This window comes from Geobacillus sp. YHL (assembly GCF_022341265.1).
GTDB lineage: Bacteria > Bacillota > Bacilli > Bacillales > Anoxybacillaceae > Geobacillus > Geobacillus thermoleovorans.
In genome coordinates this window covers 171,333-226,921 of sequence record NZ_JAEIGB010000003.1, presented here as the reverse complement: position 1 = coordinate 226,921, position 55,589 = coordinate 171,333, and the positions used below count along the sequence as shown (strand labels likewise).

Annotated in this window: 58 protein-coding genes and 1 other annotated feature (2 of these 59 cut by a window edge); of the genes, 21 read left to right on the top strand and 37 right to left on the bottom strand. The window is 53.2% G+C overall.

Translation table 11 applies throughout. From position 1 onward, the window contains the following. Positions 1 to 162 (top strand) — a binding site (T-box leader); it begins 71 nt to the left of the window's first position. A 50-nt stretch (positions 163 to 212) separates the two neighbouring features. Then, complete coding sequence (trpS, locus tag JCR24_RS05530; RefSeq protein ID WP_020753715.1) at positions 213 to 1,199, top strand: tryptophan--tRNA ligase; 987 nt, start codon at positions 213 to 215, stop codon at positions 1,197 to 1,199. Positions 1,200 to 1,260: 61 nt separating this feature from the next. Here trpS and JCR24_RS05525 read toward each other — a convergent pair whose 3' ends face one another. From JCR24_RS05525 to JCR24_RS05505, 5 genes are all read right to left on the bottom strand, one after another. After that, positions 1,261 to 2,001, bottom strand: a complete 741-nt coding sequence (locus tag JCR24_RS05525) for a YjbA family protein (RefSeq protein ID WP_069304058.1) — start codon at positions 1,999 to 2,001, stop codon at positions 1,261 to 1,263. 85 nt (positions 2,002 to 2,086) lie between these two features. Next, complete coding sequence (locus JCR24_RS05520; protein WP_015374150.1) at positions 2,087 to 2,293, bottom strand: YuzI family membrane protein; 207 nt, start codon at positions 2,291 to 2,293, stop codon at positions 2,087 to 2,089. Between the two features lie 136 nt (positions 2,294 to 2,429). Then, complete coding sequence (locus JCR24_RS05515) at positions 2,430 to 3,233, bottom strand: DUF2268 domain-containing putative Zn-dependent protease (RefSeq protein WP_238980241.1); 804 nt, start codon at positions 3,231 to 3,233, stop codon at positions 2,430 to 2,432. 144 nt (positions 3,234 to 3,377) lie between these two features. After that, on the bottom strand, positions 3,378 to 4,616 hold the full coding sequence (gene fabF / locus JCR24_RS05510) for a beta-ketoacyl-ACP synthase II (RefSeq protein WP_238980240.1): 1,239 nt from the start codon (positions 4,614 to 4,616) through the stop codon (positions 3,378 to 3,380). 42 nt (positions 4,617 to 4,658) lie between these two features. Further along, a complete protein-coding gene (locus tag JCR24_RS05505) occupies positions 4,659 to 5,591 on the bottom strand; it encodes a beta-ketoacyl-ACP synthase III (RefSeq protein ID WP_011230305.1) in 933 nt (310 codons plus the stop codon). 286 nt (positions 5,592 to 5,877) lie between these two features. Between JCR24_RS05505 and JCR24_RS05500 the strand changes: the two genes are divergently transcribed. After that, positions 5,878 to 6,126: a hypothetical protein gene (locus JCR24_RS05500; protein WP_015374147.1), complete on the top strand. Its 249-nt coding sequence runs from the start codon at positions 5,878 to 5,880 to the stop codon at positions 6,124 to 6,126. A 163-nt stretch (positions 6,127 to 6,289) separates the two neighbouring features. Here the strand turns inward: JCR24_RS05500 and JCR24_RS05495 are convergent, their stop codons facing one another. Beyond that, a complete protein-coding gene (locus JCR24_RS05495; protein ID WP_020753723.1) occupies positions 6,290 to 7,030 on the bottom strand; it encodes an alpha/beta fold hydrolase in 741 nt (246 codons plus the stop codon). Positions 7,031 to 7,163: 133 nt separating this feature from the next. Here JCR24_RS05495 and JCR24_RS05490 point away from each other — a divergent pair, with 133 nt between their 5' ends. After that, positions 7,164 to 7,352 (top strand): YjzD family protein, encoded by a 189-nt coding sequence (locus tag JCR24_RS05490; protein WP_011230302.1) that lies wholly within the window; start codon positions 7,164 to 7,166, stop codon positions 7,350 to 7,352. Between the two features lie 465 nt (positions 7,353 to 7,817). Here JCR24_RS05490 and clpB read toward each other — a convergent pair whose 3' ends face one another. From clpB to argC, 9 genes are all read right to left on the bottom strand, one after another. Continuing rightward, complete coding sequence (gene clpB, locus JCR24_RS05485) at positions 7,818 to 10,412, bottom strand: ATP-dependent chaperone ClpB (RefSeq protein ID WP_238980239.1); 2,595 nt, start codon at positions 10,410 to 10,412, stop codon at positions 7,818 to 7,820. A 107-nt stretch (positions 10,413 to 10,519) separates the two neighbouring features. Continuing rightward, entirely contained in the window at positions 10,520 to 10,699 is a 180-nt protein-coding gene (locus JCR24_RS05480) for a YjzC family protein (protein WP_011230299.1), read from the bottom strand. A gap of 190 nt (positions 10,700 to 10,889) precedes the next feature. Further along, positions 10,890 to 11,828: an ornithine carbamoyltransferase gene (gene argF / locus JCR24_RS05475; protein WP_069304055.1), complete on the bottom strand. Its 939-nt coding sequence runs from the start codon at positions 11,826 to 11,828 to the stop codon at positions 10,890 to 10,892. Next, positions 11,825 to 14,953 carry a carbamoyl-phosphate synthase (glutamine-hydrolyzing) large subunit gene (locus JCR24_RS05470; protein WP_238980238.1) on the bottom strand — a complete coding sequence of 1,043 codons (3,129 nt, stop codon included), beginning with the start codon at positions 14,951 to 14,953 and terminating at the stop codon, positions 11,825 to 11,827. The genes argF and JCR24_RS05470 overlap by 4 nt, the downstream gene beginning before the upstream one ends. Beyond that, positions 14,946 to 16,010, bottom strand: a complete 1,065-nt coding sequence (locus JCR24_RS05465) for a carbamoyl phosphate synthase small subunit (RefSeq protein WP_014195160.1) — start codon at positions 16,008 to 16,010, stop codon at positions 14,946 to 14,948. Before JCR24_RS05465 ends, JCR24_RS05470 begins: the two co-directional genes overlap by 8 nt. An 88-nt stretch (positions 16,011 to 16,098) precedes the next feature. Further along, positions 16,099 to 17,259 (bottom strand): acetylornithine transaminase, encoded by a 1,161-nt coding sequence (locus tag JCR24_RS05460; RefSeq protein ID WP_238980237.1) that lies wholly within the window; start codon positions 17,257 to 17,259, stop codon positions 16,099 to 16,101. Between the two features lie 3 nt (positions 17,260 to 17,262). Beyond that, a complete protein-coding gene (gene argB / locus JCR24_RS05455) occupies positions 17,263 to 18,042 on the bottom strand; it encodes an acetylglutamate kinase (RefSeq protein WP_238980236.1) in 780 nt (259 codons plus the stop codon). Positions 18,043 to 18,054: 12 nt separating this feature from the next. Continuing rightward, positions 18,055 to 19,287: a bifunctional ornithine acetyltransferase/N-acetylglutamate synthase gene (gene argJ / locus JCR24_RS05450; RefSeq protein WP_014195157.1), complete on the bottom strand. Its 1,233-nt coding sequence runs from the start codon at positions 19,285 to 19,287 to the stop codon at positions 18,055 to 18,057. A gap of 17 nt (positions 19,288 to 19,304) precedes the next feature. Continuing rightward, a complete protein-coding gene (argC, locus tag JCR24_RS05445; RefSeq protein ID WP_238980235.1) occupies positions 19,305 to 20,339 on the bottom strand; it encodes an N-acetyl-gamma-glutamyl-phosphate reductase in 1,035 nt (344 codons plus the stop codon). Between the two features lie 323 nt (positions 20,340 to 20,662). On the opposite strand from argC, the gene JCR24_RS05440 reads away from it, so the two are divergent. Next, positions 20,663 to 21,349, top strand: a complete 687-nt coding sequence (locus JCR24_RS05440) for a Crp/Fnr family transcriptional regulator (RefSeq protein WP_238980234.1) — start codon at positions 20,663 to 20,665, stop codon at positions 21,347 to 21,349. Positions 21,350 to 21,682: 333 nt separating this feature from the next. Here JCR24_RS05440 and JCR24_RS05435 read toward each other — a convergent pair whose 3' ends face one another. The 6 genes from JCR24_RS05435 to JCR24_RS05410 are packed head-to-tail and all read right to left on the bottom strand — an operon-like array spanning position 21,683 to position 25,096. After that, positions 21,683 to 22,411, bottom strand: coding sequence for a YwiC-like family protein (locus tag JCR24_RS05435; RefSeq protein ID WP_238980233.1), 729 nt, complete (start codon positions 22,409 to 22,411; stop codon positions 21,683 to 21,685). Between the two features lie 5 nt (positions 22,412 to 22,416). Further along, positions 22,417 to 22,647: a molybdopterin converting factor subunit 1 gene (gene moaD / locus JCR24_RS05430; protein ID WP_238980271.1), complete on the bottom strand. Its 231-nt coding sequence runs from the start codon at positions 22,645 to 22,647 to the stop codon at positions 22,417 to 22,419. Beyond that, a complete protein-coding gene (locus JCR24_RS05425; RefSeq protein WP_238980232.1) occupies positions 22,647 to 23,111 on the bottom strand; it encodes a molybdenum cofactor biosynthesis protein MoaE in 465 nt (154 codons plus the stop codon). The genes moaD and JCR24_RS05425 overlap by 1 nt, the downstream gene beginning before the upstream one ends. Then, entirely contained in the window at positions 23,108 to 23,608 is a 501-nt protein-coding gene (gene mobB, locus JCR24_RS05420; protein ID WP_238980231.1) for a molybdopterin-guanine dinucleotide biosynthesis protein B, read from the bottom strand. Before mobB ends, JCR24_RS05425 begins: the two co-directional genes overlap by 4 nt. Then, a complete protein-coding gene (locus JCR24_RS05415) occupies positions 23,605 to 24,864 on the bottom strand; it encodes a molybdopterin molybdotransferase MoeA (protein ID WP_238980230.1) in 1,260 nt (419 codons plus the stop codon). The genes mobB and JCR24_RS05415 overlap by 4 nt, the downstream gene beginning before the upstream one ends. A gap of 49 nt (positions 24,865 to 24,913) precedes the next feature. Then, positions 24,914 to 25,096 carry a hypothetical protein gene (locus tag JCR24_RS05410; protein WP_014195104.1) on the bottom strand — a complete coding sequence of 61 codons (183 nt, stop codon included), beginning with the start codon at positions 25,094 to 25,096 and terminating at the stop codon, positions 24,914 to 24,916. 200 nt (positions 25,097 to 25,296) lie between these two features. Between JCR24_RS05410 and ric the strand changes: the two genes are divergently transcribed. Further along, positions 25,297 to 26,004 carry an iron-sulfur cluster repair di-iron protein gene (gene ric / locus JCR24_RS05405; protein ID WP_238980229.1) on the top strand — a complete coding sequence of 236 codons (708 nt, stop codon included), beginning with the start codon at positions 25,297 to 25,299 and terminating at the stop codon, positions 26,002 to 26,004. A 101-nt stretch (positions 26,005 to 26,105) separates the two neighbouring features. On the opposite strand, the gene moaA is transcribed toward ric, so the two are convergent. Both moaA and modB read right to left on the bottom strand, forming a co-directional pair. After that, positions 26,106 to 27,131: a GTP 3',8-cyclase MoaA gene (moaA, locus tag JCR24_RS05400; RefSeq protein WP_238980228.1), complete on the bottom strand. Its 1,026-nt coding sequence runs from the start codon at positions 27,129 to 27,131 to the stop codon at positions 26,106 to 26,108. A 54-nt stretch (positions 27,132 to 27,185) separates the two neighbouring features. Then, positions 27,186 to 27,848, bottom strand: a complete 663-nt coding sequence (gene modB / locus JCR24_RS05395; RefSeq protein WP_238980227.1) for a molybdate ABC transporter permease subunit — start codon at positions 27,846 to 27,848, stop codon at positions 27,186 to 27,188. Between the two features lie 218 nt (positions 27,849 to 28,066). On the opposite strand from modB, the gene JCR24_RS05390 reads away from it, so the two are divergent. After that, entirely contained in the window at positions 28,067 to 28,765 is a 699-nt protein-coding gene (locus JCR24_RS05390) for a Crp/Fnr family transcriptional regulator (protein WP_238980226.1), read from the top strand. Between the two features lie 234 nt (positions 28,766 to 28,999). Here JCR24_RS05390 and JCR24_RS05385 read toward each other — a convergent pair whose 3' ends face one another. The 5 genes from JCR24_RS05385 to JCR24_RS05365 form a co-directional block, all read right to left on the bottom strand. Continuing rightward, complete coding sequence (locus JCR24_RS05385) at positions 29,000 to 30,064, bottom strand: multicopper oxidase domain-containing protein (protein ID WP_011230269.1); 1,065 nt, start codon at positions 30,062 to 30,064, stop codon at positions 29,000 to 29,002. Positions 30,065 to 30,307: 243 nt separating this feature from the next. Further along, positions 30,308 to 31,483: an MFS transporter gene (locus JCR24_RS05380; protein ID WP_013146103.1), complete on the bottom strand. Its 1,176-nt coding sequence runs from the start codon at positions 31,481 to 31,483 to the stop codon at positions 30,308 to 30,310. Positions 31,484 to 31,762: 279 nt separating this feature from the next. Further along, positions 31,763 to 32,842 carry an ABC transporter permease gene (locus JCR24_RS05375; RefSeq protein WP_021322318.1) on the bottom strand — a complete coding sequence of 360 codons (1,080 nt, stop codon included), beginning with the start codon at positions 32,840 to 32,842 and terminating at the stop codon, positions 31,763 to 31,765. Then, positions 32,829 to 33,785: an ABC transporter ATP-binding protein gene (locus tag JCR24_RS05370; protein ID WP_238980225.1), complete on the bottom strand. Its 957-nt coding sequence runs from the start codon at positions 33,783 to 33,785 to the stop codon at positions 32,829 to 32,831. Before JCR24_RS05370 ends, JCR24_RS05375 begins: the two co-directional genes overlap by 14 nt. Positions 33,786 to 33,787: 2 nt before the next feature. After that, positions 33,788 to 34,954, bottom strand: a complete 1,167-nt coding sequence (locus tag JCR24_RS05365) for a COG1470 family protein (protein WP_238980224.1) — start codon at positions 34,952 to 34,954, stop codon at positions 33,788 to 33,790. 134 nt (positions 34,955 to 35,088) lie between these two features. Here JCR24_RS05365 and JCR24_RS05360 point away from each other — a divergent pair, with 134 nt between their 5' ends. Together JCR24_RS05360 and JCR24_RS05355 are read left to right on the top strand one after the other, a co-directional pair. Further along, positions 35,089 to 35,670, top strand: a complete 582-nt coding sequence (locus JCR24_RS05360) for an RNA polymerase sigma factor (RefSeq protein ID WP_238980223.1) — start codon at positions 35,089 to 35,091, stop codon at positions 35,668 to 35,670. Then, positions 35,660 to 36,409 (top strand): anti-sigma factor, encoded by a 750-nt coding sequence (locus JCR24_RS05355; protein WP_014195095.1) that lies wholly within the window; start codon positions 35,660 to 35,662, stop codon positions 36,407 to 36,409. The genes JCR24_RS05360 and JCR24_RS05355 overlap by 11 nt, the downstream gene beginning before the upstream one ends. 143 nt (positions 36,410 to 36,552) lie before the next feature. On the opposite strand, the gene JCR24_RS05350 is transcribed toward JCR24_RS05355, so the two are convergent. The 3 genes from JCR24_RS05350 to JCR24_RS05340 all read right to left on the bottom strand — a co-directional run bounded on the left by JCR24_RS05350 (position 36,553) and on the right by JCR24_RS05340 (position 39,139). Then, complete coding sequence (locus JCR24_RS05350; protein WP_238980222.1) at positions 36,553 to 37,671, bottom strand: TIGR04053 family radical SAM/SPASM domain-containing protein; 1,119 nt, start codon at positions 37,669 to 37,671, stop codon at positions 36,553 to 36,555. Positions 37,672 to 38,221: 550 nt separating this feature from the next. After that, the gene (locus tag JCR24_RS05345; protein ID WP_238980221.1) at positions 38,222 to 38,800 is read right to left on the bottom strand and encodes a molybdenum cofactor guanylyltransferase; all 579 of its coding nucleotides are present in this window, start codon (positions 38,798 to 38,800) and stop codon (positions 38,222 to 38,224) included. Between the two features lie 105 nt (positions 38,801 to 38,905). Continuing rightward, on the bottom strand, positions 38,906 to 39,139 hold the full coding sequence (locus JCR24_RS05340) for a DUF2249 domain-containing protein (protein ID WP_013523134.1): 234 nt from the start codon (positions 39,137 to 39,139) through the stop codon (positions 38,906 to 38,908). Between the two features lie 129 nt (positions 39,140 to 39,268). On the opposite strand from JCR24_RS05340, the gene JCR24_RS05335 reads away from it, so the two are divergent. Then, positions 39,269 to 39,436, top strand: coding sequence for a hypothetical protein (locus tag JCR24_RS05335; protein ID WP_013146120.1), 168 nt, complete (start codon positions 39,269 to 39,271; stop codon positions 39,434 to 39,436). Between the two features lie 455 nt (positions 39,437 to 39,891). Beyond that, entirely contained in the window at positions 39,892 to 40,710 is an 819-nt protein-coding gene (locus JCR24_RS05330) for a hypothetical protein (RefSeq protein WP_238980220.1), read from the top strand. A 328-nt stretch (positions 40,711 to 41,038) separates the two neighbouring features. Here the strand turns inward: JCR24_RS05330 and JCR24_RS05325 are convergent, their stop codons facing one another. Further along, positions 41,039 to 43,402, bottom strand: coding sequence for a nitric-oxide reductase large subunit (locus tag JCR24_RS05325; protein ID WP_041467832.1), 2,364 nt, complete (start codon positions 43,400 to 43,402; stop codon positions 41,039 to 41,041). Positions 43,403 to 43,634: 232 nt separating this feature from the next. Between JCR24_RS05325 and JCR24_RS05320 the strand changes: the two genes are divergently transcribed. The 6 genes from JCR24_RS05320 (at position 43,635) to JCR24_RS05295 (ending at position 47,523) form a co-directional block, all read left to right on the top strand. Beyond that, positions 43,635 to 44,327 carry a Crp/Fnr family transcriptional regulator gene (locus JCR24_RS05320; RefSeq protein ID WP_011230259.1) on the top strand — a complete coding sequence of 231 codons (693 nt, stop codon included), beginning with the start codon at positions 43,635 to 43,637 and terminating at the stop codon, positions 44,325 to 44,327. A 237-nt stretch (positions 44,328 to 44,564) separates the two neighbouring features. After that, positions 44,565 to 44,798, top strand: a complete 234-nt coding sequence (locus tag JCR24_RS05315; RefSeq protein WP_014195085.1) for a DUF2249 domain-containing protein — start codon at positions 44,565 to 44,567, stop codon at positions 44,796 to 44,798. Between the two features lie 3 nt (positions 44,799 to 44,801). After that, a complete protein-coding gene (locus tag JCR24_RS05310; RefSeq protein WP_013146125.1) occupies positions 44,802 to 45,011 on the top strand; it encodes a DUF2249 domain-containing protein in 210 nt (69 codons plus the stop codon). Beyond that, positions 45,008 to 46,258, top strand: coding sequence for a hypothetical protein (locus tag JCR24_RS05305; protein WP_238980219.1), 1,251 nt, complete (start codon positions 45,008 to 45,010; stop codon positions 46,256 to 46,258). The genes JCR24_RS05310 and JCR24_RS05305 overlap by 4 nt, the downstream gene beginning before the upstream one ends. 22 nt (positions 46,259 to 46,280) lie before the next feature. Then, the gene (locus JCR24_RS05300) at positions 46,281 to 46,583 is read left to right on the top strand and encodes a metal-sulfur cluster assembly factor (RefSeq protein ID WP_011230255.1); all 303 of its coding nucleotides are present in this window, start codon (positions 46,281 to 46,283) and stop codon (positions 46,581 to 46,583) included. A gap of 193 nt (positions 46,584 to 46,776) precedes the next feature. After that, positions 46,777 to 47,523, top strand: coding sequence for a Fic family protein (locus JCR24_RS05295; RefSeq protein ID WP_238980218.1), 747 nt, complete (start codon positions 46,777 to 46,779; stop codon positions 47,521 to 47,523). A 97-nt stretch (positions 47,524 to 47,620) separates the two neighbouring features. Here the strand turns inward: JCR24_RS05295 and JCR24_RS05290 are convergent, their stop codons facing one another. From JCR24_RS05290 to JCR24_RS05275, 4 genes are all read right to left on the bottom strand, one after another. Continuing rightward, positions 47,621 to 47,866 carry a hypothetical protein gene (locus JCR24_RS05290; protein ID WP_011230253.1) on the bottom strand — a complete coding sequence of 82 codons (246 nt, stop codon included), beginning with the start codon at positions 47,864 to 47,866 and terminating at the stop codon, positions 47,621 to 47,623. Positions 47,867 to 48,088: 222 nt separating this feature from the next. Next, complete coding sequence (locus JCR24_RS05285) at positions 48,089 to 50,215, bottom strand: heavy metal translocating P-type ATPase (protein WP_011230252.1); 2,127 nt, start codon at positions 50,213 to 50,215, stop codon at positions 48,089 to 48,091. Then, on the bottom strand, positions 50,205 to 50,576 hold the full coding sequence (locus JCR24_RS05280) for an ArsR/SmtB family transcription factor (protein ID WP_011230251.1): 372 nt from the start codon (positions 50,574 to 50,576) through the stop codon (positions 50,205 to 50,207). The genes JCR24_RS05285 and JCR24_RS05280 overlap by 11 nt, the downstream gene beginning before the upstream one ends. 202 nt (positions 50,577 to 50,778) lie before the next feature. Next, positions 50,779 to 51,546, bottom strand: coding sequence for an alpha/beta fold hydrolase (locus JCR24_RS05275; RefSeq protein WP_011230250.1), 768 nt, complete (start codon positions 51,544 to 51,546; stop codon positions 50,779 to 50,781). A gap of 116 nt (positions 51,547 to 51,662) precedes the next feature. Between JCR24_RS05275 and JCR24_RS05270 the strand changes: the two genes are divergently transcribed. From JCR24_RS05270 to JCR24_RS05255, 4 genes are all read left to right on the top strand, one after another. After that, positions 51,663 to 52,469 carry a Cof-type HAD-IIB family hydrolase gene (locus JCR24_RS05270; RefSeq protein WP_021322547.1) on the top strand — a complete coding sequence of 269 codons (807 nt, stop codon included), beginning with the start codon at positions 51,663 to 51,665 and terminating at the stop codon, positions 52,467 to 52,469. Positions 52,470 to 52,814: 345 nt separating this feature from the next. After that, positions 52,815 to 52,967: a hypothetical protein gene (locus JCR24_RS05265; protein WP_011230248.1), complete on the top strand. Its 153-nt coding sequence runs from the start codon at positions 52,815 to 52,817 to the stop codon at positions 52,965 to 52,967. A 2-nt stretch (positions 52,968 to 52,969) separates the two neighbouring features. Then, entirely contained in the window at positions 52,970 to 53,170 is a 201-nt protein-coding gene (locus tag JCR24_RS05260) for a DUF3813 domain-containing protein (RefSeq protein WP_014195081.1), read from the top strand. 161 nt (positions 53,171 to 53,331) lie between these two features. After that, positions 53,332 to 54,195 carry a DegV family protein gene (locus tag JCR24_RS05255; RefSeq protein ID WP_062898456.1) on the top strand — a complete coding sequence of 288 codons (864 nt, stop codon included), beginning with the start codon at positions 53,332 to 53,334 and terminating at the stop codon, positions 54,193 to 54,195. 56 nt (positions 54,196 to 54,251) lie between these two features. On the opposite strand, the gene JCR24_RS05250 is transcribed toward JCR24_RS05255, so the two are convergent. Continuing rightward, positions 54,252 to 55,346 (bottom strand): Fic family protein, encoded by a 1,095-nt coding sequence (locus JCR24_RS05250; protein WP_238980217.1) that lies wholly within the window; start codon positions 55,344 to 55,346, stop codon positions 54,252 to 54,254. 234 nt (positions 55,347 to 55,580) lie between these two features. Between JCR24_RS05250 and JCR24_RS05245 the strand changes: the two genes are divergently transcribed. After that, positions 55,581 to 55,589, top strand: the beginning of a protein-coding gene (locus JCR24_RS05245) for a DUF3941 domain-containing protein (RefSeq protein ID WP_008879040.1). The gene runs 123 nt beyond the window's last position; 9 of the gene's 132 nt are visible here — the first part of the coding sequence; the start codon lies at positions 55,581 to 55,583; its stop codon lies beyond the right edge, outside the window.

Sequence of the window (55,589 nt, the reverse complement as noted above, 5' to 3'; positions counted from 1 at the left end):
GCTAGCCATATGGAATGGGCTTTCGAGCTTCCCGCCGAACCGGCGACGCAGTAGGCGGGGACGTTCCCCGCGTTACAGGGGGCCATGCGCTAAGCATGGGTTGAGCGATTGCGCTTGTCGGCGCAATAAGTAGGGTGGCACCGCGGTCCTACCGTCCCTATCAGAGGGATGGCGGGGCCTTTTTTATTTTTTGCTTGAGGGAGTGAAGATCGATGAAAACCATTTTTTCCGGCATTCAGCCAAGCGGCGTCATCACCCTTGGCAACTACATCGGGGCGCTGCGGCAGTTTGTCGAGCTGCAGCATGAATACAACTGCTATTTTTGCATCGTTGACCAACACGCCATTACCGTTCCGCAAGACCCACACGAACTGCGGCAAAACATCCGCCGCCTCGCCGCTTTGTATTTAGCAGTCGGCATCGACCCGACGCAAGCGACGTTGTTCATCCAGTCAGAAGTGCCGGCGCACGCTCAAGCCGCTTGGATGCTGCAGTGCATCGTTTATATCGGCGAACTTGAGCGGATGACGCAATTTAAAGAAAAATCGGCCGGCAAAGAGGCGGTCAGCGCCGGACTGCTCACGTACCCGCCGCTGATGGCCGCTGACATTTTGCTTTATAACACCGACATCGTCCCGGTCGGCGATGATCAAAAGCAGCATATCGAATTGACGCGGGATCTGGCCGAGCGCTTCAACAAACGGTATGGCGAGCTGTTCACGATCCCTGAGGCGCGCATTCCGAAAGTCGGCGCCCGCATCATGTCGCTTGTCGACCCGACGAAAAAAATGAGCAAATCCGACCCCAACCCGAAAGCGTACATCACACTGCTTGACGATGCGAAAACGATCGAGAAGAAGATCAAAAGCGCGGTCACCGACTCAGAAGGAACGATTCGCTACGACAAAGAAGCAAAGCCGGGCATTTCGAACTTGCTCAATATTTATTCGACGCTATCCGGTCAATCGATCGAGGAGTTGGAGCGGCAATACGAAGGAAAAGGATACGGCGTCTTCAAAGCCGACCTCGCTCAAGTCGTCATCGAAACGCTTCGACCGATTCAAGAGCGGTATCACCATTGGATGGAAAGCGAGGAGCTTGACCGCGTGTTGGATGAAGGGGCGGAAAAAGCAAATCGGGTTGCATCGGAAATGGTGCGCAAAATGGAGCATGCCATGGGGCTCGGGCGGCGGCGGTAAATAGCCGCATCCAGCGAAGCCATACAAAAACGGGCAGGCGCCTATCGCCTTGGCCCGTTTTTTAATTGACTTTTGGTTCTTGCTCCATTTCCCACAGTTTTTCGAAAAATGGCTGCCCTTTGATCAAGTTTTCGCACAGCTGCTCATGCCGTTCGGACCACCCGTATTTCGTCTCGTTATACAATTGTTCCCACGCTTCATCAAAAGACATGTTTTGAATAGCGGCGTATTTTTCCGGCGCCCATTCCGTATACCAATAGCGCATCTGGGCAGTATTTTTTGTCGAATAAAGCTGGTCAAGCGCCATAAACAACAGCTGTTTCAACTGCCGCTCTTTGCGCGTGAGTCCGCACATCAGTTCCGGAGCCGGCGATAAAATGTGGTATTCTTTTTCATACCTTGGCAGCGGATAGTCCCGTTCCTCCGCTTCGGCCGCCATTTCGTAGACGAGTTGTTCCTGACGCGGAATGAGACGGCTTTTGCGAATCGGGATTTGATAACCGATTGTATCGACAGCCAAAACGCCGGCGCCGTCCGTGACAACGAAACAATAGTCCAGCTGAATGCGTTCATGGTTTTTGCGGACATACGCCTTCTGATGCACATCGTCTAGCAGCGGTTTTGGAAGATCGGACAAGCTGTTTTCAATGTAATGAAACAGGGCCGGGGATACTTTTAACAGCGGCACTTGGTCGAGCAGCTCGATTTGATCGTCCTTGCGCCATTCATGGAAATGGCAGACGTTGTATCCGTTCTCTTCTCCTTCAAACCAATTGACCCAAATGTCGTGCAGATAAAGCATGCGAGACCCCTCACTTCCAGACGTGTTTGTCCATCAGTATAGGCAGAGGGGGAGAATTTTATTCCATTTCGTCCTCTTTTCCCCTCTAGGAGCTGCGGCTTGGAAACGTCAAGCTCCCCCACATCAAAAGAAGGCCAATAGGGAATAAATAACATTCCACCCTTGTCGAAATATAAGACAAGTATTCGTGAAAACCACGCTCTGGGGTGATGATGTTTAAATAAGCGATCACCATCATGCCGCCGACGACTGAAAAACCGAAACCGACCAAATAAAAAAACAGGCGGACCACCGGGCTTTCCCTTCCTTCTTGTCCACGTCCTTGTTCTACATATATGTCGGCGCCATGGACAACATGCCTGTTTGCGCCCGATGCCCCTAAGATTCTTGTGATAACCGGACAGCGGCGGTCGCCATGCGGTTTCGAGCTAAGACGCTCCTTGCTGTTTGCCTGAAAAGCCCGCCAACTCCGCGATGCCTTTCGCTTCCATCTTCATCAATTGGGCGAGCGAATAGCCTCTTTCTAGGCAACGACGGATGATGGCATACCCAACGGCATAGCCCCCCATTTTCGGATGCCATCCAAGCCCGTACAAAATGCGGGAAGTATGCGGATGCGAAACGGGCAAATGTTGGTTCGGGACAATATAACGCCGCCAAAACCGTTCCATCTCCCGATCGGTGTAATACTTCGTCCATCCCGCACACTGTTCGGCGCCGACTGTCTCGGCGACGGCATGCTCCGCCAATCCTTCCATCACGACGGCATCCAGCAACGTCGCATCTTCGCCTTCGTTCGGCAACTGCTTGAGACGGCATACATGGTTGTATTCATGCGCCACCAACGCGGCGATCTCCTCGTCGCAATGATCAGGCAGCAAGAAGAAAAACAATTTATCAGCAAACGCCACCCCGCCTTTTCCTTGAAACTCGCGCGCAAGCTTCCAGTTTTCGTCATCGGCCGGCAGCAAACATACCGGAACGTCTGGCCCCTTCCATATCCCCCGTTGCCGTTCATACAAACGGCCAAGACGTTCCCAAAGACGGCGCTCTTTCATCTCCGGCAAAAGCCGCTCGGCCTGTCGAGTGCTTCGGTACATGCCATACAGCCGTAAATAGCTGTAAATCTCACGCGCCGGCATCTTGCCAAAAAGCGGCGCCAACCGTGCGCACAACCGGAGCGGATCGCCTTCATCCTCTTCCAGCCATCGATCGGTCGGAAGCAATCCCATCGCTTTTCCCTCCTTTTCTCTTACGTTATGTCGGCAGGGAAAAGACGGTGAAACAAAACAAAAAAGAGAGCCTGACGCTGAACCGAACCCGCCGTTAGTCACGCGTTTTCAGCTCTGCTCAACCAAGGCTCTCCTTTTCATCCATTACGCGTATTTTTGAAAAATCAATGTCGCATTATGGCCGCCAAATCCAAATGAGTTGCTTAAGACCGCACGCACGTCTTGCTTGCGCGCTTCATTCGGCACATAGTCGAGGTCGCATTCCGGATCCGGTGTTTCGTAGTTGATCGTCGGCGGAATGATGCCGTCGCGGATCGCCAGCACGGAGAAAATGGCTTCCACCGCGCCGGTCGCCCCGAGCAAATGCCCGGTCATCGACTTCGTCGAGCTGACAGCGAGCTTATAGGCATGATCGCCGAATACTTCTTTGATCGCCGCCGTCTCATACTTATCATTGTACTCGGTGCTCGTGCCGTGGGCGTTGATGTAATCGATCTCCTCCGGCTTCAGGCCAGCGTCTTGAAGCGCCTGGCGCATCGCCCGCACGCCGCCTTCGCCGCCCGGCGCCGGCGCGGTGATATGGTACGCATCAGCGGTCGCGCCGTAACCGACAATTTCGGCGTAAATCTTCGCGCCGCGGCGCAACGCGTGCTCCAATTCCTCAAGAACAACGATGCCTGCTCCCTCACCCATGACGAAACCGTCGCGGTTTTTGTCAAATGGGCGGCTCGCCGTTTTTGGATCTGGATTGGTTGAAAGAGCCGTATTGGCGCAAAAACCGGCGAACGACATTTTCGTAATCGGCGCTTCCGTCCCGCCGGTGATCATGACATCGGCGTCGCCGCGCTGAATGACTTTAAACGCATCACCGATCGAGTTCGCCCCGGTCGCGCAAGCGGTCACCGTGCACGAATTGATCCCTTTCGCTCCGAGGATGATCGATACTTGCCCAGCGGCCATATCCGGGATCATCATTGGCACGAAAAACGGGCTCACTCGGCGATAACCGCGCTGCTGGAAAATCTCAAACTGCTGTTCAAACGTCTCCATGCCGCCGATGCCAGAACCAATCCAGACGCCGACCCGTTCAGCGTTGCTTTCATGAATGTCGAGATTGGCATCTTTGACCGCCATGAGCGCCGCCGCGACGGCGAATTGGGTAAATCGGTCCATCTTCCGCGCCTCGCGGCGGTCGATAAACAGCGACGGATCGAAGTCTTTCACTTCCGCCGCCACTTTCGCCGGAAAGTCGTCCGGATTGACGCGAGTGACAATGTCGATGCCGGACTGGCCGGCGATGATGTTTTTCCACGTCGTTTCTGCGTCATTCCCAAGCGGGGTGACGGCGCCTATGCCTGTCACGACGACTCGTCTTTTTTCCATCGTTTCCGTCTCTCCTTTTTTATTTCGATAATATACGTGCCGTTAACGGCCCCAGCGCAAAGCGATCGCGCCCCACGTCAGCCCGCCGCCGAAGCCGACCATAATGATGAGATCATCGTCATGGATTTTGCCCGCTTCCAACTCTTCTACAAGCGAAATCGGAATAGATGCGGCCGACGTGTTGCCATATCGACGGATGGTTGTCGATATTTTCTCTTCTGGCAGCTCGAGCCGCTGTCTGGCCGCTTCGACGATGCGAATGTTCGCTTGATGCGGAATGAGAAAGTCGACATCGTCTTTCGTGAGCCCGGCTTTTTCAAGCACACGCACGCTTGATTCTCCCATTTGCCGGACGGCGAACTTGAATACTTCACGGCCGTTCATGACGATATATTCGTCTTTGTATAAATGTTTTCCTCCTGTTCCGTCAGCTCCCAACTCGAAAGATAAAATCCCGCGCCCGGGCGACACCGGACCCATGACGACCGCTCCGGCGCCGTCGCCGAACAGCACCGCCGTGTTGCGGTCGGTCCAATCGGTGATTTTCGATAGTTTGTCTGCCCCCACTACTAATATATACTTGTAGGCGCCTGTGTCAATAAATTGGGCGGCCGTGACCATCCCGTACATAAACCCCGCGCAGGCAGCGCTAATATCAAGCGCAGCGGCGTTGACGGCGCCAAGCCGCTCTTGCAGCATGCAAGCGACCGACGGAAACGGACGGTCCGGGGTGACAGTGGCAACTAAAATGAGATCAATGTCCTTCGCCTCCATGCCAGCGTCTTGAAGCGCCCTTTTGGCGGCAAAATACGCCATATCGGACGTATCAATGTCATCCGCGGCGATGCGGCGCTCCTCGATCCCAGTGCGCGTTCGGATCCATTCATCCGATGTATCCATCATTTTTTCCAAATCAAAGTTGGTCAACACTTTCTCCGGCACATAGCGGCCGACCCCGATAATTCCTGCTCCCATATGGTCCATCTCCTCTTTCCCAAAATGGCGAAAAAATGCTCACGCTGACAACCAAACTTGAATGTACAATCAGTATACATCACCAATTATTATTACTTGGTACTAATTTTAGCCGAAAGAGCGTGGATGCGCAATAGAAAACGAAAGTTGAACGAGCGCTTTCCGTTCCCCTAAGGCATTTGTCCAAACCGCTTTTTCCTTTCTGCCATACAATACAAATACGAGCAACCATCGCATGAAAGCAATACAAATACGAGCAACCATCGCATGAAAGGGAGGATCGCCCATGGCCAACGGCGAAGCGCAACAACGTCGCGAACGGCAAGACCATTTTTCCCGTCTAATGTTCGGATCTTTTCCTTCTCGCGCAACCGGCGAGCGCGAAGATCAAGGGAGCGGGGCAGAACCGCCTTTACTGCCGAACATCGATTTCATGAAGCTGTTTGAAAACGTCAATACGCTAGCCGACTCATGGCAACAATTAAAACCGCTCGTGAAAAAGATCACCTCGCTCGTCGACTTATTGAAAAAATAGCAGGGGCTGATCCAAAAAAGCGGTAATACCCCTATCTGAGGCAACATGGAAAAATAGACCACCTTGAAAACCCGGTACAACCAAGGGGTCAGAGGTGGTCTTTTCAATACTTGGGTGAAATTTCATCAAAAAGAGCTTTTGAGTCAGCTCCTGCCCTTATCGTTTACGGGAGTTCATTGTATTGGCAGAAAAATTGCCCGATTTGCCGAGCCAGTTGGCGCCGTTTCTCCGGCAGCTCGTAAACGACGCGCACCCGGTTGTTTGTCGTTTTCATCCATTGTTCATATTTACGGCTATGCAAGGCGGATGGATACGGGCTCACTCCGGCCAGCTGCCAAATCGTCACCGGAACGTCATGAGGACTGAGAAAGAGGGACGGAACAGCCTCCGGCACCTCTTCTTCTTTCAAGCCATAGGCAGTCGCGATTTCCCTCACCATCCGCCGGTACACGAATGGATGTTCTTGTTCATAGTCAAGCTGGGCGCGTACGTCAAGGCAAGGGTTGATCATGGCGACGGCGCGGATTTGACTTGGCATGGCGCCAAGCAGTTGCAAGGCAACGAGCGCGCCCATTCCTTCGGCAACGATATAGATGCGCTGGTTCACAATTTCGCTTTTCAACACCGAGTAAATGAGCTGGCGCGCCAGCCGGACCGCTTTCGGACTTCCCCAATGCCGGCCGTACAAATGGGACGAAAAGACCGTATACCCACGTTTCAACCAATCTCCCAGCCATTGGCGCCGCCCCGGATGTTCGAGCCAAAAACTCGTCTGTTCGTTCACAAAATGGTCGCCGTCGCCCATTAAAAAAAGGGCAAACCCATTTGGGCGCTCCGGCACGTGAACGATGCACCATTGCTCATCGAGTTGAAAAAACCGCCGTTGTCCTGCCATCGTTTCCATTCACCCTTGTTTGGCAATGCATAATGGTACAGTATACGATATGCGCGGCCAAAAAAAACGTCCGGGTATATGCCTACGCGACAAATTGTGATAAGATAAGAAAAGGAATGACGAGAAGATGGGAGGAACAAAGATGCGCTTGTTTTGGACGTTTTTTTGGACGTTTTTGCTCGTGCAAATGGCAACGTACGTCATGGGCTCGATGCAAGGGATCGGCTATAACTTCGCAACCGGTGCTTTGCTTGGCGTCATCGTGACGATCTTAGTCTTCGTGATTGCAGCCCTGATTCCGGACGAGCCGGCCGGGGATCACCATCATTGATCATTCGCTTCATAAGACAACGCCTTGGGGTGAAAGTCCCAAGGCGTTGTTTTTTGTCATCTTTAACCGAGAATCCTCCCACTTCAACACCTATATATAGATGCAATTTGAAGCTTTAACATTTGTAGCTTTTACCGAGCATTTGATCGACTGTCGGGCGACCGAACAACGCCGCTTTCAGACCCATGTATGGGTTATGGGTCTGTGAAGCGGGTGGTTGTTCGGGTCTTCCGTCACGCCTTGGCGTGACGGAGGCAAGCCTGTGGCTTGCCTTCGACAGTCGAAAAATGGACAAGCGACTTTTCCATCAAGGATATGTTAAACTTTTTCGTTGCATCTATATAGGTGTCAATGGAGGAGCATTCCATCCCTATTGATCTAGACTTGTGTTTTCCGTCCATGCTCAAACAATGCGACCAACCCGGCAGACAGGAAGCACGTCTCTCCGCGTCGGCGGCGCCCCCTTCAGCTCGTTTGCGCCGACGGACGAATGACGATCTGCCCGTTGTCAACATCGACCGTGACGGTGCTGTAATCTTTCACCCGCCCAGCGATCAGCTCTTTCGCAAGCGGCGTTTCGATTTGCTTTTGCATAAACCGTTTGAGCGGGCGGGCGCCGTATACTGGGTCGAAGCCCGCTTCGGCGATGTATTGCTTCGCTGCTTCGGTCAGCACGAGTTCGATATGCCGATCGGCCAAACGGGCCGACAGCTCGCGGGCGAACTTTTCGACGATGCCTTTCACTTCATTCATCGACAATGGCTTAAACAAGACGATATCGTCGATCCGGTTTAAAAATTCTGGGCGGAAATGGGCGCGCAGTTGGTCAAACACTTGTTTGCGCGTTTCTTCATCGATGTCGCCCTGTTTGTTTTCCAACAACAGCGGCGATCCGATGTTCGATGTCATAATGACGACCGTGTTTTTAAAGTCGACCGTCCGCCCTTGCGAATCGGTGAGCCGTCCGTCATCCAGCAGCTGCAGCAGGATATTGAACACTTCCGGATGAGCTTTTTCGATTTCATCGAACAACAGAACGGAATACGGCTTGCGCCGCACTGCCTCGGTCAGCTGGCCGCCTTCCTCATAGCCGACATAGCCAGGCGGCGCTCCGATCAAGCGGGAGACGGCGTGTTTTTCCATATACTCGGACATGTCAAGACGGATGAGCTGCTCCTCGCTGTCAAACAGCGCCTCGGCGAGCGCTTTGGCCAGCTCCGTTTTGCCGACGCCGGTCGGTCCGAGGAACAAAAACGATCCGATCGGGCGGTTCGGGTCTTTCATGCCGGCCCGCGCCCGCAAGACGGCGTCAGCGACAAGCTCGACCGCTTCGTCTTGACCGATGACCCGTCTATGCAGCAATTCATGAAGGCGAAGCAGCTTTTCTCTCTCTCCCTCGACGAGGCGGGTGAGCGGAATGCCCGTCCAGCGTGACACGATTTCGGCAATCTCTTCTTCCGTCACTTCCTCGCGCAGCAATTTCCCTTCACTTTGCTCACTGATTTCTTGCTCGAGCTGTTTGAGTTGCTTTTCCAACTGCGGAATGCGGCCATGGCGAAGCTCCGCCGCCTTGTTTAAATCATACTCGTTTTCCGCCTCTTCCAGTTCGCGTTTTGCCCGCTCGAGCGCCTCGCGCAAACGGCGGACGCGGTCAAGCGCCTCTTTTTCTTTTTGCCATTGCGCTTTCATGGCGTTCGCCTTTTCACGCAAATCGGCAAGTTCTTTTTGCAATGCCACAAGCCGCTCGCGGCTCGCTTCATCCGTTTCTTTGCTTAAGGCCGCCTCTTCAATTTCAAGCTGCATGACGCGGCGCATCACTTCGTCCAGCTCCGACGGCATCGATTCCATTTCCGTCCGGATCGTCGCGCACGCTTCATCGACCAAATCGATCGCTTTGTCAGGCAAAAAGCGGTCAGAGATGTAACGGTCGGACAAAACGGCGGCCGCGACGAGCGCGCGATCGTGGATTTTCACTCCATGGTGCACTTCATACCGTTCTTTCAATCCGCGCAAAATCGAAATCGTGTCCTCGACACTCGGCTCTTGGACAAGCACTTGTTGGAAGCGGCGCTCGAGCGCCGGGTCTTTTTCGATGTATTGCCGGTACTCATCAAGCGTCGTCGCCCCGATGCAGCGCAACTCGCCGCGGGCAAGCATCGGCTTGAGCATATTGCCGGCGTCAATCGCCCCTTCCGCTCTGCCGGCGCCGACGATTGTATGCAGTTCGTCAATAAATAAAATGATGCGGCCGTCGCTTTTTTTGATTTCATTGAGCACCGCTTTCAGCCGTTCTTCAAATTCACCGCGAAACTTTGCTCCGGCGACGAGCGCGCTCATATCAAGAGCGAAAATCGTTTTGTCTTTCAGCCCTTCCGGGACGTCTTTGCGCACGATGCGTTGAGCGAGCCCTTCGACAATAGCGGTCTTCCCGACGCCCGGCTCGCCGATCAACACCGGGTTGTTTTTCGTCTTCCGCGACAAAATGCGGATGATGCGGCGAATTTCACTGTCGCGGCCGATGACCGGGTCGATTTTTCCCGCTTTCGCTTCCGCGACAAGGTCGCGCCCGTATTTTGCCAACGCTTCATAGGTTGCTTCCGGATGTGGACTCGTCACGCGTTGATTCCCCCTTACGTTTCTCACTGCCGCTAATAGTGCTTCCTTCGTCAGTCCAAACGACGCCAGCTGCCGAGCGACCGGCTCGGCGCCATGAGGCAACGCGAGCAGCACATGTTCGACCGATATGTACTCGTCTTGCATTCGCTTCGCTTCGTTTTCCGCCTCCTCAAGCAGCCGCGCTAAGGCGGGCGCAACATACAGCTGCCCGTCCGCCCCATGCACTTCAGGCTTTTGGCGAAGCTGGCTGCGAAGCCAGTCAGCGGCCTTTTCCTTGTCGGCGCCGGAAAGCTCCACGAGTCGCGGCGCCAGGCCGCCTTCTTGTTCGAGCAGCGCAATCAGGAGATGCTCGACATCAAGCTGTTGATGATGTCGTTCTTTGGCGAGCGACTGCGCCGCCATCAGCGCCTCTTGCAGTTTTTCCGTCAAACGGCTTGCGTCCATGCCGTTCCCTCCATTTGACCTTCTTTGACCATAAATCATTATAGCCGATCGCGAAGCACACGGCAAATCAAAAGCCACTCCATACTTGGAATGGCTTTTGTTGTACTTCACGGTTTGCGCAAATACGTCCAATGCCGATTATGGTTCGACGTTTCCGGGAACGTATCGCCGGCTTTCAGTTTCAGCTTTTTCGGGTGTTTTACATTGTCGCCCGTTTCGCCGATTTCAATGTACACGCCGTTGTTTGGCGCTTTATCCCCTGGTTTGAAATGGCGCGGTTGGCCCATTTGTTTCATCCCCCTTGCTTCGATTGCATTTGTTAGCATTCCCGGTTTTGCCGCTGTTCATAAGAAGGGAAATGATGGGGCCGCCGCACACGGAGCGTCAAGCCTTCACAATAAAAACGTTTTTTCTCATGAAAATCCTTTTCCTTGCAAAGAACGAAAAAGGAACTCCCGAAACGGGAATTCCTTTTTCCTATAGGATCGACACTAAAATCGCTTTTTGGGCATGAAGCCGGTTGCCGGCCTGCTCAAATACGACCGAGTTCGGGCCGTCCATGACGCCGGCCGTCACTTCTTCGCCTCGATGGGCCGGCAGGCAATGCAAAAAGAGGTAATCGGGTTTGGCCGCTTTGGCGAGCTCTTCATTCACTTGGTACGGCTGGAACACTTGAAGCCGCTCGGCGCTTTCGCTTTCTTGGCCCATGCTCGTCCATACGTCCGTATAAATCGCATCCGCTCCGGCCACTGCCTCAAGCGGGTCGTGCGTCACAACAACTGTTGCTCCGGTTTTCTCGCCGATCTGGCGCGCTGCCTCGACGTATTCCTCCTTCGGCTCATAGCCTGGCGGACAGGCAATGAAAATATCCATTCCCACTTTTGCTGCGGCCGCAAGCAAGGCGTTGGCGACGTTGTTGCCGTCGCCGACATAGGCGAGTTTGACGCCTTGGAACGTTTTCTTCGCTTCGTAAATCGTCAGCAAATCCGCCAGCGCCTGGCACGGATGATCATCGTCCGTCAAGCCGTTGATGACCGGAACGGACGCATACTCGGCCAATTCCTCGACTTTTTGATGGGCAAACGTCCGAATCATAATGACATCGACGTATTGCGACAAGACGCGCGCCGTATCCGCAATCGTTTCACCGCGGCCAAGCTGCAAATCGTTGCCGTTTAAATACATCGCCTGGCCGCCAAGCTGGATCATGCCGACTTCAAACGACACGCGCGTGCGCGTTGAGGGCTTTTCAAAAATCATCGCCATTGTTTTGCCGGAAAGCGGCGCATACGGCACGCCGGCTTTTTGTTTCGCTTTTAAATCGGCTGCTAGCGCCAACAAGTCCATAATTTCGTCTGTTGAAAAATCGAGCAGCGTTAAAAAATCTCTCCCTTTTAATGACATCACTGCATTCATGCGATCACCGCCTGTTCTGCCTGTTTTTTCTTTTCCAACCAGCCGTGGATCGGCTGCACATCAAGATGATCCACATCGAGCGCCTGCAAGAAGAGCTTCAATGTCTCACGTTCCGTGAAGACGAGCAATTGTCGGGACAACGCAGTCATTCGTTTGTTTGCCTCGTCTTCCTCTTTGCCCAAGTTGATCACCGCGAGCGCCGTGTCGCGCTTCACCCAATCGGCAAACGGGACATCTGACACGATCACAAGCTGTTTCGCTTCGATTTCCGCGGCCAGCGTCTCATCGATGCCGCCAATCACATACATTTCATTGGCGTTTGCTTTCTTTCGCAAGTACGCGTAAAACGCTTTGTACGCCGCTTCTTCCTTCGTCGCAGCGATGCTGATGCCTTCACCGGTCGATTTCATCTCCGGTCCAACCATCGGGTCAACCCCGGGCAGCTTATGGGTCGAAAAGACCGGATACTTTAACACGGCGTACGGCATGACCGCCAATCCGCGAGCTTTTTCGTCAACGATGTCGACGAGTGATTTCCCAAGCAATAACTTTGTCGCAATTTGCGCCAATGGCACGCCGGTCGTTTTGCTGACGATCGGCACCGTCCGGCTGGCGCGCGGATTCACTTCCAGGACGTATACATTGCCGTCCGCAATGACGTATTGAATGTTCATGATTCCTTTAAAGCCAAGTTTTTTCGCAATCCGACCCGCATAGTCGATGATTTTCGCTTTTTCTTCGTCTGTGAGCGTCTGCGCCGGCAGCCAAGCATAGCTGTCGCCGGAGTGGACGCCGGCTTTTTCGACATGTTCGATAATCGTCGGCAGTAAAATGTCCGTCCCATCCGTGGCGATGTCGGCCTCCGCCTCTTTCCCGTCCAAATACGCATCGATCAAAATCGGATATGTCAACTCGCCTTGCTCAATCAAAGCGGCGAGCTGCGCCTCGCTATGGACGATAAACATGCCGCGGCCGCCGATGACATACGACGGGCGAAGCAGCACCGGGCAGCCGATCTCGGCCGCTTTGGCGGCGAGCTCCTCGGCGTTGTTCGCCATCAAGCCCGGTACGTGCGGGATGTCAAGCTCCTCGAGCAACTGGTAAAAACGATCGCGATCCTCAAGCTGGTCAATCATATCGTACGTGACGCCAAGCAGCGGCACACCTGCTTCTTCGAGTCCTTTGACCAAATTGATCGCCGTCTGTCCGCCAAACTGAACGATGACATGCTTGATTTGTTCCGCTTCAATGACATCCAAGACGCTCTCTAAGGTAAGTGGCTCAAAGTAAAGGCGGTCGGCGACGGCAAAGTCCGTGCTGACGGTTTCTGGATTGTTGTTGATCATCACCGTTTCATAGCCTTCTTTTTGCAAGGCGAACACGCTATGAACGGAGCTGTAGTCAAACTCAATGCCTTGGCCGATGCGAATGGGTCCAGCTCCAATGATCAGCACTTTCTCCTTGCCGCTCGCTTTCTTCCGCTCGTCTTCGCCGAAATAGGTTGAGTAGTAATAATCCGTTTCCGAATGAAATTCGGCCGCGCACGTGTCGACCATTTTGTATGACGGCACGATGCCAAGTTCCTTCCGCTTGTTGCGCACATCAAGCTCCGTCACGCCCCACGTTTCGGCCAAAAAGGCGTCGCTTGCCCCTTTTTCTTTCAAGAAGCGCAACGTCGGCTCATCGATCGTATCGATCGTGGTGGCTGCCGCCTGTTTTTCGAGCGCCACGAGCCGTTCGAACGAAGCAAGGAAAAAGCGGTCGATTTTCGTCCATTCGTGAATGGCTTCGACCGCCACCCCGCGGCGGAGCAGTTCCAAAATGGCGAAAAAGCGGCGGTCGTCTTTGTCGACAAGCAGCTGTTTCAGCTCGTCATCCGTTTTCGCCGAAAGCTCCGGCAAAAACAGTCCGTTGTTTTTTCCTTCGAGCGACTGCACCGCTTTTTGGAACGCTCGCTCCATGTTGCGGTCGATCGCCATCACTTCCCCGGTCGCTTTCATTTGCGTACCGAGCTTCCGATCCGCGTGCGGGAACTTGTCAAACGGCAAGCGCGGAAACTTGACGACGACGTAGTCCAAGGCCGGCTCGAAGCTGGCGTACGTCGTTTTCGTCACCGGATTGACGAGTTCCGCGAGCGTATAGCCAACCGCCAGCTTCGCCGCAATGCGGGCGATTGGGTAGCCGGTCGCTTTCGAGGCGAGCGCTGACGAGCGGCTGACGCGCGGGTTGACTTCGATTAAGTAATATTGTTTGCTGTTCGGGTCAAGGGCGAACTGAATGTTGCAGCCGCCGATGATCCCTAATGCGGAAATGATCTTCACCGCCGACGAACGGAGCATTTGGTACTCCTCATCGGTCAACGTCTGCGACGGTGCGACGACGATCGAATCGCCCGTGTGGATGCCGACTGGATCGACGTTTTCCATATTGCAAACCGTGATGCACGTATTCGACTGGTCGCGCATCACTTCGTATTCAATTTCTTTAAACCCGGCGACGCTCCGTTCGATCAAACATTGGCGGATCGGGCTTTCGGCCAGCCCTTTTTCCACGAGCGCGAGAAACTGCTCCATGTTTTCGGCAATGCCGCCGCCCGTCCCGCCGAGCGTATACGCGGGACGAATAATGATCGGAAAACCGATTTGTTCGGCAAACGCGACCGCTTCCTCAACGCTTGTGACAATTTCGCTCTCCGGCACCGGTTCGCCAAGCTCATGCATTAACGCGCGGAACGCTTCGCGGTCTTCCCCGCGCTTGATCGCTTCAATCGGTGTTCCGAGCAGTCTCACCCCATACTTTTCAAGCACGCCGGCTTCATGCAGCTGAAACGCCAAGTTGAGCCCTGTCTGGCCGCCGAACGTGGCGAGCAGCCCGTCCGGGCGTTCTTTGGCAATAATCGCTTCGACCGCATCGACGGTGAGCGGTTCAAAATACACGGCATCGGCATGAACTTCATCGGTCATGATCGTCGCCGGATTGTTGTTCACTAAAATGACGCGATATCCTTCTTCCTTTAAGGCGATGCACGCTTGTGTGCCGGAATAATCAAACTCGGCGGCCTGGCCGATGACAATCGGCCCCGACCCGATCAGGAGAATCGACTGAAGCGAAGAATCTTTAGGCATACACGTTCTCTCCCTTGAACACGGTTTGCAAAAATTCGTCGAAAATATAGCCGGTATCTTGCGGCCCCGGATGCGCCTCCGGATGGTATTGCACCGACAAAATCGGTTTATGGCGATGGACGATGCCTTCGACCGAGCCGTCGTTGACGTTGATGAAGCGGATGTCAAACGGCTTGCCCGCCAAGCTTTCCTCTTTGACGACGTAACTATGATTTTGCGATGTCATCATCACTTTTTGCTTCCCGGCGTCCCACACCGGCTGATTGGCGCCGCGGTGCCCGAAGCGGAGTTTTTCCGTATCCGCCCCGTACGCTAAGGCGACAAGCTGATGGCCAAGGCAAATCGCAAGCGTCGGATACCGGTCGATCAGCTGACGGATAGCGGGAAGCTGATGGCTTAACTGTTTCGGATCGCCCGGGCCGTTCGAGAGGACAAGCCCGTCCGGTTTCAGCGCGTCAATCGCTTCCGGCGCCGTATCATGCGGCACGACCGTCACCCGGCAGCCGCGTGCAAGGAGCGACTGCAAAATCGACTTTTTATAGCCGAAATCGATGAGCACCAAATGCGGCCCGGCTTCGCCGTATGTTTCGATCGTTTTCGTTGACACCGCGCGCACTGGAAACGCCGCTTCCTCATCAGCAACTGCTGGAATCGGCGACAAACTTAATTCCGCCATCATCGTCCCAGCGGTGCGGATTTCTTTCACAAGGGCGCGCGTGTCCACGTGCGTGAGAAGCGGAATGTTCCAATGCTGCAAGTATTCTGCCAAGCTGTATTTCGCCCCGTAATGAAATCCTGTGCCGCTCGCTTCGTAGACGACGACCGCTTCGACGTGCGGCCGCTTGCTTTCAAAATCGTCTTCATTAATGCCATAATTGCCGATCAGCGGGTACGTAAAAACGATGATTTGGTTTTTATACGACGGGTCGGTCAACACTTCTTGATAACCGGTCATGCCGGTGAAAAAAACGATCTCCCCGCTCACCTTTTCTTCAAGCGGAGCGGCGAGCTCGCCGCTGAACGTTTTTCCGCTCGCCACATGCAAGTACGCTTTCATTGGCGCCACCTCATCGTTTGAGTTTTTATAACCGTTCAAGAATTTTTATGCATGAACAGGAATAAAAATTAAGCCATCGGCCGTCCGTTTACAAGACAGCTGAGGCGTTGGCGTTGTTCAACACGTTTGTTAAAATGTCCACCGCTTCATCGATTTCCGCTTTCGTCACCACAAGCGGCGGCAGCAGGCGGATCACCTTCGGCCCCGCCGAGAGGACAAGCAAGCCGTTTTCATGAATCAATGGCAACAGCGGCGCGACGTCCGTTTGGCACTCGACCCCGACAAGCAGCCCGAGCCCGCGCACGTCCTTGACGATGTCAAGCGGGGCGAGCGCGTCATGGAGGCGCTCAAGCAAATAGCGGCCTTTCTCCTGCACTTCTTGCAAAAATACCGGATCGAACACCACTTCTAACGTCGCCTTGGCGGCGGCCATCGCGATCGGGTTGCCGCCAAACGTCGACCCGTGCACCCCAGGTCCAAACGATTCTTTCAAAAACGCTTTGCCGATCATCGCCCCAACCGGAATGCCGCTGCCAAGCCCTTTCGCTGCGGTGATGATGTCCGGCTCCACATCAAAGTGCTGGTACGCAAACGGCTTCCCGGTCCGGCCGATGCCGGTTTGCACTTCGTCGATGATCAGAAGCGCCCCGTGCTGTTGACACAGCTCCGACGCTATTTGCAAAAACGCCGGATCCACCGGGCGGACGCCGCCTTCCCCTTGGACGACCTCAAGCATCACCGCGGCCACTTCTTCGTTCATTGCCTGCTTGAGAGCGTCGACATCATTCAGCGGCAAGTGAATGAATTCCGGAAGCAGCGGACCAAAACCGCTATGCACTTTCTCCTGCCCGGTCGCGGCCATGGTCGCGAACGTCCGGCCGTGAAACGACTGGTGGAACGTAATGACTTTGTGTCTCCCAGTATGTTTGCGCGCCAGCTTCAGCGCCGCTTCGTTCGCCTCGGCTCCGCTATTGCAGAAAAAGACGCAGTCGCCGGCGCTGTGGGCGACAAGCAAGGACGCGACCTCTTCTTGAATGGGAATCATAAACAAGTTCGATACGTGCCAATATTGATTCAGCTGCTTTTCAATCGCCTTTTGGACGTGCGGATGGCGATGGCCGAGATTGCAGACGGCAATGCCGGAGACAAAGTCGAGATATTGTTTTCCGTTTACATCGGTCACCACCGTCCCTTCGGCCGACTGGACGGCGATATTCCAACGGTTGTAAGTCGGAAATAGCGCGCTCATTATTTAGTAGACCCCCACTTCGTTTTCTTTCCGAATCGTTGTCCCATACCATGTTCCGTTCTGATAAAACGTCGTTTTGCCGCTGACGATCATCACTTCCGGCAGCGCATCGGATAGGGCGGAGAGCGCCGCTTGCACTTTCGGGATCATCCCGCCCGTGATGACGCCGTCTTCGATCAGTCGTTCAATCATTTCCGCCGTCGCCTCGGCCACGAGCGCGCCGTCTCGCAAAATGCCGGGCACGTTCGTCACAAACACGAGCTGGCTGGCGCCGATGGCCGCTGCGACCGCCCCGGCGGCCGTGTCGGCGTTAATGTTGTACGTTTGCCCGTTTTGGTCGATGCCAAGCGGGGAAATGACCGGGATGTAGCCCGCCGCAAGCAGCGTGCGCAACAGCTGGGAACGAACGGTTTTCACACGGCCGACATAGCCGAGTTTGGCCAAGTCGATCGGTTCTGCTTCAAGCAGCCCCCCGTCCACGCCGGAAACGCCGACCGCCGGCAAGCCGTTCTGCCTGAGCATCGCCACAAGCTGTTTGTTCACTTTGCCGGAGAGCACCATTTCCACAACGGCAAGCACCTCTTTCGTCGTTTTCCGCAAGCCGTTGACAAACTCGCTCGGCACCGCCAGTTTTTTCAACATTTGCCCGATTTCCGGCCCGCCGCCGTGGACGATGACGACATCCATCCCTTGTTCCCGCATCGTTCTGACGCTGGCAAAAAAGGCGGGAGACAGCTCATCGAGCACGCTGCCGCCGCATTTGATGACGACCGTTTTCCCCATCGTTCTCTCTCCTTACGTCCGATAGCTGGCGTTGATTTTCACATAATCGTACGTCAAGTCGCAGCCCCACGCGACGCCGAAGCCATCGCCCAAGTGCAAATCCACCTCAATGACGACCGTCTCTTGTTGCAAATACGCCGTCGCTTCTTCTTCCGAGAACGGCTGCGGCTCGCTTCCTTTCAGCATCACAATCGGCCCGATCGCGACATCAACATTGTCCGGATCAACGTCAGCGTCCGCATAGCCGATCGCGCCGATGATCCGCCCCCAGTTGGCATCCGCGCCGTAAACGGCCGTTTTCACTAAGTTGGAGCCAACGATTTGCTTGGCGACTTTTTTCGCCTCATCGTCCGTTTTCGCGCCGCGCACGCGCACTTCAATGAGCTTCGTCGCCCCCTCGCCGTCTCTGGCGATTTGCTTCGCCAAGTCTTCGCACGTTTTCCGCAGCGCCTCGTAAAAGTGTTCCCAATCCGGATGATTCGGCGTCAGCTCGTCATTTCCAGCAAGACCGTTTGCCATCACCACAACCATGTCATTCGTCGACGTATCGCCATCGACGGTAATTTGATTGAACGATACATCGGTAATCGACCGGAGCGCATCATGCAGCACCGCCGAAGAGATGTTGGCATCGGTCGTAATGAACGCGAGCATCGTCGCCATGTTCGGATGGATCATCCCCGATCCTTTCGCCGCCCCGCCGACGGTGACCGTTTTCCCATCGACGGTCGTTTGGTAACAGGCGCGCTTCATCACCGTATCCGTCGTTAAAATCGCCGTTTGAAACGCCTCAGCATCCGCCATCGTCGCCCCTGGAACAAGCTTTTCGATGCCCGCGCGAATTTTTTCCATCGGCAAATATTCCCCGATCACGCCCGTTGAAGCGACGGCCACATGGTGCAGCGCCAGGCCAAACTGTTTCGCGCACAGCTCGCGCATTTCATAGGCGTCCTTGAGCCCCTGCTCGCCGGTGCAGGCGTTCGCGCATGCACTGTTGACGATGACCGCCTGCAATTTTTGTTCTACAGCGAGGCTCGCCTGCGTCACTTTGAGCGGCGCCGCCTGGAAATGGCTTTGCGTATACACCGCCGCCGCCGAAGCCGGCACGTCGCATAGAATAACCCCTAAATCTTTTTTCGAATAGCGCAGCCCGGCGTGCACCCCAGCCGCTTGAAATCCCTTCGGCGTGACGACCGTTCCATCGGCGACCGCCGTTACTTGCGCCGTTTGTTTCGTTGCTGTCATTGTTCGTTCCCCTTCCCTCACGGATAGATCGGCAAGGATTGGAGGCCCTCAGCCTCATCCCACCCCATCATCAAATTGAAGTTTTGCACCGCCTGCCCGGCAGCGCCTTTCATCAAGTTGTCGATCACTGACACGACCGTCACCCGTCCCGTCCGTTCATCGTAGGCGAGGCCGATGTCGCAATAATTTGAGCCGTACACTTCTTTTGTCGCTGGAAACTGTCCAAGTTGACGGATGCGGACAAACGGTGAACCTTCATAACTTGTTTTATATAAATCTACCAAGTCGTTTGGCGAAATCGGTTGTTTCGCCTTCGCATAGATCGTCGCCATAATGCCCCGTGTCATCGGAATCAAATGGGTGCTGAACGTAATTGGCTCCATCGCTTCATTCCACGTTTGCAGCGTTTGCTCAATTTCCGGAATGTGCTGATGGACGTTCACTTTATAAATTTTCACGTTTTCGTTCACTTCGGAAAAATGCGTCCCAAGCCCTGCTTTCCGCCCCGCGCCCGATACGCCGGACTTGGCGTCAACGATGATCGAATCTTCCTGAATCAATCCTTCTTTGACAAGCGGCGCCAGGCCAAGCAGCGTCGCCGTCGGATAACAGCCCGGGTTGGATAGGAGCACGGCCTCGCGCACCGCCTCCCGATTCCACTCGGTCAGCCCGTACACCGCCTTTTGCAAATATTCCGCTGGCGCCGCCTCGCGTCCGTACCATTGTTCGTACACCGCTCCGTCTTTCAAACGGAAATCCCCGGATAAATCGATCACTTTCACTCCCCGATCCACGAGCGCCGGCGCCCACTCCCCGGACACCCCGGGCGGCGTGGCGAAAAAGACCGCATCGTAACGGGAAAGCGCCTCGATTTCAAGTTTATGCAACACCGCACCATCGACCGAACCGACGTGCGGGAAACTTTCCGATACATGAACCCCGTCCTGCGACGACGAGAAAACGTCGCAGCGGCTCACATGCGGATGCCCGTGCAACAAGCGGAACAACTCCGCGCCGCTGTACCCCGTCGCCCCGATAATGGCTACGTTCATCATGTTCCCCCTCACCCGTATGCCTCATGTAGTTCTCATTATAATACTGTATAAAAATAAAATCAAATGTATATTTAATAATTTTCGAGGATTTTTTTCTTGCCCCTCCCTAAGTCTATGGGAAACGAATACCGATTTGTCCCGGCAGCCAAGGTGCATCCTTGACTCCATCGCCCTCATGTCCTCGGGATGCAAAGACTTTCACAAACGATTCCATCGATGTTCAACAAGTTTTCAATCTTTCCACTATCCTTATATTGACTTCCCTCTTTTTTCCTGTACACTTTTAGATAGCGATACATTTTACGTAAGGTTGTGATCGGATGAACGAGATTGAATCTCGTGAATGGCAGAAGTGGCTTACACCGCTTGGGCGCGATCTTCGCCTTGAGAAGGGAACGTACTTGTTTCAAGAAGGGGAAAAAGCAGACGATATTTACTATATCCAATCGGGGAAAATCCAAATCAGCAAAATGGACATGGACGGACAGGAGCTCGCGCTGCGCATTTGCAGCCAAGGAGATTTGATCGGCGAGCTGACACTGTTTTGCCCTGGCGCCCGCTACATGCTGACGGCGAAAGTGCTGGAAGACGGCGTCGTTTCCGCCATTAAGCGCGAGACGCTCGAACAAGAACTTGCCAACAATCCGACGCTGGCGATCGAGTTGATGAAATGGATGAGCCTCCATTTCCGCAAAACGCAGACGAAATTCCGCGACTTGATTTTACACGGCAAAAAAGGAGCGCTCTATTCAACGCTCATCCGTTTGTGCAACAGCTACGGCGTCATGAAAGAAGACGGCATTTTGATCGACGTGCCTCTTACGAACCAAGAGCTCGCCAATTTTTGCGGCACCGCCCGCGAAGTCGTCAACCGCATGCTCGGCGATTTGCGGAAAAAAGGCGTCATCTCCGTGCAAAAAGGAAAAATTTGCGTCCACAACTTGCAATATTTGCGCGACGAAATCGCCTGCGAAGGCTGCCCGCCCGAGCTGTGCCGCATTGACTGACGGGCGGGTGCGGCAAAAAAAGGAGCTGACCGAAAAGAGCGGTAATGTTCCTATTTAGGGCGACATGGAAAAACAGGCCACCACGAAAAACCCGGTAAAACCAAGGGTTTCAGAGGTGGTCTCTTTCACATACTTCGGTTAAATTTCACCAAAAAGGGGGCTTTTGAGTCAGCCCCTTTTGCTCTTTTCGGAGCAATCATTCACACCGCACCTTACTTCACCATATCCCGATCCATCCAACTCAGACGGCCATCGTCTCCAATGAAAAAGCAATCCCGCCTAACCAAACGAAAAACCCCAAACGGTCATGGCCGCCTCCCGTTTGGGGTTCGTTCAAGAGTAAAGCACGATCATCGCGATGAAAAAGTACGCCGCGTTGGCGATTTCCAGCATGCCGAGTTTCATGATCGGCAGCGACTTGCCATATAAATAGACGGCGCGGATGACGCTCGGAGCGTAGGCCAAAACGGCGAACGACTCGCCGATGGCGATGAGGCCAACGATCAACAAGGCGTGGTAGCCCCATGACAGCCATTTGTACCGTTCATTTTTCTTTTCCCGAATCATCGTCTTGACGTAAAACGTGCTGCCGATGAAAAAGAGGAAGGAAAACAAGGCGAGTTCAAACGCTTCAAGCGTCAACTCCCCGCGTCCGGCGTAAAAGGCGGCAAGGCCGCCGACGCAAAACGCCGCGATGGCCGCCGCGTCGTTCCAAAAGGCGCGTTCGTTCTTTTTCTTGCTGTAGTAGGTGTTGACGAGGAAAAACGGCGTCATGGCGAGCCCGAAGTAGAAAAGCGCCGGCTGCTGCCAAAGGGAGACGACAAGCCCCACGACGGCGATGGCGCCATAGCGGGCGGCGGCGGGCACGTACGGGTCGTTCCGCTTCGTTTTCACCGCCATCAAGAGCGGATACGTCGCCAAATAGAGCGCAAGCCAGGCGACAAAGAGCGGCGCGTGAATCCACGAAAGCCCACCGGCGTACGCCCCGAGCCAAAACGGGATGATGAGCATCGCCCAGGCGCCGTGCTGTTTTGGCATCACCCATTTGCTTTTGTTCTCCATTGGTCTCATCCTCCGCTCACTGGCGGAATAAAGGCGACTGTATCGCCCGGCTGAAGCGGCGCGTCGTCGCGGGCGTACTCCTCATTGACCGCGGTCATGACGCGCCCGAGCGAGACGCCGTAGCGCTCTTCCACTTCGTCTTTCAGTTGTTTCACCGTTTCCGGAATGTGCGGCCACATCACTTCCCGCTCGCCGATTTGCTCGCCCAAATGGGCGAAAAACAACAGACGGATCATCATTCATTCACCTCCGGCTTTCCGGACGGATACGCCGTCGTTTCCAACTGGTCGCCCACCCAGGCGCTTCCGTCCTCCCATTGCTCTTTTTTCCAAATCGGCACGATTTGTTTGATCCGCTCAATGGCGTAGCGGTTCGCCTCATACGCTTCGGCGCGGTGCGGCGAAGAAACGGCGATGACGACGGCGATGTCGCCGATCTCAAGCCGCCCGATCCGGTGGGTGATCGCCGTTTTCGCCCCCGGCCATTTTTCGGCGATTTCCGCCCCGATTTGCGCGAGCATTTTCTCCGCCATCGACACGTACGCCTCATATTGCAAAAAGAGCGTCCGCTTGCCGTTCGTCCATTCGCGCACCGTCCCGGCAAAGACAGCAACCGCCCCCGCTTCCGGGCGCATCACTTTTTTCATCACATCCTCGACCGAAATCGGCCTATCGGTAATGACAAACAACGGTTCGGTCATGTCCGCCTTCTCACCTCATTCATGAGCCATGGGATATATTCGGCCTCATCAGCCAGCAAAAACACGGGGTACGGCAACGGCCGGGAAAGCGGCACCCAGGCGATGACGGCGCGAATGTCGGCGAGGTGCTGAAGCGACGCCCAATCTTCCCAAGTGCGGACGAGCACGACTTTCGGGTGCCGTTCTTGTTTGTAGCCCTCCACCAACACAAGATCAAGCTGAAGCGGCGCATAAAGCGCCAACACATCATCCAACCGCCATAACGGGCGGCGAAGATGAAGCTGCAACAGCCCGGCCCCTTCGACCGCCGTCGCCGCCGCCCCAGCCCGCTCGTGGCGGACGGAATCGACGCCTTCGGGCCGCGCGGGCTCGCCGCCATGGCCGTGATGCTTCACCGTTCCGACGCGCCATCCTTCCCGGACCGCGGCCGCCACCCATTTTTCCATCAGCGTCGTTTTGCCGCTATGTTTATAGCCGACGACTTGCCAGACGTTCATTCGCTTGACCCCTCATCGTCATCCAAAAGCCACACTTCCACCTCATCGCCAACCGCAAACCCTCTCGTTCCGCCCGGCAGCACCATCAAGGCGTTCGCAAAGGCAAGCGAGGTGACGATGTTCGACTTGTCCATGCCGACCGGCTTCACGACAAGCCGACCGTCAACCGCCTCGACCCGGCTGCGCACGAAGCGGGTGAACGGGTTCGGCTTCGGAAAATCGGCGCCAAGGGTGGCTTTCGCTTTTTTCAAATACGGCTTTGTGGAAAACAACCGCGTGCGCACGACCGGGCGGACGAACAGCTCATACCCGACGTAGCACGCCGACGGGTTTCCGGATAGACCGAACAGCAGCTTGCCGTCCCGTTCCGCGACGGTCGTCACGCTCCCCGGGCGCATGGCGATTTTGTTAAACAACACGTTCGCTCCGAGCCGCTCGTAGATGGCGGGCAAATAATCGAAATCGCCGACCGAGACCCCGCCCGTTGTAATGAGCATGTCCACTTGGTCGAGCGCCTCGCGCACGGCGTGAAAGCACGCGTCAAGGTCGTCGGCCAACTGGCCGAAATAGATCGGCTCAGCGCCGCTTTTTAGCGCCTGTGCTTCAATCATGTAGGCGTTGCTGTTGCGGATTTTTCCCGGCACAAGCGGTTCAGAGACGTCAAGCAGTTCGCTTCCGGTCGCAAAAATGCCAATCCGCGGCTTTTTCGCCACCTTCACTTCGGCGTAGCCGAACGTCGCCAAGAGCGCCGCCACCCCGGGATTGATGCGCGTTCCTTTTTCGACAAGCGGCTGCCCTTTTTTCGCATCTTCCCCTTGAAACGAAATATTGTCGCCAGGGCGGAACGGGCGTTTAATGGCCATATACGTTTTTCCATCCCGCTCGTACTGTTTGGCGAGCTCCAACATGACGACCGCATCGCATCCTTGGGGAATTTGCGCCCCGGTCATCAAGCGCACCGCTTGAAACGGGCCGACGGGCTGCTTCGCCACTTGCCCGGCGCCGATCGTTTCAATGACTTCAAACTCGACCGGATGGTCAAGTCCCGCTCCTTCCGAGTCGGCGGCGCGAATGGCAAATCCGTCATACGGCGAGCGGTCAAACGGCGGCACGTCATGGTCAGCACGCAAATCTTCGGCCAAATAGCGGCCATACGACTGGCGAAGCGGCACCGTTTCCTCTTCTCCCACTCCGGCATAACGCATCACCCGATCGATCGCTTCCGCTACAGGAATCGGGGTTCGTCTTTCGACCATCTCTCTCTCTCCTTTCGATCATACGGCTGGCGGCAACCATATCGTTCTTTCAACGTTGTTGCCATTGTTGCAGCTGTTTTATGCCTTCTGCCAACTTTTCATCAACGACGCTCGCATCGGCAATATGCCGCAAAATCATCTCCCGCGTTTCGCCAAACAAAGCGGCGGACTGTTCGAGCTCTTGCATCACTTCATCCGCATAGCGGCATTGTTCTTGAATATAGTTTAGCACGTCTTGAGCCCGATTTTCGACTCGATCGATCAGCTGATTTCGTCTGTTTTATTGTACAGGAAAGAAGAGAGACAACGTTGTGATGTTGATCACATTCCCTTGTTGTCCGCTTTTTTTGCTTGTGTGAGATGCATCACAACGTTGACATGGAAAACAAGGTATACTGAAGCTGCAACGATTTGACGATGGAGGGATCCAAAATGGAACAGCGGTTTACTGAGCAATCGCTGATTGGCGATATTGTTGCCGAAATTCCGAAGGCAGCGGATTTGTTGAAAGCACATCGCATTGATTTTTGCTGCGGCGGGCAGCGTCCGCTCAAAGAAGCCATCGAAGAGCTCGGACTTGATGGCGAAGCGCTTCTTCGCGAGCTGAACACCCTTTATGCGGAGGCGCAAAACAAACCGGCCGGAAACTGGGGCGAAGCGCCGCTAGCCGACTTGGTCGATCATATCATCAACACGCACCACCGCTATTTGAACGAGGAACTGCCGCAGCTCAGCCCGTATGTCACGAAAGTATTGCGCGTGCACGGCATGCACCATCCGCATCTTTCCCACGTGCATAAACTGTTTCATGAGTTAAAAACAGAACTCGAGCAGCATCTCATTAAAGAGGAAACGGGAGCGTTCCCGCTCATTTTGCAATTTGCCGACAACCCGTCGCCGGAAAACCGGGAGGCGGTCGAGCGGGCCGTTCGCGAACTGGTCAATGAACATGACGCAGCCGGCGATTTGATGAAAGAAATTCGTGAAATCACAAACGACTTCACCCCGCCGGAAGACGCATGCGGCACGTATCGCCTCGTCTACAGCCGGCTGGCCGCGCTTGAAGACGATTTGTTTACCCACATCCATTTGGAAAACAACATCCTCTTCCCGCGCGTGTTGGCGGCGGTGAAGGCATAACCAAGCAAAACCATTCCCCCATTTCTAAGGCAAAGGCAGGCGCAACGAGCGATAAAAAGCGGGGCTGCTTCTTCGACGGAAAGAGCGGCCCCGTTTCTTTGTTATCCTCCAATATACGACATTTCAATTTTCATCCGTTGTTTCGCCGTTTCTTCCGTCCGTTCTTCCGAATAGCGGTCTGTCCGTTGGTTCCAGACGGCCGTAATGAGCGCCTTCAGCTCCTCTTTCCCTGCCCCGGCGCGCAGTTTGTCTTTCAACGACACGCCCTCAGAAGCAAACAAACACGTATACAGCTTGCCATCGGCGGAAACGCGTGCCCTCGTGCAGCTTTGGCAAAACGTTTCCGTCACTGAGGCGATGAAACCAACTTCCACGTCCGTGCCGACGTAGCGGTAGCGGCTTGCCACTTCGCCGAAGTACGCTTTTTCAACCGGTTCAAGCGGGTACATGGCGTTGATTTGCTCATACATCTCTTTTTTCGTCACGACATGGGAGTAATCCCAGCCGTTCGTCGTGCCGACATCCATAAATTCAATAAAGCGGAGCGGAATGCCCAAGTCTTTAAAGTAAGCCGCCATCGGCACGATTTGCGAGTCGTTCCATCCTTTTTTGACGACCATGTTCACTTTGACGCCAAGCCCCGCCTCGCGCGCCGCTTCAATGCCTTTCAACACCGGAGCGGTGCCGACGCCGATGCCGTTCATGTTGCGGAAAATGTCATCGTCCAACGCATCCAAACTGACGTTGACGCGCTGCAACCCAGCCGCTTTCAGCCGTTTCGCCCATTTCACCAAATGGATGCCGTTTGTCGTAAGGGCAACGTCTCGCAAGCCGGGAATCATGGACAACCGCTCAATGAGCGCATCGAGGTCGCGCCGAAGCAGCGGCTCGCCGCCAGTCAGGCGGATTTTTTCAACGCCAAGCTCGACGAAACATTCCGCTAAAAGCGCCATTTCCTCAACCGTCAACAGCTGGTCTTCCGCCAAAAAGCGAAAATTCGGCCCGAACACTTCCGCAGGCATGCAGTAGACGCAGCGAAAATTGCATTGGTCGATGACCGACAGCCGCAAATCGCGCAACGGGCGGGCGAGGCGGTCGGTGATCTTCACCCGGTCGCGCTCTTCCATGTCGCTCCCTCCTTTCCCTTTCATGGGCCGCGTGATGTTCCAACGGCCTGCTCCTTATCGCTGCCAACGGCCTAGTTTCGCCGCACAGGACAATAAACTAAATGACAATCCAATCGTGACCGCCACCCATGCCCACGCTAACCCCATCCGCCCCGATTCCATGGCCATGTAGACGGCGGTCGGGATCGTTTGCGTTTTGCCTGGGATGTTGCCGGCAAACATGAGCGTTGCACCGAACTCCCCGAGGCTGCGGGCAAACGACAGCACCGCTCCGGACAACAAAGCGTTTCTAGCCAGCGGCAGCGAAATATGCCAAAACACTTGGCGCTCGTTCGCCCCGTCGATGCGCGCCGCTCCTTCAATGGCGGGGTCGACGGCCTCCAGCCCCGCTTTGGCCGCCTGATACATGAGCGGAAACGACACAACAACCGCCGCCATCACCGCCGCTCCGGGCGTAAACAGCACAGTAGTGTGAAACCACGTTTCCATCAACTGTCCGATCGGGCTATGACGCCCAAACAAGACAACAAGCAAAAACCCGACGACCGACGGCGGCAATACAAGCGGCAGCATAAACACCGTCTCCATCGCCGTCTTCCCGCGAAACCGGCGGCGCGCCATCCACCTTGCTGCCGCTGTTCCAAGGATTGCGACGATTAGGCCGGCGAGAAGCGATACGTTTATCGATAACCAAACCGGTGACCAAAACTCTGCCATCGACGAACCTCTCTCTGTTCCGTCTCCCTTTTACCATACGAAAACAAACAGTAGAATGCTGTGATGCTACTCACATTGTAACATAGAAAAAGGAAAAACCAATTTAGAAAAAATTGTGACGCCTCGCACAAAAAAACAGTAACCGGTGATTTTTTTCACTCTCTCCCGCTGTGATGATTTTTACAATAGAAATAGCTGAATGAATGGAGGTGCTATCGATGGAAGCTGCAGTGAATGGATATTTTCCCCATTTACGTTCTTTGTTGCAATCGTCGAAAAAAGTGATTCCACTTCGCAAGCACTCCTTTTTGTTCCAAGAAGGGATGCCAGCCAATGAATTGTATTTGATCCTCTCTGGCAAAGTGCAAGTAAGCAAAATTTGCCCGGACGGAAAAGAAATGTGCTTCCGCATTTGCGGAAGCGGGGAAATCGTTGGTGAATTGACGCTGTTTACGAACGATGCACGCTACTTGTTGACGGCCAAGGTAATAGAGCCAGGCGAAGCGGCAGTCATAAACAAAGAGGAACTGGAACAGCAGCTGCTGATCAATCCGCCCCTTACCCTTGAATATATGCGCTGGATCAGCAAGCATGCCCGGCGGACACAGACAAAGTTTCGCGATTTGATCATGAACGGCAAAAAAGGAGCGCTTTACTCGACGCTCATTCGCCTTTGCAACAGTTATGGCGTCCCGCTTGAAGATGGAAGCATCTTCATTGACGTAACGTTAAAAAACCAAGACTTGGCCAACTTTTGCGGCACGACGCGCGAAAGCGTCAACCGGATGCTCAATGCGTTAAAACAGGAAGGGATTATCTCGATGAAGCGGGGGAAAATTACGGTTCATGATTTAAACTATTTGAAAACGGAAATTCAATGCGAAGACTGTCCGCCGGATATTTGTTGCATTGAGTGAGCGGTGCACCGTAGTTAGGGGTCTGTCTGATCGTTCCCCTTCGATACACAGCAACGACCAAGCCATTTTGGCGCGCTGATTAGAAGAACGCCCGACCGACCGTTGTTCGCGGCCTGCCGGACGCTCTCTTTTTTTCGATTGTGATGCGAATCACTTCTTTTTCTTTTCACCGCCGTATAATAAGAGCTATAGGGCTTTAGGCGGCTATCTCCCGTTTAGGGAAATGGGGAAACATTAATGTCCGCTTGTTTCTGAGCCGTCGTCTTCGCCCGTTTCGGTCACTTTCAGCATGGCGACGGCTCCTTTTTGTGCATGATTAAACTGATGAGTAACGATCGGATACGTTCCCGGTCGAGTGACAGTAAATTCGACAACGGCACCGCCGCTCGCCGGAAGCATCACCGTCTGCATCCCTTGCAAATGGTTGTTCGGGTTGCCATCAAGGTACACATCATCGAATACTGTACCAACAACATGGAATGAGCTTACTTCGTTCGGACCGACATTGTTGATATACAAGCGGATTTTCTCGCCGACTTTCGCCAATAATGGCTTTTCTTTAAGGGTAAATGTGTCCCCGTTCGTATTTGGATCACCAGGTTTGAGCGCTTTGGACGAGAAGACGACATAGCTTGGCACACCGTTTTGGAAATCGTTCATATCGTTGTATTTATACCATTCATTTTGGATGAGCACATATTCACGATCTACTTCCTTGTCGGTCGGATAACCGTTTTTTGGCTTGACAATGATCACGCCGTGCATGCCGTTGGCGATATGCTGCAAGACTGGCTTCGTACCGCAATGGTACATAAACACACCTGGTTTATTTGCCGGATAGGTGAACGTTCCCGATTTGTTCGGCATCACATCAATAAAATCTTTTGACGGTGAAGCGTGAACGGCGTGAAAATCCATGCTGTGCGGGACGACCGGGTCCATATTTTTCAACGTAAAATGGATCGTATCCCCTTCATTGACAACGACGAGCGGTCCGGGAGCTTGACCGTTAAATGTCCATGCTTTGTAAATTTTCCCTTTGTCAATTTCAATGTCGGTGATTTGCGCTGTCATTTCGATGTGGACATCATGAGGGCCGACCCGCTCCATTTTTAACGGCACCGGTGCTTGATTCACCCCTTTGTGCGCCGCTAACATGTTCGCAGCAGACTGTTGCGTAGTTGCCGCTGTTCCGTTTTTATTTTCCGCCTTTGCCTCTCCTCCTCCCCCGTTGCTGCATGCGGCCAGAAGCGAAGCGGCTAACGCGACGGACAATAACGAAGACATCCTTTGTTTCATCGTTCTCCCCCCTTAGATGATTTGATTTACACCTTTAACGTACGGCATTTTCACTTCTTCCCTGGTGATTTGTATCACCAACAGACAGCCATGTTTGAATGATTTGTGAAATAATGAGCAATATATTTTAATCATGTAACAATAGTGAAACGCATACTCACATTGAATAACAGAAAAACACGCCCAAATAAAAAAAGAGGCTAAAAGCGAACAAGCTTTCAGCCTCTCTATACGGTATTCCATTCAAGAAGCGAACCGCTTCGCCGGTTCGCCGGCTTTTTTGCCAAATACGAGCCGGTTCAGCAAGAAGCAAATAAGGGTAAACAAGCTAAGGAGCAGAAAACCGAGCACGTACGAACCTGTTGCATCTTTAATGATCCCCATGACAATCGGCGGAAAAAAGCCGCCAAGTCCGCCCCAGGCCCCGACAAGGCCGGTGACGGCGCCCGTTTCGGCTGGGAACAGCTGCGGCACGAGTTTGAACACCGCACCGTTGCCCAGCCCAGACATCACGGCCACAAACAAACAAGCCGCTGTCATCACCCAAATATTTTCCATTCCAAACGCGATCACCAACGCGCCGATTGTCATTCCAGCGTAGACGAACGTCAACACCCGTTCAGCGCCGATTTTATCGCCAAGATAGCCGCCGACTGGCCGCGCAAGCGTAGCGAGTACAGTAAACCCAGCCGCGCGCATCCCAGCATCCACCGGCGTCAACCCATACAAGTCAACGAGCAGCGACGGCAAGTAAATGCCGAAAGCGACAAACGCCCCGAACGTAACGAAGTAAAAGAGCGACAACGTCCACGTATGTTTATATTTCAATACCGACAGCGATTCACGCACCGTTTTTTGTTGTTTCGGTTTCGGCATATCCGGTGTGAAAAACCAAACGAGAACGAGCATGACGACAACCGGAATGATCATCCCCCAAAAAGCCCAAGGCACACCAAACGCTGCGGCAATCGATGGAACGGAAAACGCAGCAACCGCCGTGCCGAAGTTGCCCATCGCGTTAATCCCAAGCGCCGTCCCTTGCTTTTCCGGCGGAGTCAAGCGGGAAACGAACGTCACCGAAATGGCGAACGACGTTCCGGCCATGCCGATGAAAAACGCCCAAAACAGAAGCATCGCATACGAATCTGCAAACCCTGCGCCAACAAGCGGAATGACAAGAAACAAGAGCAGCAGCGAAAACAGCCTGCGCCCGCCGATCCGGTCCGTCCAAATGCCAAGCGGCAACCGCATCACCGAACCGAGCAAAACGGGAATGGCGACCAAAATGCTTTTTTGCGTCGATGTCAGCCCGTACATTTGTTGAAACGTACTCGCAAGCGGCGAAAACACGGCCCACACAGCGAATGAAAACATCATGGCGAACGTCGTAATCGGCAGCAGCGCCTTTTGTTTATTCATGAAAAGCCCCTCCCAAACTTTCAAAATTTGTGACGTTGTTTGTACTTCCATCATACGCAGGAGAAGGAAACGGATTTGTGAGGTTGATCACATTCTTGCCTGTTGTCACCATTTTGCCACAAGCGTTGTCACGGTTTTGTCACATCCAAAAAAAGAAAAAGCCCGTCCCCAAAAGGAACGGACACGATTTGGCAGAACGTTTTTCACATACGAACGATAAGAAACGCTGTTGGGCGCACACATCTCTTCCGCCCCGTCTGCGGCAAACAACTTGTTTTCTCACCCGCTCGCCCGTATCTCCTGCCTCATAAACAACCAATACGCGATCGCAAAGCAGATGAGGGTGGCGGCAATGAGCGCGGTCGCCTGCGGCCAAATAAGCAGCAAACTTTGCGAGAATGGCAAGGGGGCCGCAACAGCGCCGGCCGTTTGCTCCACCGTGACGATCCCTAGCGTTCGGACGTCCGGCGAAAGCAAGGCGGTTGTTGATTCATTGAACAAGTAGCTCGGCGACAATCTCATGAGACCAAGCACCAACTCTTGACGGCCGACCGCCTGCTCGACGGACGTAATGGCGTCAGACTGCAAAAACGGTTTCGCAAACACTTCCACGATCATCGAGTAGAAGAGATTGAAAAACAGCCAAACGGCCATCGACGACAACGCGGATGTCGCCGCCTGGCGGAAGACAACAGAAAACAAAATGCCGAGATTCAGCCAAAAGGCGATATACACAAGACATAACAACAAAAAGCATATGATGCGGGCAAATTCCTCGAACGTCGGTGGAATGCCCAAGATCAAAATGCCCAATGCCGTTACAAGCAATCCGAGAGAGAAAAACAACACAGCGTTCAACAAAAGAGCCGCGACAAACTTGCCATTGATCACATAATCGCGCGGAATCGGCTGGGCCATGAGCCGGCTTAACGTCCCCCGATTCCGCTCCGAATTGATGGCGTCAAATCCAAGGGCGATGCCGAGCAGCGGCCCGAGAAAGCTGACAAACGTCAGAAACGAAGGCAACGTTCCGTCCGAGACGGTGAATAATTTTAGAAACAAGTAGGCGCCTTTCGCGATTTCCTTGGCCTCTTCCGAGGAATCCAACGCGTCCCGGATCGTCGTCATCGCCGTATACAGCGAGCCGAAGCAAGTAAGCAAGATGAGGGCGATTAAAATGATCATGCGCCAACTCGTCAAATAATCGGCCAGTTCTTTTTTGACAATGGCCGAAAAGGCGCTGTTTGCCCCTCTTGCTCGTTTCTTCTCATCAAGCGCACCCACCTTCAGCCGTTCGCTCCATCTTTTCACATATGAAAAAACATCGTTTGCCCATCGCTCTTCCTTACTGGCCTTCACGTACATCCCTCCCTTCAAAATAGCGGTGATAAATCTCATCAAGTCCAAAATCCCGCCGGCTGAGATGGAACAGCGAAGATCCGGCTTCGATGATCGTCTGGCTGATGGCGGCGCTCACATCCGTTTGGCAATACACATCCCATCCATCTTCCGTTTGCTCCACTTTGTTGACGCCCGGAATCGCCTCGATTTTGGACCGTAAGGAAGCGTCAAGGGGGGAAGCGACCACATGGATGACATAGGCATCTTGCAAAAACAACTGTTGCGCGAGACGTTCCATATTCCCTTCGGCCAGCAATTTCCCATCAACGAACAGGCCAACCCGGTCGCAAATTTGTTGCACATGATGCAATTGGTGCGAGGACAGCAGGACCGTGATGCCTTCATGGCGGCTCAAATCGCGGATCAGCCGCAGCAACTCACGCACTCCCTCTGGATCGATGCCTAGCGTCGGCTCATCCAAAATGATCACTTCCGGACGCTTGATCAACACATCGGCCAGGCCGAGCCGCTGCCGCATCCCGCGTGAATACGTTCCCGTTTTTTGATGGGCGGCATCGGTCAACTTCACCTTCTCAAGCAGCTCCCACGCCCGCTTTTCCGCCTCGGCGCGGGGAATGCCGTTTAACGCTGCCGTATACAACAAGTTCTCCAAGCCTGTCATGTGATGGTAAAAGCCGACATCATCCGGCAAGTACCCGACTTTCCGTTTCACCTCAATCGGGTTTCGCACCGGATCGATCCCGCATACCCTCACCGAACCGGACGTCGGTTCGGTGAGCCCGAGCATCATCAAAATCGTCGTCGTCTTTCCCGCCCCGTTCGGGCCAAGGAGGCCAAAAATTTCCCCTTTTTGAATCGAAAGCGACAAATGGTCAACCGCCCGATGGTCGCCATACGTTTTGCACAAGTTGTCAAGCTCGATGACGGCAGGTGCTGCCATGCTTACCTCCTCCCGTATGTTTTGATCAAATAGTACAGCCCTCCGGCCACCCCGAGAATGATCAACACCGCCACCACTCCCCAAACGGTCGACGTTTTGACCGAGACGCGAAACGCCGCCTCCGCCGACGTTTCCGCCGTTTGCGCCTGGAAGTTGACGACATAATCCCCAGCGATCGCTTCATCCGACGCTTTCACTTTCGCCTTGACTGTTTTGGAATCGCCCGGGTTCAGCTGGGCGATCGTGCTTTGATCGAATTCCACTTCCCAATCAGGCGGAGCGTCAGCCGTCATATTGATGTTCAAAAGCGGAGCGCTTCCGGTGTTTTTGACGACAAGATCGATCACCCGTTCATGCCCCGCCGTCACATCGGTGCTTAAGTTTCCTGACGGCGTCGTCAGTTTGAGCGCATACGTGCCCGTAATGACCGCTTCTAACGTCAGCTCAGCCGACGTATCGCTCGTTTGCGCTTTGATCGGGATTTTGTACGTGCCCGCTTTCACATTTTCCGGCGGTTTGACCTCTACGGTAATGTCTCTTGATTCATTCGGCTCGAGTTTCACCGACGTAACGGAATTGCCTTCCGATTTGAACGTGACTTGCCAACCTTTTTCCGCCGCCGAACTTAACGCGTAATTTTGCGTCTTGGCGGTTCGGTTTTTCAGCGTGACATCATACGTGAAGCTCGAATCCGCGTGCCCCTCGAGGTTCGTTTGTTCCGACGTCAGTTCCGTTTTAAACGATCCTTGTTCCGTCACGCGGACAAGCAGCGGCAATTTCGATGAACCACTCTCCCCTTTCGCGACGAGCCAAAAGCGGTAATCCCCTTTGTCGGCATCCAGCGGCACGGTCACTTCCAACGTGACCTCTTCTTCTTTTCCGCCTCGGACGGACAGCTGCTCAATCGTTCTCCCCTCAGCGGTAATCGAAGTCGACCATCCTTTCGGCAGGTGGTCAAACGAGAAGGTGACGTTTTCAATGTTGGAACCGTTGTTGATGACATTGACCGTATAGTCGATTGTTTCCCCCGGCGTCACGGAAAGCCCGGTGTATGGCGTGAAAAGAACAACACCGCTTGCCGCCGATGCCGGGCGGATCGGAAGAAGAAGCGAAAAGAGCGTCAAGATCATGGCGAACATCATGATGACCCTGCTTCGCACGACGTTCACTCCCTCCTTCTGTTTTCACTTCGTATACGCCAGAAATGGATCAATGGATTTGTTTTGCAGGAGAAAAATGAAATTGTAGAATAGATGCAGTAGGGGCAACAATTCTATCAAGCATGTGTCGGGAGGTGGGCAAGATGGAAGATCGATGGGAAGACATGGAACTGCTCGAGAAGATCGCCGAAGGCTCGCGCGCCGCCTTTGACCGTTTTTACGAAAAATACGCTCCGATGGTCTATCATATCGCTCTTCGGATCGTCGGCGACGAGGTGGAGGCGGAAGATGTCAGCCACGATGTGTTTCTCGAAATCTTGCAAAAACCGCATCAATTCGACCCGAAACGGGGAACCGTTCAAGCCTTTCTTGCCGTGAAAACGAAAAGCCGGTCGCTCGACCGCCTGCGCAAGAAACGGGATCTTTTAGTGAGCCGCCTTGAGGAAGCAGCTTTAACAGAAAAGGGGGCGGAATTTGATTTTCTCCGCCAACTGGAACAACAAGTCATCATAGACGCTTTAACCCATCTCCCCGAGGAGCAGCGGCAAGCCATCATTCACTTTTACTTTCATGGGGAAACACAGCGGGAAATCGCCGCCGCGATGAACAAACCGTTAGGCTCCGTCAAGTCGCTCATCCGCTACGGCTTGCGCAATTTGCGGAAACAAAAAGAGCTGTTCCACTGGATGGGGGCTGGCAGAGGTGAAGAACAGCATGAAGCATAGCCATATTTCGGAAGCAAAAATCGTGGACTGGCTGTTAGGCATGCTGCCAGAGCAAGAAAAAGAAGACGTGTCCAACCATCTAAAGCAGTGCCTTGAATGCCAACGCTTGCTTGAAGCGTGGAAAAACATCGGGCTTAAGGAGGAAGCTCAATATGAAGCACCTCCCCTTTCTCATAAAGAGCGAATTTGGGCCCAAGCAGAAGCGCAAAAACAAACGAAGCGGATGCGGCGCGGTCTCCGCATGGCAGGCGGGTGGATCGGTGCAGCTTTGGCCGTTTTCCTTTTCACCTTGCGCCTTTCCGCTCCCAGCGACGGACCAGCCGCTTCCCATGACCGATCGGATGAGCCATATCGATACCAGATTGTCGAACAACATACCGACATTCCGATCGAGCGAATCATCCATAATCCCAAAACGAAACAAATTCCGATTGAGCCATCGGCGCTCTTTCAACAGATGGACGGCACAATTTGGCTCAATGACGATACGAAGGAAATGTTGATGGAAATTGAAGGGCTGCCGCCGTTTGCGGCCCGCGATTATCAATTGTGGATCATTTACACCAACAACGAGGTCAAAGGGGAACTGTTGACGATCCGCCACGGAGCGGCGCGCATTTTGATCACCGGCGAGGATGTCAAACAGTTCAAGCAAATTAAAGCGAGCCTCGAACCAAAAGGGGGAAGCGCGGCGCCGACCGGGCCCGAGACCTTTATAGTCGAGTTGAACCACGAATGATCTTTCAACAAAAACGGGGAAGGGCGCCTGCTCCTCCCCCGTATGTTTTGAACACACATCCAACATCCGCCGCATGCGCCCGGGCAACCGTCTCACGAACGCCGTAGCGCCGTCATTTTAAGCGGCCGTTTTTCACCGCCTTCTTACCGTTGGCTTCGCTCTTTTGTCCGCAGCGCCTTTGGAATGTAAACACAATACGGCTCGCTTTCCAAATAGTCTCCCGTCACCGCGTACGCCCGCGAGCGTGAGCCGCCGCACACATATCGGAACTCGCAGACGCCGCATTTTCCTTTATATTTGTCCGGATTGCGCAAGTCTTGGAAAATCGGCGAGTGTCGGTAAATGTCCGCCAGCGGCGTTCCCCGGACGTTCCCGGCTTTGACTGGCAGCAGCCCGCTTGGGTAGACATCGCCGATATGGGAGATAAAAACAAAGCCGTTGCCGTCGTTTACTCCTTTCGGCGCGCGGCCGAGCCCGTCGACTTGTCCGGTTAAGCCTTTGTTCAACACGTCTTCGTAACGGATGCCGCCTTTTGTCGTTTTTCCTTCGCGCATTTTCGCCTGCAGCACAACGCGGCGGTAATGCTGGCCGGCTGTCGTTTTAATGTCAAACGGAACGCGCTTGCTCGTTTCATACAACCAGCGGAACACCCGCTCATGCTCGATGGGGGAAATCATGTCCTCCTCCTTCCCCCTGCCTGTCGGCACAAGGAAAAAGACGCTCCAAAGGACGCATTTCAGCTTCTCAACCAATTCCGCCATTTCATCAAGCACATGAACGTTGTATCGCGAAATGACGGTGTTGATTTGCACGGGAATGTCGAGCTCATGCAAGTATTGAATCGCACGGATCGTCAAATCAAACGAGCCGCTCACGCCGCGGAAATGGTCGTGAATCTCGGCGTTTGGCCCGTCAAGGCTAAACGCCCAGCGCGACAGGCCGACCTCTTTTGCTTTGCGGATCGCCTCTTTCGTCACGTTCGGCGTCGCGCTCGGCGTCATTGACACGCGCAATCCTTTATCGATCGCATATTTCGCTAAATCGTACACATCCGGGCGCATGAGCGGATCGCCGCCCGTAAAGACGAGCATCGGCTGATCCATCTCGTAAATCTCATCGATCAGTTTTTTCCCTTCCTCAAACGTCAACTCGCGCGGATCGCGATGGTATTGCGCTTCGGCGCGGCAATGAAGGCACTTGAGTTGACAAGCTCTCGTCAATTCCCAAATCACAATAAACGGATTTTCATTAAAATCGCGCATTGCGGCCCCCTCCTTGGCCTCCATTGTACCGCAACATTCAGGCGCGTTATGTGATATCGATCACATCCACAGCAAAGCCACAACAGAGGGCGATCGTGCCATGAGCGAAGATGACAGCCGTTTAAACAGGCGGTATAACATTTAAGTAAAAACGAGTGGAGATGAGACGATGCCAGACGGGGTCTCGTACCACGCCAAAGACATTTCACGAAGTCGCGAAACGAACGGGGCTGACCGTCCTCGAAGTGGCGGACTTGGCGAAGGAAATCAACCTCCAGTCCAATAACGTAAAAGAGCCGAAGTCGTGCGGTTCTTTTTCGCCCTATTGCCGTTTCATAAAATTCAGGTCATCATCAAAAGGTGCACTTGACCTTTTATTGACAGTTATTGTACAGGCGAAATCATTTTTCACTTGCGTATCATGAACGTCTTTGTGCATCAAGTGCATTTTGTGGTGAAAAGCCGGGAAAAGAACCATTTCGCGGTCAAGGATGGCTCTTCTGAATTGAAAAAAGTGTATGCGGTGTCTGCTTCGGCCACAATCCCCCCTTCACCGGTACTCTTCCTCCGTATTGACATTGCGCCATACGTCTCCATCCGCGGCAAGCTGTTGGGCGTCAACATAGCGGACGCGGGCGCCGTCAATAAGCGAGATCATCCGCCGTTCGCCGGCGTCAAGCAGCTCGGCGATCACGGAACGAAGCCGACGATGGTATAGAGCGACCAATGGCTCTGGGCGGCCGCCATGGAGTGGAACGATGGCGTCAAACGTCGGATCGATATAGGAAGCAAGCCGCTCCGCCACTTCCCGCCGCATGTACGGCATGTCGCACGGCAGGACGAACACCCAGTCGGCTCGGCTCTGTTCCATGACGGTGTAAAGGCCGGCCAGCGGCCCAGAACCACGGTAACGCTCCACATCAAGCAACACCGGGATGTCCGTTTGCCGGCGGAATTCATCGACAAGCGACGGATGGCTGACGATGTACAGTTCATCAGTGATCGGATCGAGCGCCGCCACAGACCAAGTGAAAAACGGAGCGCCTTCGTGCAGCGCAAACGCCTTCGGCCGCCCGAACCGGCGCGACTGGCCGCCGGCGAGCACCGCTCCGGCAATGGTTCGTTTCATCTCTATCCCCTCTTTCTGAACTTCATCTGCCCCTACCGTACCATACCAACCGGCGAAAAAAAAAGATTTCCGCCTACAGACGGAAATCCCAATGGAGCGGATGATTTATTTTTTGCCGATGGCCACCCGCCATACGTCCGGCCCTTCCTCTAAGTACTCCCATGTAAACTGATCCGGACGCTCCATCATGAATTGGTATTGCAGCGGACGCGGGTCATGGTCATTCGTCAGCTCCATCACTTCCCCCGGCTTCAAACTGTCAAACAGCCGAAAAATTGCCGGATGGCGGTCGCGCGGCGGATAGTCCGGGGCGTGGATTTTGGCAGCAAATTGGTTCATAACATTGGCCTCCTTTGTAGTATAATGAATTATATACTTTATCATAACCGCTTGAACCTTGGGCGGTAGTGACGAGCGTCACAGCCCGAAGGTGAACATGTTCAATCCCCATGAAAGGAGAAATGGCGGTTGGAAGAGCTTGTTGGCTTTTGCGCGCAATGCGGCAAGCCGATCCATTGTCTGCATGGGTTCTTAAATGGCGTCGTCAGCCGAGAAACAGAGACGTTGTACTGCTTTCCGTGCCATGACAAGCAAAAGGAAAACGAACACACCACGCCGGACAAATGCCACAAGTGATTGAAAACGTTCACAAACGAAAGGGGGCTGACCCAAAAATCCACTAACAAGTGGACTTTTGGAGCCAGCTCTTTCTTTTTTAAATCGTACATTGATCATGAACGATTCCGATTAAATCCCTTGTTTCTCCTTATATTATAAAGAAAGGAAGTTCGATTTTCTTAAAAACAATGTCGCTGCCGGGATTAACATGACCGTACGGGCTAAAACGCACTCCTTTTCCTGGACGGATACAAAGCGACAATGACACAAAACGTTATTTTCAAATTTCTACGAATCATTTATAATATGAATGGGGAACGATGATCCTCATTTGTTCTGCGCTACAATCCCATCCCTTTCCTCAACCATTTACTCTACACGCTCGTTTCCCCAGTCCTCAAAAGAAAGGAGCGATTCATCATCACTCGCTTTTCCAGGGCTGCTATATATCTTATTAGAAGGGAGGATTTTCCTTGGAAGAGATATTGAAACAAATTTTGGACAAGCTCCAAATTATCGAACATGAAGTAAGCGACGTCAAAACAAACATGGCAACGAAACAGGAGCTCGAAGAAGTGAAGCAAAACTTCACAACAGAGCTTGAGGATATTAAAGCCAACATGGCAACGAAACAAGAACTTGAAGAAGTGAAGCATAGTTTCACAAAAGAGATCGAAGACATCAAAGCCAACATGGCTACCAAGCAAGAACTTGAAGACATCAAAGCCAACATGGCTACCAAGCAAGAACTTGAAGGCATCAAAGCCAACATGGCTACCAAGCAAGAACTTGAAGGCATCAAAGCCAACATGGCTACCAAACAAGAACTTGAAGGCATCAAAGCCAACATGGCTACCAAACAAGAACTTGAAGACATCAAAGCCAACATGGCTACCAAGCAAGAACTTGAAGACATCAAAGCCAACATGGCTACCAAACAAGAACTTGAAGACATCAAAGCCAACATGGCTACCAAGCAAGAACTTGAAGGCATCAAAGCCAACATGGCTACCAAACAAGAACTTGAAGACATCAAAGCCAACATGGCTACCAAACAGGAGCTTGAGGACGTAAAGAACAACCTAATGAAAGAATTAGATCATGTCAAAGCCAATATGGTCACGAAGCAAGAGTTTGTTTTCGTCCAACAAGCAGTGCTTGAAACAAATGAAATCGTTAAGAAAATAGAACAAAACATGGAAAAGCACGAACGGATTTTAGATCTTCTTTCTAGGCGTTCGATTGAACAAGAAGCGGCAATTTCCAGCATTCGTCTTATTAAGGCACCATAAGTAAGGAGAGAGCATCCCTCCCTACCTTTCTTAGGTGTGGCCGCCTTTTATAGTAATGAAGAAACGTCTCCATCGGAATGCGCTTGGCGATTTCGTAAACTACATGAGCCATATGATCCAATGGAATGATATCGCTTGGCAACGTGAGGTGATCCACGGTACACTCTTCAAAAATATGATGATGTGTCATAAAAGAATCGCTCCTTTTTCGGTGATAGTGGTTTATGGTGACTCTATTCTGCCAGAAAACGAACGATTCTCTTCTATATTTCGTGTAAAAACGGGCTAATCCCAAAACGCATTCGCGTTTTGGGTCAGCCCGTTTTTGTTATTCTTCCTCCGCCAAATTCGCCACCGGCAGCTCTTCCCCTTCGCCGTGAGTTGGTTTGCGCAAATGGAACATCGCTTTGATGGCAAAGACAAGCAAGGCGGCGACGCCGATCAAAAAGATCGTATCCGGAACAAAGCGGACAAGCAGCAAGTTTTGTACGACGTCTTGTTGCAAGAACGAAGGCGAACGGGACGCCCAATAGCCGTGTTCAAACGCTTCTTTGATTTGCAGCACCCCAACCGGGAGAAGCGTGATGAGAACCATGCCAGCCAGGCCGATGTTCAGCATCCAGCAAGAGAATTTCAGCCATTTGTCGTTCCATGCTTCCGGTTTGACGATGTTGCGCAGCGAATAAAGGAGCACGGCGATCGCAAACATGCCATACACGCCCATCATCGCCGCATGGCCGTGGGTCGGCGTTAAAAACTGCCCGTGTTCAAAGTAGCTGACCGCCGGCAAGTTGATGAGGAAACCGAACACGCCAGCGCCGACCAAATTCCAAATGGCGGTTGAAATCAAGAACCAGAATGTGGCCTTGTACGGGAAGTTGACCCCGCCGTCGCGCATCATTTTGTACTGCTCATACGCTTCCAAAATAAGGAGCGTGAGCGGAATCACTTCGAGCGCCGAGAACACCGCGCCAAGGGCGATCCAAATTTCCGGTGAACCGTTGTAGTAATAGTGGTGGCCGATGCCGATGACACCGCTGCCTAGTAAAATCGTAAATTGAAAATAGAGAGCCCGGACCGTCGATTTTTTCGTTACGAGCCGCAATTGAACGAGCAAGAACCCGATGACAACAACGGCGAACACTTCAAAAATGCCTTCCACCCACAAGTGGATGATCCACCAGCGCCAGAAGTCAGCCATCGTAAAGTTCGTATCCGGCTCGATAAAGAACGCGAAGATGTAAAAGAACGGAACGGCGATGGCCGAATAAAACAGCAAGTGGATGAGCCCGCCTTTGTCGCTTTCTTGCTTCAGCCCGCGTTTGACGCCGCGGAAGACGATGAACAGCCAAAGCAGCATGCCCACGACTAAAATGATTTGCCAAACGCGGCCTAGCTCAATGTATTCCCAACCTTGGTGGCCAAACAGGAACCATTCGTTTCCTAAATAGCCGTTGACGCCGAGCCATTGGCCGATCATGCTGCCGGCGACAAGGACGACAAGCGCCCAAAAAAGCAGATCGACGAGCAGCCCTTGCTTTTTCGGCTCTTGCCCGCCGACAAGCGGGGCGATAAAAATCCCCATGCCAAGCCAAGCGGTGGCAATCCAAAAAATCGCCAGCTGCAAATGATACCCTTTGGCGATGTTAAACGGCAATAGGTCATGGATCCATTTGATGCCAAAGAAGCTGTCCGGTTCCGTATAGTAGTGGGCGAGCAGCGCCCCGAACATCGTTTGGACGAAAAAGAGCGCCGATACAACGACGAAATATTTGCCCGCTTTCACTTGCGACGGAGTCAGCGGCTGCCGCCGCAAATCGATGACTGGAAACTTCCCTTCTGCATACGCTTCTTGCATGCTTAACTGATAGCGGTGGAACACATACAAAATGATCCCGATGAACAAAATCAAAATCGTGACGCTCGCGCCGCTCCACCATACCGCGGAAAATGACATCGTATTGCCGGCGTCCTCATAGTACGGCCAGTTGTTTGTATAGGTGATGTGGTCGCCAAGTCTTGGCGTGCTTGACAGCCAAGCGGTCCAGAAGAAAAAGTCGGCAATTTGCTTGATTTGGTCGCCGTCCGCGACCCAAGCACGGCCTGATTTTGGCATGTCGCTTTCTTTGATCAATCCTTTTTTCAATCCCCAACCGTCGCCATTGGTGAACACGTCGCGGTAATAGTCGCGCACTTTTTCCAACCCGTATACTTGCGCATCTGTCAGGACGAGAACATCCGTAACCGGGTTGTAGCGATTTTTTCGCATTTCCTTGATGACTTGTTCGCGGATGATCGTTTTCTCATCGGCGGTTAAATCGGCAAACGGTTTGTGATACCGCTCTTTTGCTTTGTAATCTTGCATGCCTTCCGTATAAATTTTCAACGCTTCCGCCGTATAGTCCGGCCCCATATACGACCCATGCCCAAGCACGGTTCCGTAATCCATCAGCCCGTATTTTTGGAAGACGGCCTGCCCGCCGATGATCGTTTCTTTCGTCATCAACACTTGGCCGTCTTCACTGCGCACTTCCTTCGGCCTCGGCGCCATTTCTTTAAAAATCCAATATCCGCCGACAAGCAGGACGGTAAAGCTGATCACAATAGTGAAAATGAGAATCGATTTGAGAAAACTGTTGGTCGTTTGCCGCCCCGGCCGCATGTTGGGGCGAACGGATCGATGAACTTCCATATGAGCCAACCTCCTTCTCGTTTGTTCGCCCCCATTGTAGCGCGCTGATCGTTCGGCGGTTTGTGAGCCGGGACAAATGTCCATTATGATTTATATCACAGCTTTATGGCGTGAGAATGTATACAATGAAGGCAGAAAAGGCCAAACGGCGCGGATGTTCAAAAAGAGAAAAGCATCGATGCTCTGTTGACAGCCGCCACACTTTTGTCACATTTCCAAAGGAGAGAACGCCATGGCGAACCATTGGATGAAAGACCGCTTAAAAGCTGTTCCGTTGTTTCGTGAACTGTCCGATTACGAGCTTGATTCGCTGGTTGCCATTTCCCACGTGCGCGTTTACAAGCCGCGGACGTTTGTCTTTATGCAAGGCGACCCGCTCGAGCGAGTCTATTTCATTCATTCCGGCACGGTAAAAATTTATAAAACGGACTTCAGCGGGAAAGAACAAATCGTTTCGATTTTGCAGACGGGAGAAATGTTTCCGCATGCCGGCTTTTTCTTAAAAGGCACCTATCCGGCCCACGCCGAAGTGGTCGAGGAAGCGACATTGATCGCGATCCCGATCCACGATTTCGAACAAGTGCTGATGGCGAGCCCTGAACTTTGCATAAAACTGTTTCGCGTCATGGGCGAAAAAATCGTTGATTTGCAAAACCGGCTCGAAGCGCAAGTGCTCCACAATACGTACGAACAAATCGTGTTGCTTTTGTTGCGGTTGACGCGCACGAACGCCGTCAAACAAGGGAAGTGGCACCGTCTCACCGCCCATGTGACAAACCGCGAGCTGGCCAACATGATCGGCACCGCCCGGGAAACGGTGAGCCGCACGTTGAGCCAACTGAAACGGAAAGGGCTGATTGACGTCGACGAACACGGCTTTTATTTGATTGACCGCGAAGGGCTCGAACAAGAAATCTTTTTCTAACTCCTTTTTCCCCATCGTCCGGCACCGGTCGGGATGCGCAATGGAGCTGATGGGGTTTCCTTTCAAACATTTCGGCAAGCCCATCTTTCTGGAACATGCTATTCCGCCCTTTCAAACGAAAACGAAACCTTTTTTCCAAAGTGGAATATGTCATGTTTCGGCCGAAAGATGTGAGCTATATCACAACATTCCACAGTGAAAATGATTATCATGATAGTCAAAAAGGAGGGAAAGCGCATGGGTGTGACGATTGAACTCGATGTGCGCGAAGATTTGCGGCAGAAACGTGAGCCGTTTGAAAAAATTATGAACGCCATCAAGCCGCTGCAGCCGGGCGATACGTTCATTTTACACGCCCCGTTCAAGCCGCTGCCGTTGTTTCCGATTATGAAAGCGAAAGGATTTACGTACGAGGCCGAACAAATCGAGAAAAAACATTGGAGAGTAACGTTTGTCAAACAGGGGGGATGACCGATGATCCTCGATAACCGCGGACTCGAGCCGCCGCAGCCAATGATGCGGACGCTCGCTGCCCTCGCTAAGCTGAATCCTGGGGAGACGCTGACGATCATTAACGATCGCCGCCCGATGTTTTTGTACGAGCAGCTTGACGAGCTTGGCTACCGGCACGAGACGGTCGCACGCGAAGACGGCAGTTTTGAAATCCGCATTACGAAAGGATGAGCAACGTGTTTCCTACTCGCACGGGGACGGAAACAGACGTCCGTCTTCCGTTCTCGTTTATCATGTTCGCCGTGTTGGCGTTCGCCGCGTCGCAACTTATGTTGCTTGGAGCGATTCCCTCACTTAGCAGCGGCGCGTTCCGGCTGCCGTTCGTGTGGGCGGCGGCCCACCTGGCGTTGCTTGGCTTTGCATTGATGACGGCCATGGGGGCGATGTACCAGCTCGTTCCGGTCGCCTTTTTGACGCCGATTTGGAGCGAGCGGCTCGGTTTTTGGCAGTTTGCGATCACCGCTCTCGGCATCGTCGCCTTTGCCGCCAGTTTAGCGTTTACGCCAAACCAAGCGTTTCTCCCTGGCTTGCTTCTGCTGTTCGGCATCGTGCTGTTTGTCTGGCAAATGGCGATGACATTAAAACAACAAAAAAACAAAACGATCATGACGCTGTTTGTCGCGACTTCCTTGTTGTTTTTGCTGCTGACGGGCGCCGCCGGAGGGCTGCTTGCCTTTCACTTTTTCGCCGCCACAGGCGCCAACAGTCATGAAGTGTTGTTCGGCTTGCATGTGCTGTTCGGGCTGTGCGGCTGGTTCACACTGCTCATCATAGGCTTTTCGTACAAAATGGCGCCGATGTTCTCGCTCGCCCACGGCTTTTCGCTGCGGCCGGCGCGTTACGTCTATGCGCTGTACATCAGCGGGATTGCGGTGGCGTTCGCCAGCTTATTCTTGCGAAGCCACGCATGGCTTGCAGCCGGTGCAGCCTTGCTCATGAGCGGATTCGTTGTTTTCGCCTGGCATATCCGCGCCATTTTGCAAAAGCGGATGAAAAAAACGCTTGACCGCCCGTTCCGCTTTTCGCTTTCGGCCATCGTCATCGGCCTTGTGCTGCACGTTGCCGCCTTTGTCGCCATCGTCGTCGGCAGCGGACGGCTGCTTGGCATCATTGTTTATCTATTCATTGTCGGCTGGATCCTGTTTAGCATCATCGGCTATTTGCTCAAAATCGTGCCGTTTTTATGGTGGACGCATCGCTACAGCGAAAAAGTCGGCCAACAAAACGTGCCGACGTTAAAACAAATGATGAATGAGCGAGCCGTCACCGTCCAATGCCGCCTATGGCTCATCGCCCTCGCGCTGGCGGCCGTTGCGCTTGCTGTCGCGAGCGTGCCGCTGTTCGCCATCACTCAAGTGCTGTTGGCTGGATTAAGCGTTGCCTTTGCCGGAACGATTTTAACGGTCTTCCGAAAATAAACGAATGAGGAGGAAAAGAACGATGGATGTCCGCGAACTTGCCATTCAACAGCTGAAAACGGTCCTTGATCCGGAGCTCGGCATTAACGTCGTCGATTTAGGGTTGATTTATGACTTAAAAATCGAAGATGGGCATATCAATGTCCTGATGACGCTCACGACCCCCGGCTGCCCGCTTCACGACTCGATCGCCGGCGGCGTCAAACGGGCGCTTGAGCACATTGACGGCATCCGTGACGTGCGCGTCCAAGTGACATGGAACCCGCCATGGACGCCCGAGCGGATGAGCGAAGAAGCGCTCCGGCAGCTTGGGCATTTTTCTTGAAACACTCCACTTTTTCCATCCCCTTTTCGCCGTTCGCCCGTGTTGGGCGGGCGGTTGTTTCATTGTTCTGCAACTGCTGAACACTCCCCGCCCTTTATTTTTGTATCATAATAGAAAAAACGAGAGCCATCGCTTGGCTATTTAAAGGAAAAACGAATCGAGGCCGCGAATCATATACCAAGAGGTGAGAGCGATGTTTGCCAAAATCGACGAGCTGAAACAACGGTTGGATGCGTTGCGCCCTTTGCCTCCAGGGTTGGTGAAAAACTTGCGGGAATCATTTCGGATCGAATGGACGTACCATTCGAACGCCATCGAAGGCAATACGTTAACCTTGCTGGAAACAAAGCTAGTCATAGAAGAAGGGATTACCATTGGCGGGAAACGGCTTAAGGAACATTTGGAAGCTATTAACCATGCGGAGGCGATTGACTTTATTGAAGAGTTAGTCGCAAACAAAGAACATTTGACTGAGCACGTGTTGAAACAGGTCCATTATTTAGTATTAAAGAGCATTGACAATGAAAATGCCGGGAAATATCGAACATACAATGTGCGCATTTCCGGCAGCTCGTACACCCCCCCTCACTTTTTGCATATACAAGATGAAATGAATCAATTGTTTTCTTGGTATGAAACGAATCAACATGCTCTTCATCCAATCGAACTGGCGGCTCGTTTCCATTTTCAGCTCGTATACATTCATCCATTTGCTGACGGAAACGGACGAACCGTCCGCTTAATGATGAATTTCATTTTAATGCAGCATGGCTATCCGCCCGCTATTGTGAAAGCAAACCCGGAACAGCGCCGGAAGTATTACGAAGCGTTGGAAAAAGCGAGCGTCAAAGGTGAGGTCACTCCGTTCATTCAACTGATCGCCGCATGTGTCGAAGAAAGCTTGCGCCATTACTTGTACGCTTTAGGGATGGAGGATTAACAACAGAGCGCAAACAAAACGACACGGAACAACGGGCATTTCCGTGTCGTTTGTTTTTCTCCTCCATGAGACCCGCCTCCGGTTGGCGTTTGATCGGCTATTCAAGCAACACGTTCCACAACCATGCCATCAAAGGAACGATGACAAAAAAGGCGAAGGCGATGTATCCGACATATCGAATCCACCGGGGAAATCCTCGCCAATCGAGGGCTTCCCGCTTCATCGCCCCTCCCGCGGCGATCCGATCCAACTCTTCGGCCGGCGAAAACACCCGGTCATCCATCCGTTGAATCTCTTCTGTCCGTTGCGTTTCATGCCTCTCTTCTTTTCGTGATCCCTTCATGACGCCCCTCTTCCCCACGATTTTCATGAACAGACCAAAACGATGGTTCCATCCAACAGCCGCTATCCCCAAACATTCAACCTAATCAGCTGTGATGTTTTCCTCTTCATTATACCGTCTCTCATCGTCAGAAAGCACCCATATTTTCCACGCATTTCATGAGAGAGGACAAATGCACTTCTTCTAAGTTGGACGATGTATCTCGCTGCCCGCAGCCCCGTCTCATTCCTTCACCCGCAATAGGCGCATGCTGTTGAGTGTCACTAGCAGCGTCGCGCCCATATCGGCGAACACCGCGAGCCAAAGGGTGAGCCAGCCCGGGACGGCGGCCACGAGTGCCAGCACTTTAAGCCCTAAGGCGACGGCGATGTTTTGCCGGATGACGGCAAGCGTTCGGCGCCCAAGGTGGACGGTGTACGGCAGCTGGCGCAAATCGTCGGCCATGAGCACAACATCGGCTGTTTCCAAGGCGGCATCCGTCCCCGCCCCGCCCATCGCCACACCAATATCGGCCGCGGCCAAGGCAGGGGCGTCATTCACCCCGTCGCCGACCATGGCGGTCATGCCGCAACGTTCTTTCAGCTCGCGGATCGCCGCCAGCTTCTGTTCCGGAAGGAGCTCGGCGCGAATATCGGATACGCCCGCTTGACGGCCGATGGCCTGTGCGGTTTGCTCGTGGTCGCCCGTCACCATCACCACTTCCGCCACCCCAAGGCGCCGCAGCGCGGCAACCGTTTCCGGGGCGGACGGCCGCAGTTGATCGGCCGCGGCGACAAGCCCCAACAGCCGATCGGCCGTGCCGACGGCCATCACGGTTTTTCCTTCGTCCCGAAAGGCAGAGATTTGCTTTTCCGCTTCATCGGGCAACTTCCCGATCCAACTGGTAAACAAAGCGGGGCTGCCGATATAGTACGTGTTCCCCGCAATCACCGCCTTCACTCCTTGGCCGGTGAGCGATTGAAACTCCTCGACGGCCACATCAAGAAACGGTGCTCCCTCTTCTTCCGCCTTGCGGACGATGGCAGAAGCCAAAGGGTGCTGCGACCGTTTTTCGATGGCGGCGGCGATGGCCAACAGCTGCTCACGTGTTCCTTCATACACGACGACATCGGTCACGGCTGGTTTCCCTTTCGTCAACGTCCCGGTTTTATCAAAGGCAACGGCACGCAGCCGGCCGATTTGTTCGAGATGCACGCCGCCTTTGATGAGCACGCCGCGCCGAGCCGCGTTTCCGATGGCCGTCACAATCGCCACCGGGGTGGAGATGACGAGCGCGCACGGGCAGCCGATGACAAGAACAGCAAGACCGCGGTAAATCCAATCAAGCCACTCCCCGCCCATCACGAGCGGCGGAACGATGGCGATCAGAAGCGCGGTCACGATAATAAACGGCGTATAATAGCGAGCAAACCGGTCGACGAACGCTTGCGACGGCGCCCGCTCCGCTTGCGCCTCTTCTACAAGATCAATCATTTTCGCCAATGTCGTTTCATCCGCCCGCTTTGTCACTTCAACTTCGAGGAATCCTTCTCCATTCAGCGTCCCGGCAAACACTGCATCCCCCACTGCTTTTTCCACCGGCAGACTTTCGCCGGTGATCGCCGCTTCATTCACTGTGGAGGCGCCGCTTATGACAATGCCGTCCAAAGCGATTTTTCCACCCGGCTTGACGATCATGACATCCCCGACGCGAACGTCTTCGACCGGAACGGTCACCTCCTCCGCACCGCGCCGAATCGTCGCTGCAGCGGGCGCCATCTCCATCAACGAGGCGATCGACCGCCGTGCTCGATCCATCGAGTAGCTCTCGAGCGCTTCGCTGATGGCAAATAAAATGACAACGACTGCTCCCTCTTGCCATTCGCCGATCGCCGCCGCACCGAGAATAGCGATCGTCATTAATGTTTTCATATCAAACTGCCAGCGGGCCAGATTCCGGAGCCCCGTCCAGAACAGGGAGTAGCCGCCGATCACGATCGCCGCCAAATACATCGCAATCGCCAGCATCCCCTTGTCCGCCGCATCGGCCGCAATGCCAATCAGAAGCAATACAGCAGAGACAAGGACGTTCCTGTTCTCTTTCTTCTTCCAAAACGGCTCCCGCCGGATGGTGCGCTCGCGTTCTTCACGAATTTTCAGGCGTTCAAACGCTCCCGCTTGTTCAAGCTCATCAATCGTCGCCTCGCCCCAAACGGTGAGCTTGGCGGCGCCGAAATTCACTTTCGCCTCTTTCACGCCGGGCAAGGATTTCACGTTTTGCTCAAACTTAGCTGCGCAGTTTGTGCACGTCAGTCCTTGCACGCGGTATGTTTTGGCCTCGAGCCGATCTAATGTTTGTTCATTCCCCACGGCCGTCCCCCTCTTTCCGATGGGCGAGCGCGACAAGCAGCAGCTCGCGAATATGGTCGTCATCCAGTGAATAAAAGGCGAGTTTTCCCTCTTTCCGATATTTCACGATGCCTTGTTTGTACAAGATGCGCAAATGATGCGATGTCGTCGCCACCGTCGCACCAATGACGTTCGCTAGGTCACAGACGCACAACTCCTCTTCACCGCAAAGCGCATACACGATCTTCGCCCGATTTTCGTCGGCAAGCGCCTTGAAAAACGGCACGATCGCGGCAATGTTTTCATCACGAAGCCGCCTCTGAACCCGCTCGACCTTCTCTTCGTCATAACAGTAAACGTCGCACACATCATGACGGTGCATTCCTTCTCGCTCCTTGTCAATATTCAAATATTCGTTTGAATATAGAATAGCATATCTCCCCCTTATATTCAAATATTCATTTGAACAAAAAATGTGCTCAAACGAAAAATCCGCCTTTTTTGTTTTTAAAAGGCGGATTCCCTCTTGTGAAGCACGCTTTAGCTGACCACAAACATGTTCGTTTCCTCATTGCCGATTTTGCTTACACATGCTCGCGAAACCAGCGCACCGTCTCCAAAAACGCTTCACGCGTCACTTTATGGCCGGCGTGCGGGTCGGCGATGAATTGCAGCCGGTCTTCGTTTCCTTCATAAAGTGGTTTAATTTGCTTGTAAAACTCATATGTATAAGCATACGGGACGACTTGGTCGGCTTTCCCGTGCCAGATGAACAGCGGCCGGCCGTCGAGTTTTTCCGGCTGCTTGGATAAATCGTAGCGGGCGAGCTTTTCTTTTTCGAGCGCAAGCAGCGTCGGCGGCAGCGGAATGTCGATTTGGCGCCGCTTTCCTTCTTCAATCATCTCATCAAAAAAGGCGCTGTAGTTCGGGCAGCCCATGAGCGCCACCGCCGCCCTCACCCACGGATAGACGGCGAGCGCGCCGAACGTGACGATTCCGCCCATCGATGTCCCAGCGAGCCCAATCCGTTCTCGGTCAGCCAGCCCGCGGCTTACAAGGTCGTTTTTCATCTCCTCGATTTCGGTGATCGTGCGCACAACAATGTCCCAAAACGACAGCTGCAATTTCCGTTCGCTCAAGCCTTCGTCCCGTTCACCGTGAAACAGCGCGTCGGGAAGCACAGCGCGGTAGCCCGCCTCGGCGAGCAAGTAGCCGAAATGCAAATTATGTTCTTTGGCGCTCGTAAAGCCGTGGATAAAGAAAATCAGCGGCAGCCGTTCGTCCCGCTTTTCCGGCTTGACAACGTGAAGAACCGGCACGCCGGCCAACTGTTCCTGTTCAATGATCACCATGGTTGCACAAACCCCTTTTCTTTTTCCATCGCTGTATAGTTTACCATATGGACAGCGATTTTGGAAAAGAGTTACACTATGTAGTGTAAAGAATAACGAGGGCAAAGGAGTCGGACATGAAGCCGTATTTAATCGCGTTGGATTTGGATGGAACGTTGCTCAAAGAGGATAAAACGATTTCTCCATTTACCAAAGACGTCATCCGCCGCGCCATCGACGCCGGCCATTTTGTTGTCATCGCCACCGGCCGCCCGTACCGGGCAAGCTCCATGTACTACGAAGAACTTGGCCTTGCAACGCCGATCGTCAATTTCAACGGCGCGTTTGTCCACCATCCGCGCCAGCCGTCGTGGGGCATGCACCATTACCCGCTGCCGCTTGCGATCGTCAAAGACATTGTTGAAATCAGCGAATCCTATGGAATCAAGAATATGATGGCCGAAGTGTTAGACGATGTCTATTTCCACCAACATGACGAGGTGTTGCTTGACATCGTCCGCCTTGGCAACCCGACCGTGGAAATCGGTGATTTGCGCCGCTCGCTCGGCAAAGATCCGACGAGCGTGCTCGTGTACACGGACGATGATCATATCGAGCGGATTCAATCACACTTAGCGAATGTGTACGCCAACGTCATTCACCAACGGCGCTGGAGCGAACCGTGGCATGTCATTGAAATCATCCGCCATGGCGTCCATAAGGCTGCAGGCTTAAAACAAGTCGCCGACTATTTTGGCATCCCAAGGGAGCGCGTCATTGCTTTTGGCGATGAAGACAACGACCTCGAGATGATCGACTGGGCCGGTCTCGGTGTTGCGATGGGCAACGCCATCGAACCGTTGAAAACCATTGCCGACGATGTGGCAAAAACCAATGAAGAAGACGGCGTCGGTGTATATTTGCAGGATTTGCTTCGTTTGTAGTTTCCATCGCGGCGGCTTCCGAGCCGCCTTTTTTGGCGCCGTCGATTAAGATGGATGAAAAAGCGCGTTTCTCCAAAATGTTCATGAACAGAAAAAAGAACTGTTTCGATGCTGCTCCGTTGGCGAACGCTTTGCTGGAGCGTTTTCCGCGTTCCATCACCAGCCTTATCTGCTTCCTACAATCTAAACGCTGGCTGATGCTTCTCTTTTCGCCTTGCTCCAACCGCCTTGCCGCTTTGTAGAGCGACTTGTGTTGTAACGAATTTCCTTACTACTGTTCCCCCCGTGCGGTTACACTATACGTGACGCAACGCGCGTCTTCATATTTTAAAGGGGGAATCCGTCATGGGCAAACGAAACAAATCGAAGCGTTTCGTCCAACAAAGCGTCGATGCGGTTGAACGGCATGACAAGCGAATCCCTTATCATTTAACGTACGCCGAGGCGGAAGCGCGCAAAGCGGAAAAAGCGATGGAAACGTCGCTTGGAGGAGCGTAGCGATGGGCAACCGCCTGTTCCAAGAGGCGCGCAAAGCGGTCGCGCAGGCGAAACAAGCGGCCAATGGCGAAATCGACATGAACGTCGACCGCGCCATTGCCATCGCCAAAAACGCCTTGTCATCTGCCTATGCGCATTCCAACACGGCGGAAAAAGCGCAGTTGCGTCAATTTCAAGCCGAGCTGGACGAGCTCACCCACTAAACGGCTGCGGGCTTCCCGCAGCTGTTTCTTTCGCCCGTTGCCGATTTTCCATTGTATTCCGTCCGGAAAACCGCTACACTAAGAGAAGATAATGAATCGCTGTTCACCGGCCAAAATCGCCCATTCATCCGATGCGGCTATACAAAAAAGGGGGACGAACCATGTCCATTCAAATCATCACCGACAGCGGAGCGGATTTGCCGCAGTCGTACATTCGCGAGCATCAAATCGCCTTTTTGCCGCTTGTCGTTCATTGGAACGGCCAAGATTACGAAGACGGCATCACAATCGAGCCGAAGCAAGTATATGACGCCATGCGCCAAGGGCATACGGTGAAAACGGCACAGCCAAGCCCGCTGGCGATGAAGGAACTGTTTTTGCCATACGCCAAAGAAAACCGGCCATGCCTTTACATCGCCTTTTCATCGAAATTATCCGGTACATACCAAACGGCGATGGCCGTGCGCAGCGAACTGCTTGGTGAATATCCGGAATTTCGCCTGACGATCATCGACTCGAAATGCGCCTCTCTTGGCCAAGGGCTCGCCGTCATGAAGGCAGTCGAGCTGGCGAAACAAAACACACCGTACAACTTGCTTTGTGAAACGATCGAGGCGTATTGCCGCCATATGGAACACATTTTCACCGTTGACAACTTGGATTACTTGGCGCGCGGCGGCCGCATCAGCAAAACCGCCGCGGCCTTTGGGGGCTTGCTCAACATCAAGCCGCTTCTCCACGTCGAGGACGGAGCGCTTGTCCCGCTTGAAAAATGGCGCGGGCGGAAAAAAGTGTTGAAACGCATGGTCGAGTTGATGGGTGAACGCGGCGACGATCTGCAAAAGCAAACGATCGGCATCAGCCATGCCGATGACGAAGAAACCGCCTTGGAGCTGAAACAAATGATCGAAGAAACGCACGGCTGCACGCGCTTTTTCCTCTCCGACATCGGCAGCGCCATCGGCGCACACGCCGGACCGGGGACGATTGCCCTCTTTTTTCTGAACAAATATATTGAGATCTGACGCCTTTCCCGCCGGACGAAACACGGGCGCCTGCACAACACAGGCGCCTGTCCTCATCACCGAAGTTGATCAAGAAGGTTGTAGTAGTAGTACGTTTTGGACCGCATCCGGCCATCTGAGAAAATGAGTTGCTGTTCCTCAAACCGATTCAAATAGCGCCGAACCGTTGCTTCCGGCAAACCGGTCAACTCCGCCATCATGTTCGCGGTAAAAATCGGGTGCTGGAACATGACATTGACAACGGTTCGAATATTATGGCTGTTCACAAGCGCACTTGCCTTTTCCAAATCTTCTTCATACAAATCGTTTACTTTTTGAATCAATCGAACATTTTGTTTCGCTTGTAAATGGACGCATTGCAAGAAAAACTGAATCCATTGCGTCCAGTCGCCTTTGTAGCGGGTATCATTCAAATAGCGGTAATACTTGTGCTTATCCCGTTCAAGCACATCGCTGACAAAAAAGTTCGGGTAATCGATGACACCCTTACTATACAAATAGAGCGGAATCAAAATTCTTCCAATCCGACCGTTTCCGTCAAGAAACGGATGAATCGTTTCGAACTGCGCATGAATTATGGCTACTCTCACTAATTCATCATAATCATCGTTCGGTTCATGAATGTATTTCTCTAAATTTGACATATACTCATTGACAAGATGCGGCTCCGAAGGAATGTAAGTGGCGGTTTCAATCGTGCATCCTTCCGGACCGAGGAAATTTTGCACCCTTCGGAATTCCCCTGGCGACCGATGGGATCCGCGTACATCGTTTGACAACAAAATTCGATGCAACTGCTTAAACAACCGAGTCGAAATGGGGATCTCTTTCAGCGCATCCATCCCTGCCACTAATGCTTCATAATAGTTTAATGCTTCTCGCACATCGCTGTTCGCTTTTCTGCTTTGTGCTTCAGTCTCCATCACTTCATCCAATGTCACTTGTGTCCCTTCAATTTTCGTCGACTGCACCGCCTCCTTCAGCATGATCGGTCTGAGCAGAAATCGCGGATGCAGCTTTGAATGCCGCAGCATCGTTTGATACTCAACCATCGCCTTATTCGCTTCGATCAATTCGCGAAGAAAACGCATTTGATTCACGACATCTTCGCTAAGAGGAAGCTTGAAGGGGACAAACGGTTTTCGTTTCATTTTTCATTCCCCTTTACGAACATTTTAGATAAAAAATGATCGTTAAACACCTATATTTACCCTATTACAAACATTTATCTCTATTTTTGTACTTAATTATACTCTGAAGCGAACCATTTGTTAAGAAAAATTCTCCATTTATCTTTCCACAAACTACCTTCCCCTATTTCCATATAGTTCATTTCCATTTGCCGCATACTAATGATGGACGATCGAAACAAGGGAGGGCTACCGATGCCAAAC

What these genes read in the sequence shown, in the direction of transcription:
- JCR24_RS05495 (WP_020753723.1), bottom strand. Translation starts at nt 7,030, where the DNA reads ATGGAAACGATGGCAGGACAACGGCGGTTTTTTCAACTCGATGAGCAA.
- JCR24_RS05380 (WP_013146103.1), bottom strand. Translation starts at nt 31,483, where the DNA reads ATGAATAAACAAAAGGCGCTGCTGCCGATTACGACGTTCGCCATGATG.
- JCR24_RS05390 (WP_238980226.1), top strand. Translation starts at nt 28,067, where the DNA reads ATGGAAGCTGCAGTGAATGGATATTTTCCCCATTTACGTTCTTTGTTG.
- JCR24_RS05280 (WP_011230251.1), bottom strand. Translation starts at nt 50,576, where the DNA reads ATGCACCGTCATGATGTGTGCGACGTTTACTGTTATGACGAAGAGAAG.
- JCR24_RS05500 (WP_015374147.1), top strand. Translation starts at nt 5,878, where the DNA reads ATGGCCAACGGCGAAGCGCAACAACGTCGCGAACGGCAAGACCATTTT.
- JCR24_RS05425 (WP_238980232.1), bottom strand. Translation starts at nt 23,111, where the DNA reads ATGACCGAACCGTTGTTTGTCATTACCGATAGGCCGATTTCGGTCGAG.
- JCR24_RS05305 (WP_238980219.1), top strand. Translation starts at nt 45,008, where the DNA reads ATGAGCAACGTGTTTCCTACTCGCACGGGGACGGAAACAGACGTCCGT.
- JCR24_RS05435 (WP_238980233.1), bottom strand. Translation starts at nt 22,411, where the DNA reads ATGGAGAACAAAAGCAAATGGGTGATGCCAAAACAGCACGGCGCCTGG.
- JCR24_RS05370 (WP_238980225.1), bottom strand. Translation starts at nt 33,785, where the DNA reads ATGGCAGCACCTGCCGTCATCGAGCTTGACAACTTGTGCAAAACGTAT.
- JCR24_RS05340 (WP_013523134.1), bottom strand. Translation starts at nt 39,139, where the DNA reads ATGAACCAATTTGCTGCCAAAATCCACGCCCCGGACTATCCGCCGCGC.
- JCR24_RS05310 (WP_013146125.1), top strand. Translation starts at nt 44,802, where the DNA reads ATGATCCTCGATAACCGCGGACTCGAGCCGCCGCAGCCAATGATGCGG.
- JCR24_RS05525 (WP_069304058.1), bottom strand. Translation starts at nt 2,001, where the DNA reads ATGCTTTATCTGCACGACATTTGGGTCAATTGGTTTGAAGGAGAAGAG.
- moaA (WP_238980228.1), bottom strand. Translation starts at nt 27,131, where the DNA reads ATGGAAGAGCGCGACCGGGTGAAGATCACCGACCGCCTCGCCCGCCCG.
- JCR24_RS05415 (WP_238980230.1), bottom strand. Translation starts at nt 24,864, where the DNA reads ATGGTCGAAAGACGAACCCCGATTCCTGTAGCGGAAGCGATCGATCGG.
- modB (WP_238980227.1), bottom strand. Translation starts at nt 27,848, where the DNA reads ATGGCAGAGTTTTGGTCACCGGTTTGGTTATCGATAAACGTATCGCTT.
- JCR24_RS05460 (WP_238980237.1), bottom strand. Translation starts at nt 17,259, where the DNA reads ATGAGCGCGCTATTTCCGACTTACAACCGTTGGAATATCGCCGTCCAG.
- JCR24_RS05325 (WP_041467832.1), bottom strand. Translation starts at nt 43,402, where the DNA reads ATGGAAGTTCATCGATCCGTTCGCCCCAACATGCGGCCGGGGCGGCAA.
- JCR24_RS05320 (WP_011230259.1), top strand. Translation starts at nt 43,635, where the DNA reads ATGGCGAACCATTGGATGAAAGACCGCTTAAAAGCTGTTCCGTTGTTT.
- JCR24_RS05505 (WP_011230305.1), bottom strand. Translation starts at nt 5,591, where the DNA reads ATGGGAGCAGGAATTATCGGGGTCGGCCGCTATGTGCCGGAGAAAGTG.
- JCR24_RS05300 (WP_011230255.1), top strand. Translation starts at nt 46,281, where the DNA reads ATGGATGTCCGCGAACTTGCCATTCAACAGCTGAAAACGGTCCTTGAT.
- JCR24_RS05350 (WP_238980222.1), bottom strand. Translation starts at nt 37,671, where the DNA reads ATGCGCGATTTTAATGAAAATCCGTTTATTGTGATTTGGGAATTGACG.
- JCR24_RS05315 (WP_014195085.1), top strand. Translation starts at nt 44,565, where the DNA reads ATGGGTGTGACGATTGAACTCGATGTGCGCGAAGATTTGCGGCAGAAA.
- JCR24_RS05355 (WP_014195095.1), top strand. Translation starts at nt 35,660, where the DNA reads ATGAAGCATAGCCATATTTCGGAAGCAAAAATCGTGGACTGGCTGTTA.
- fabF (WP_238980240.1), bottom strand. Translation starts at nt 4,616, where the DNA reads ATGGAAAAAAGACGAGTCGTCGTGACAGGCATAGGCGCCGTCACCCCG.
- argB (WP_238980236.1), bottom strand. Translation starts at nt 18,042, where the DNA reads ATGGGGAAAACGGTCGTCATCAAATGCGGCGGCAGCGTGCTCGATGAG.
- JCR24_RS05465 (WP_014195160.1), bottom strand. Translation starts at nt 16,010, where the DNA reads ATGAAAGCGTACTTGCATGTGGCGAGCGGAAAAACGTTCAGCGGCGAG.
- JCR24_RS05385 (WP_011230269.1), bottom strand. Translation starts at nt 30,064, where the DNA reads ATGAAACAAAGGATGTCTTCGTTATTGTCCGTCGCGTTAGCCGCTTCG.
- JCR24_RS05255 (WP_062898456.1), top strand. Translation starts at nt 53,332, where the DNA reads ATGTCCATTCAAATCATCACCGACAGCGGAGCGGATTTGCCGCAGTCG.
- JCR24_RS05515 (WP_238980241.1), bottom strand. Translation starts at nt 3,233, where the DNA reads ATGGGATTGCTTCCGACCGATCGATGGCTGGAAGAGGATGAAGGCGAT.
- JCR24_RS05250 (WP_238980217.1), bottom strand. Translation starts at nt 55,346, where the DNA reads ATGAAACGAAAACCGTTTGTCCCCTTCAAGCTTCCTCTTAGCGAAGAT.
- JCR24_RS05270 (WP_021322547.1), top strand. Translation starts at nt 51,663, where the DNA reads ATGAAGCCGTATTTAATCGCGTTGGATTTGGATGGAACGTTGCTCAAA.
- JCR24_RS05360 (WP_238980223.1), top strand. Translation starts at nt 35,089, where the DNA reads ATGGAAGATCGATGGGAAGACATGGAACTGCTCGAGAAGATCGCCGAA.
- JCR24_RS05290 (WP_011230253.1), bottom strand. Translation starts at nt 47,866, where the DNA reads ATGAAGGGATCACGAAAAGAAGAGAGGCATGAAACGCAACGGACAGAA.
- JCR24_RS05295 (WP_238980218.1), top strand. Translation starts at nt 46,777, where the DNA reads ATGTTTGCCAAAATCGACGAGCTGAAACAACGGTTGGATGCGTTGCGC.
- JCR24_RS05490 (WP_011230302.1), top strand. Translation starts at nt 7,164, where the DNA reads ATGCGCTTGTTTTGGACGTTTTTTTGGACGTTTTTGCTCGTGCAAATG.
- JCR24_RS05440 (WP_238980234.1), top strand. Translation starts at nt 20,663, where the DNA reads ATGAACGAGATTGAATCTCGTGAATGGCAGAAGTGGCTTACACCGCTT.
- trpS (WP_020753715.1), top strand. Translation starts at nt 213, where the DNA reads ATGAAAACCATTTTTTCCGGCATTCAGCCAAGCGGCGTCATCACCCTT.
- argF (WP_069304055.1), bottom strand. Translation starts at nt 11,828, where the DNA reads ATGAATGCAGTGATGTCATTAAAAGGGAGAGATTTTTTAACGCTGCTC.
- JCR24_RS05345 (WP_238980221.1), bottom strand. Translation starts at nt 38,800, where the DNA reads ATGAAACGAACCATTGCCGGAGCGGTGCTCGCCGGCGGCCAGTCGCGC.
- moaD (WP_238980271.1), bottom strand. Translation starts at nt 22,647, where the DNA reads ATGATCCGTCTGTTGTTTTTCGCCCATTTGGGCGAGCAAATCGGCGAG.
- ric (WP_238980229.1), top strand. Translation starts at nt 25,297, where the DNA reads ATGGAACAGCGGTTTACTGAGCAATCGCTGATTGGCGATATTGTTGCC.
- JCR24_RS05265 (WP_011230248.1), top strand. Translation starts at nt 52,815, where the DNA reads ATGGGCAAACGAAACAAATCGAAGCGTTTCGTCCAACAAAGCGTCGAT.
- argC (WP_238980235.1), bottom strand. Translation starts at nt 20,339, where the DNA reads ATGAACGTAGCCATTATCGGGGCGACGGGGTACAGCGGCGCGGAGTTG.
- clpB (WP_238980239.1), bottom strand. Translation starts at nt 10,412, where the DNA reads ATGGACGCAAGCCGTTTGACGGAAAAACTGCAAGAGGCGCTGATGGCG.
- argJ (WP_014195157.1), bottom strand. Translation starts at nt 19,287, where the DNA reads ATGACAGCAACGAAACAAACGGCGCAAGTAACGGCGGTCGCCGATGGA.
- JCR24_RS05260 (WP_014195081.1), top strand. Translation starts at nt 52,970, where the DNA reads ATGGGCAACCGCCTGTTCCAAGAGGCGCGCAAAGCGGTCGCGCAGGCG.
- JCR24_RS05275 (WP_011230250.1), bottom strand. Translation starts at nt 51,546, where the DNA reads ATGGTGATCATTGAACAGGAACAGTTGGCCGGCGTGCCGGTTCTTCAC.
- mobB (WP_238980231.1), bottom strand. Translation starts at nt 23,608, where the DNA reads ATGAACGTCTGGCAAGTCGTCGGCTATAAACATAGCGGCAAAACGACG.
- JCR24_RS05470 (WP_238980238.1), bottom strand. Translation starts at nt 14,953, where the DNA reads ATGCCTAAAGATTCTTCGCTTCAGTCGATTCTCCTGATCGGGTCGGGG.
- JCR24_RS05480 (WP_011230299.1), bottom strand. Translation starts at nt 10,699, where the DNA reads ATGGGCCAACCGCGCCATTTCAAACCAGGGGATAAAGCGCCAAACAAC.